A 57,671-nucleotide genomic window follows, 5' to 3' on the forward strand; every position below is an offset into this window, starting at 1 on the left:
CGCCCCAGCGGCGCCCCGGCTCGCGCCGGGGCGCGGCCGGGCCGGTCGCCGTCAAGCCGCTCCCGAAGCTGCCGCGCCTGGGCAATCCGCGGCGGCGCCTGCGCATGGCCGCGGCGTTCGTGATGATCCTCCTGGTCGTCTCGGGGACGCGGCTCATCCAGCTCCAGGTCACCGATTCGGCGGCGTACGCGGCCGAGGCGCTGAACCAGCGCCTCACCACCGAGCCGCTGCCGGCCGAGCGCGGGGCGATCCTCGACCGCAACGGGAACCGCCTCGCCTACTCGATCGAGGCGAACTACATCGCGGTCGACCCGGTCATGGTCAAGGGCGATCCGGGCGAGCTCGCCGCGAAGCTGGCGACGCTGCTGGGCCGCAGGGCCTCGGAGCTGGAGCCGCTGATCGCCACCACGGCGACCCCGCAGGGCGACCCGATCCGCTTCGCGTACCTCCAGCGCGGCGTCGACCTCGCGATCGGCGACCAGGTCCGCGAGCTCGAGGACCCGGGCCTGATCATCGGCGACGACGAGCGCCGGGTGGTGCCCGGCCACGACCTCGCCGCGAACGTCATCGGCTTCACCGGCGGCGACGACGGCGAGGGCCTCGGCGGCCTGGAGGCCGCGTACAACGAGTGGCTGACGGGCGAGGACGGCGAGGTCTCGTACGAGCGCAGCCAGTCCGGCCAGCCGATCCCCGGCGCGTTCTACCGCGAGGAGGAGGCCGTGCCGGGCAACGACATCCAGCTCACGATCGACGCCGACCTCCAGTTCAACGTGCAGAGCATCCTCGAGGAGACGGTGCAGGAGCACGACGCGGAGTTCGGGTCGGCGATGGTGATGGACGTCGACTCCGGCGAGATGCTCGCGATGGCCTCGACCCCGACCTACGACGCGGCCAACCCGTTCGACGTCGAGAGCGACGAGGTCTACCGCGACTACGGCACACAGGCCACAGTGGACCCCGGTTCGATCCACAAGGCGATCGTGTTCGCCGCGGCCCTCGAGGAGGGCTGCATCGAGCCCGACGGCACCATGCACGTCGAGCAGTCGATCAACAAGGGCGGCACCTGGTACGAGGACGGCTACCCGCACGGCGACGCGGTGCTGAGCCTGGCCGGGATCATCGCGCAGTCCTCGAACGTCGGCACCATCCAGCTCGCCGACTGCGTCGGCAAGGAGAAGCTGTACGAGTACCAGCTCGCGTTCGGGCTCGGCGAGCCGACGGGCGTCGGCGTCTCGGGTGAGGCCGCGGGCCTGCTCCAGCCGCCGGAGCTGTGGTCGGGCACCTCCGAGGGCTCCGTCCCGATCGGCCACGAGGGCACGGCCACGATCATCCAGATGGCCGCCCTGTACGCGGCGATCGCGAACGACGGCGTCTACGTGCAGCCGACGCTCATCGACCACCTCGTCAACGCCGACGGCACGGTCGAGGAGGAGGACGAGCCCGAGACCCACCGGGTCATCTCGGCAGAGACGGCCCAGGACCTCCAGTACCTGCTCCAGGCGCCCATCGCGGCCGAGACGGGCACGGGGCGCAACGCCGAGCTCGAGAACTACCACCTGGCCGGGAAGACCGGCACGGGCAGCCTGGTCGTCGACGGCGAGTACGCCCCGGGCAACGTGACCTCGTTCGTGGGCTTCGCCCCGGCCGAGGACCCGCAGTTCGTGGTGGCCGTGAGCGTCTACGTCCCCGGCGGGGGCGGCGGCGGCTCGACCACCGGGGAGGCGTTCAAGGAGATCAACGAGTTCGCCTTGGGCTACTTCGGGGTTCGCCCCGCGACCGAGCCTGCGCCCGTGTTCGACGTGTGGGGATAGCCATCGTCAGAAGTCTCCCCGAGGGGAATCGGGGCTCTGCCCCTGGCGTTAGCATCGAAGGCGTCAAGGAAGAAGGAGCCGATTGTTTTGAACGATGACCCTTGGGCACTGTGTGAAGTCCTCGCCGAGCCTCCCGAGGCCCGGGGAGCGGTCCTGCTGCACTTCCTCGACGGGTTCATGGACGCGGGTCAGGCGGGCCGAGGCGTCGTCGACCACCTGTTCAAGACCCTTGAGCACACGCCGGTCGCGTCCTTCGACGTGGACCAGCTCATCGACTACCGCTCCCGTCGGCCGAACCTGACCTTCTCGATCGACCGCTGGTCCGACTTCGAGGCGCCGCAGCTCGTCGTGTACCTCATGCGCGACGCCTCCGACCGGCCGTTCCTGCTCATGACCGGGCCCGAGCCCGATTTCGCGTGGGAGCGGTTCGTGGACTCGGTCGAGGACCTCATCGAGCACTGGAACGTGCCGCTGACTCTGGGCTTCCAGGGCATCCCCATGGGCGTCCCGCACACGCGGGCGCTCGGCATGACCGTGCACGCGACCCGCCCCGAACTCGTCTTCGACAACCGCCCCGTGTTCAACGAGGTCACGGTCCCCGGCAACGCCGCCGGCCTGCTGGAGTACCGCCTCGGCGAGTCCGGCCGGGACGCGATCGGGCTGTCGGTGCACGTGCCGCACTACGTCATGCAGATGACCTACCCGGCCGCCACGATGCGCCTCCTGGAGGGGATCCGCGAGGCCACCGGGCTCGACCTGCCCGCCGACGAGGACCTGGAACTCGAACGCGCCCAAGTGGATTCGGACATCGCCGAGCAGGTGGCCGAGTCCGAGGAGGTCGCCGACGTGGTGAAGACCCTCGAGGACCAGTACGACTCGTTCACCGAGGCCGCCGACGCCGACGAGATGCTCCAGGAGGGCCGCATCCCGACCGCCGACGAGCTCGGCGCGGCGTTCGAGCACTTCCTCGCCGAGCGCCAGCGAGGTGAGGACGACAAGTAGGGCCTCGCCGAGCGCCGGCAAGGCGAGGACGACAAGTAGGGCCTCGCCGAGCGCCGGCAAGGCGCGGACGAAACCGCCGAAACGGAAAGCGGGCCCGACCGGGAAGGTCGGGCCCGCTCCGCGTCTGCGGTCAGGCGTTGCCGTGCTTGGCGCGCGAGGCCGAGCGGCCGCGCTCCTTCTGGTCCAGGACCACCTTGCGGATGCGGACGGTCTCGGGGGTGACCTCGACGCACTCGTCGTCGCGGCAGAACTCGAGCGACTGCTCCAGCGACAGCAGGCGCGGCGGCACCACGTTCTCGGTGGAGTCGGCCGCGGCCGCGCGCATGTTGGTGAGCTTCTTCTCCTTGGTGATGTTGACGTCCATGTCGTCGGTGCGCGAGTTCTCGCCGACGATCATGCCCTCGTACACCTCGGTGCCCGGGCCCACGAACAGGACGCCGCGCTCCTGGAGGTTGATCATCGCGAACGCGGTGACGAACCCGGCCCGGTCGGCCACGAGCGAGCCGTTGTTGCGGGTGCGCAGCTCGCCGAACCAGGGCTCGTGCTTCTCGTAGATCGAGTGCGCGATGCCGGTGCCGCGGGTCTGCGTCAGGAAGTCGGTGCGGAAGCCGATGAGGCCGCGGGAGGGCACCAGCCACTCCATGCGGACCCAGCCCGACCCGTGGTTCGTCATGGTCTCCATGCGGCCCTTGCGGGTCGCCATGAGCTGGGTGATGGCGCCGAGGTGCTCCTCAGGGGAGTCGATGGTCATGCGCTCGACCGGCTCGTACGTCTTCCCGTCGATCTGCTTGGTCACGACCTCGGGCTTGCCGACGGTGAGCTCGAAGCCCTCGCGGCGCATCTGCTCGACCAGGATCGCGAGGGCCAGCTCGCCGCGGCCCTGCACCTCCCAGGCGTCGGGGCGCGCGGTCGGCAGGACCCGGAGCGACACGTTGCCGACCAGCTCGCGGTCGAGGCGGTCCTTCACCTGGCGGGCGGTGACCTTGTGGCCCTTGCCGCCCTTGCCGACCAGCGGCGAGGTGTTGGTGCCGATGGTCATCGAGATCGCCGGCTCGTCGACGGTGATGAGCGGCAGCGCGATCGGGTTCTCCGGGTCGGCCAGGGTCTCGCCGATCATGATGTCGGGGATGCCCGCGATGGCGCAGATGTCGCCGGGGCCGGCCTTCTCGGCGGGCTTGCGGGTGAGCGCCTCGGTCATGAGCAGCTCGGTGATGCGCACGTTCTGCTGCGAGCCGTCGCGCTTGATCCAGGTGACGGTCTGGCCCTTGCGCAGCTCGCCCTCCTCCACGCGGCACAGCGCGATGCGGCCGAGGAAGTTGTCGGCGTCGAGGTTGGTGACGTGGGCCTGGAGCGGCGCCTCGGGGTCGTACTCGGGCGCGGGCACGTGCTCGATGATCGTGTCGAAGAACGGCTTCAGGCTGTCGGAGTCCTCCGGCACCGTCCCGTCCTTCGGCTTGGTCAGCGAGGCGACGCCGTCGCGCGCGCACGCGTAGACGATCGGGAACTCGATCTGGTCCTCGTCGGCGTCCAGGTCCAGGAACAGGTCGTAGGTCTCGTTGACGACCTCGTCGATGCGCGCGTCGGGCCGGTCGGTCTTGTTGATGCACAGGATGACCGGCAGGCGGGCCGTGAGCGCCTTGCGCAGCACGAAGCGGGTCTGGGGGAGGGGGCCCTCGGAGGCGTCGACGAGGAGGACCACCGCGTCGACCATCGACAGGCCGCGCTCCACCTCGCCGCCGAAGTCGGCGTGGCCGGGCGTGTCGATGATGTTGATGATCATCTCGGAGCCGTCGGCCGGGTTGGTGTAGTGGACCGCGGTGTTCTTCGCGAGGATCGTGATGCCCTTCTCGCGTTCCAGGTCACCGGAGTCCATGACGCGGTCGTCGACGGCCGCGCCCTCGCGGAAGGCGCCCGCCTGCTTCAGCATGGCGTCGACGAGCGTGGTCTTGCCGTGGTCGACGTGGGCGACGATGGCGATGTTGCGCAGATCAGAGCGTGTAGACACGACGACCATTGTCGCCTAGTGAGCCGGTCCACCTGGCGTCAACCCAGGTGATCGCGGACACCCCGACTGGGCGACTCTTCGAGAGGCTTGCTCACATTGACCCTTTCGCTGACGGATCGTCCCCGCCTTCATACACTGCGCTCTATGGGCGTATTCCATATATCCATCCGATTCGTTATGGTTCTCGCGCTCGCCGGCGGGGCGATCCTCGCCGGCGGGCTCCCCGCCTACGCCAAGATCACAGGCGCGTTCGTCTCGACCGCGTCCGGCCCGGTCAACGTGCGCTCGGGGCCGGCCACCGACCAGAAGACCGTCGGGACGCTCGAGAAGGGCGCCAACCCCGAGGTCTTCTGCAAGGCCCGCGGCGAGCGCATCGACGGCCACGTGCGCACCTCCTCCACGTGGCTGCGCATCGGCAAGGCCCGCTGGGTCTCCAACGCCTACATCGCCTGGTCGCCCTCGCAGGACGTCCCGTGGTGCTCGGCCGCGACCCAGGCCCCCACGATCTCGACCGTCGCCACCGACGGCGGCGAGCTCAACGTGCGCGCCGCCGCCTCCTCGACCGCCGGGCGCCGCGGCGGCCTCGCCGACGGCAGCGGCGTCCTCGTCCAGTGCCAGGTCTGGGGCCAGCAGGTCGACGGCACCGCCGGCAGATCCGGCGTCTGGTACAAGGTCGGCGACAAGCGCTACGTCAGCGCCGCCTACATCGAATGGAGCGCCGGCCTGCCCTGGCTGGGCTGGTGCGGCCAGGACCCGCCCTCGGTCCCGCGCGGCGGCCAGCAGGGCTTCATCACCGCCCACGCGCCCGCCGCCCAGGCGAGCGACCGCGACACCGGCGTCCCCGCCTCCGTCACGCTCGCCCAGGCGATCCTCGAGACCGGCTGGGGCAAGGGCGCCCTCGCCCGCGAGGACCACAACCTGTTCGGCATGAAGTGCTTCGGCTCGCCCGGCGACCACGCCATCGGCTGCCGCGACTACGCGACCTTCGAGTGCAGCCCGACCGCCGGCTGCTTCGACATCGACGCGACCTTCCGCGCCTACGCCTCGGTCGAGGACTCCTTCCGCGACCACGGCGACCTGCTGTCGACCCGGTCCCGGTACGCCACCGCGATGACCCACGCCGACGACCCGAAGCGCTTCGCCCGCGAAGTCCACAAGGCCGGCTACGCCACCGACCCGGCATACGCGGACAAGCTCATCGGGATCATGGACGACTACGACCTCTACCGGTTCGACTGAGCGGACGCACCGAGGACGGGCCGGGCCCGCCGACACGCGGCACCCGTCGGCGCCCGGGCCTCCGGGCCCGCGCCTCCACCCGATGAAGGATGAGTGAAAGCTCACAGTCGGGGCGGAATCCGCAGCTCCGGGCGAGGTAACCTCGACACGCGGCCCGTCGTCGGCGCGAACTCCGGCGCTCTCTCGAACAGCGGGCCTCCCAGAACTGTCGGACCCGAACGTTAGATTCCCAACGTGGCCAACGAGCACCTTCTGACCGAACCGAAACCGCATTCAGAGTCTGATCGACACGCGTCAGGCACCATCGTCGTCCGCGGCGCGCGCGAGCACAACCTCAAGGACATCGACCTCGACCTGCCGCGCGACTCCCTGATCGTCTTCACCGGCCTCTCCGGCTCGGGGAAGTCCTCCCTCGCGTTCGACACGATCTTCGCGGAAGGCCAGCGCCGCTACGTCGAATCGCTCTCGGCCTACGCCCGCCAGTTCCTCGGCCAGATGGACAAGCCCGACGTCGACTTCATCGAGGGCCTCTCGCCCGCGGTCTCGATCGACCAGAAGTCGACCTCGCGCAACCCGCGCTCGACCGTCGGCACCATCACTGAGATCTACGACTACCTGCGGCTCCTGTACGCCCGGGTCGGCGTCCCGCACTGCCCGCAGTGCGGCGAGGAGATCGGCCGCCAGTCGCCGCAGCAGATCACCGACCAGATCATGGCCCTGCCCGAGGGCACCCGGTTCCAGGTCCTCGCCCCCGTGGTCCGCAAGCGCAAGGGCGAGTTCGTCGACCTGTTCGCCGACCTCCAGCAGCAGGGCTACGCGCGCGCCCGCGTCGACGGCGAGGTGTACGCCCTCACCGACGCGCCCAAGCTCAAGAAGCAGGAGAAGCACGACATCGACGTGGTCATCGACCGCCTCGTCGTGAAGCCCTCCTCGATCCAGCGCGTCACCGACTCGGTCGAGTCGGCGCTCGGCCTCGCCGACGGCGTCGTCGAACTCGACTTCGTCGACGTCCCCGAAGGCGACCCGGCCCGCACCCGCCGGTTCTCCGAGAAGCTCGCGTGCCCCAACGACCACCCGCTCCAGCTCGACGAGCTCGAGCCGCGCACGTTCTCGTTCAACGCGCCCTTCGGCGCGTGCCCGGTCTGCCACGGCCTCGGCGTCCGCAAGGAGGTCGACCCGGAACTGGTCATCCGCGACCAGGAGGCCACCATCCGGGCCGGCGCGCTCGCACCCTGGTCCTCGGTCGGCATGGGCGACTACTTCCTGTTCCAGATCATCGCGCTCGGCGAGGCCGTCGGCTTCGACGTCGACACGCCCTGGGCCGACCTGCCGAGCCGCGCCCAGAAGGCCGTCCTCTACGGCTACGACGAGACCCTCCAGGTCGCCTACCGCAACAAGCGCGGCCAGCGCCGCTCCTACGAGACCCGCTTCGAAGGCGTGGTCCCGTGGGTCGAGCGGCGCCACCACGAGACCGACTCCGAATGGACCCGCGAGAAGTACGAGCAGTTCATGCGGGAGATCCCGTGCTCGACGTGCGAGGGCACCCGCCTCAAGCCGGAGGTCCTGGCGGTCACGGTCGAGGGCCTGTCGATCCACGAGGTCTGCACCCTGTCGATCCACGAGTGCTCCGCGTTCTTCAACGCGCTCAAGCTCTCCGACCGCGACACCATGATCGCCGCGCCGATCGTCAAGGAGGTCACGGCCCGCCTCCAGTTCCTGCTCGACGTCGGCCTCGACTACCTGACGCTCGCGCGCGCCGCCGGCAGCCTCTCGGGCGGCGAGGCCCAGCGCATCCGGCTCGCCACGCAGATCGGCGCGGGCCTGGTGGGCGTCCTGTACGTCCTCGACGAGCCCTCGATCGGGCTGCACCAGCGGGACAACAACCGGCTCATCGCCACCCTGGAGCGCCTGCGCGACCTGGGGAACACGCTCATCGTCGTCGAGCACGACGAGGACACCATCCGGGTCGCCGACCACATCGTCGACATCGGCCCGGGCGCCGGCGAGCACGGCGGCGCGGTCATCTACTCCGGGCCCGTCTCGGGCCTGACGGAGGCCGAAGGCTCCATCACCGGCGACTACGTCTCGGGCCGGCGCCACATCCCGGTCCCCGAGCAGCGCCGCAAGCTCGAACCGGGCCGCGAACTGGTCGTCAAGGGCGCCCGGGAGAACAACCTCAAGGGCATCGACGTCACGTTCCCGATGGGCTGCATGGTCTCCGTGACCGGCGTGTCCGGCTCCGGCAAGTCCACGCTCGTCAACGAGATCCTGTACAACACGCTCGCCTCGGAGATCAACGGCGCCAAGCTGGTCGCCGGCAAGCACCGCACGATCACCGGCCTCGACGGGGTCGACAAGGTCGTCGGCGTCGACCAGTCCCCGATCGGGCGCACGCCGCGCTCGAACCCGGCGACGTACACGGGCGTGTTCGACAAGGTCCGCAAACTCTTCGCGGGCACGCCGGAGGCGAAGGTCCGCGGCTGGGGCCCGGGCCGGTTCTCCTTCAACGTCAAGGGCGGCCGCTGCGAGGCGTGCGGCGGCGACGGCACCCTGAAGATCGAGATGAACTTCCTGCCGGACGTGTACGTCCCGTGCGAGGAGTGCGGCGGAGCCCGCTACAACCGCGACACGCTCAAGGTCCACTACCGCGGCAAGACGATCTCCGACGTGCTCGACATGCCGATCGAGGAGGCCGCGGGGTTCTTCGAGCCGATCCAGTCGATCCACCGGCACCTGAAGACCCTGGTCGACGTCGGCCTCGGCTACGTGCGGCTCGGCCAGCCCGCCCCGACCCTGTCGGGCGGCGAGGCGCAGCGCGTGAAGCTCGCTTCGGAGCTGCAGAAGCGCTCGACCGGCAAGACCGTGTACATCCTCGACGAGCCGACCACCGGCCTGCACTTCGAGGACGTGCGCAAGCTCCTCGGGGTCCTGGACGGCCTGGTGGACAAGGGCAACACGGTGATCACCATCGAGCACAACCTCGAAGTGATCAAGTGCTCCGACTGGGTCATCGACCTCGGGCCGGAAGGCGGTGACAAGGGCGGCACCCTCGTCGCCGCCGGCACGCCCGAGGAGATCGCCGCCATCGCCGCGAGCCACACCGGCCACTACCTCCGCCCGCTCCTGGGCCTGGACGGCAAGGGCAACGGCGACGGCCCGGCCGCGAAGCGAGCCCGCTCGGGCAACGGCCGCACCAGGAAGTAGCGAATCCGCGAACAGCGGCGGCGAGCCGAATCGGCCGCGCCGCCGCTGTTCGCGCGCCGGCGAGCCGACCTGGATCACGAGGCCGGGCGTGTCGGTTCGCGATCGCCTCCGGCTGCAACGATGCCATGAGGGTCTGATACCCGTTGGGTCGCAGCCGGATCGCGAGGTCGGGTGTGTCGGGTTCGAGTCGCCCCCGCTTTCAACGATGCCATAGGGGTCCGACACCGTTGCGCGGCAAGCGGATCGCGAGGTCGGGTGTGTCGGTTTCCGGCCGCCCCGGCTTCGATGGTGCCCTGAGGGTGTGACAGTCGTTCTGTCGGCGTGTCGGCGTGTCGGCGTGTCGGACTTGCCGGCGACACGGGTCTCGGAATGCGGGTCGGGGCGGTTCGGGGTGCGAGCATCTGGAGATGCTGTTCGCTGGGGCGGCCGTGGTCGCGTTCGTCGCCGTTCCGGGGTTGCGTCGGGCCGTGGCGGTCGCGACCGCCCGGCGGCCCGGGTGGTGGCCCGTCGCCGTGGCCGCAGTCGTTGTGTCGCTCGTGATCGCCTGGCGCGCAACCGAAGTGCTTCATGCCGCCGCGCTCTCCGTCGTCGCCGCATCGGGTATCGCCGCCGCCTGGATCGACGCGTATGAGCGCCGCCTGCCCGATGTGCTGATCCTGCCGCTGTACCCCGTCGTCGGGGGTCTCCTCGTCGCGGCCGGCGATCCCGAGCGGCTGCTTCGCGCCGCCGTCCTCGCGGGTGTCGCGATGGGACTCTTCGGGCTCGGGTGTGTCGCGGGGCAGATGGGTTTCGGCGACGTGAAGCTCGCCGGACTGCTCGCGCTCGCCCTCGCGTGGACCGACTGGGGGACCGCCGGAGTGGCGCTCGCGGCGACCGCCGCCATCGGCGCCGGACAGGCGCTCGTTTCGATCACCTTGGGCCGCAATGACTTTCCGTACGGGCCGGCGATGCTCGCCGGAGCCGCCGCGGCTGTTGCACTCGCGCCGTTCGCGGCCGGCTGACCCGAGCGCAGGGCCTCGCAGAAACGTGCGAATACCTTGCGAACTATTATGAAAGTGTTTTTTGGGAAATCTCCGCCGAAATAACATGTATCTGGGGCGCTGGCCCCTAAAGTTCTAGGCGGTTCTGACAATCAGGACTGATAGAACACTTCAACCAAAGGGAGCCTTCATGCTTCGCAAAGCACTCATGGGCGCTGCGGCCCTCGGGGCCGCGACCCTTCTCGCCGTCGGAACCGCTTCGCCGGCGATGGCGCACTCGAGCTACAACTTCGACCAGAACGACTTCGGCGGGATCAACGTCCTGTCGCAGTTCTGCGTGAACGTCAGCGACGTCAACGTGATCCAGCTGATCGACCTCCTCGCCTCCGGTGACGCTTCCTGCCAGTGGAACGACACCGACATCAACATCAAGGGCGACAAGGGCCACAAGCACGGGTACGACCACAAGCACGGTTACGACGACTAAGAGCGTCGGACGATCGGACGGGGCCGGCTTCCAGCGCGGCCGCCTTGTCCGACACTCCGCTTCGGAGACTTGACCGAAGGGGCGGCCATCTTTCGATGGCCGCCCCTTCGCCGTCCCCGGGCTCACCCTTCCCGGTCGCGGACGCGGTAACGCTATCCGGCCGTGCAGCCCACGTACGCGGGTGCCACCGCGGGCCTGCCGTCCTTGGAACCGATGAACCCGAACGTGAACGTCCGGCCGGCCTTCAGAGCGGTGCCGCCCCCGAGGTCGGTGGCCGTGACCACCTGCCCCTCCTGGTCCAGCTTGACGCTCCACGAGCTGACGATCGACTGCCCGGTCGGCATCGTCCACCGCAGCGTGACGTCCTCCAGCGGCTCGTCACCGGTGTTCGTCACCAGGATCTGCGCGTTGAACCCGCTCGGCCACTGGCCGTTGATCCGGTACTCGACCTCGCACGAGGGCGAGACCTGGAGGTCGCCGGACTGCTCGGCCGCGAAGTTCGCGATCTGCGCGAGCGGCGCGTTCCAGTTCACCGTGAGCTCGTTCGTCGCCCACGACCCGATGTCGTCGATGTAGCACCGCTGCGGCGCGCAGCCGGCGAGCCACCGCTGCGCCACCGGGTCCCACGTGGACGCGATCGAGTTCGGGCCGCCGGACAGCGTCCCGGCGGGCGGGTTCGGCAGGTTCGGGTCGAGCTGGTTCGCGTACCAGCGGCTGTGCTGGTTCTCCGAGAAGTGCGAGCCGTACCCGGTCACGTACGAGTTCCCCATCGCGTTGCGGCCCAGGATGTAGTCGAGCCCGGCCAGCACGCCGTCGCGGTACCGCGCCTCGCCGGTCAGGTCGAACGCCGTCGCCACGACCACGAGCCGGTTGAGCACCGCGCTGTTGGAGCCCCAGTCGAAGTTCCCGTTCGACCCGTACCCGAGGTCCCACGGGCTCTCGTCCTGCTGCGCCAGGTAGAGGTCCGCTCCGGCCACGACCTGCGCGACGACCTCGTCGCGACCCGGCAGCGCGTTCGGCACCAGGGCCAGGTCGAGCTTCCCGAGCTGGGCGACCTCGCCCCACCAGAAGCCGGACTCGCTGAACACGTCGGCGTCGTGGAGCTTCGAGTCGAGCACGAACTCCTCGTACTCCTTCGCACCCGTCGTCAGGAACAGCTCCGCGGCCGCCCAGTAGAACTCGTCCTCGACCTTGGAGTCCCCGTAGGGACCGCCGCCGTCGGGGCTCGTGTTGGGGGCGTAGACGTCCGGGTGCGCCAGCGCCGCGGCCCACGCGGTCTCGGCCGCCTCCAGGGCCTGCGCCGCGAACTCGGCGTCGTACGGCTCGAACAGTCGCGCCGCCTGCGCCGCCGCGGCGGCCAGGTTCAGCGTCGCCGCGGTCGACGGCGGGTACAGGTAGCGCGGCTGCGGGTCGTCGGCGGGCATGAGCGGCAGGCCCGTCCAGCGCTCGTCGTGGACCTTGTGGTGCGCCATGCCCGCGAGCTCCTCGCCCGCCGGCACCTGCATCGACATGAGGAACTCGATCTCCCAGCGGGCCTCGTCGAGGACGTCCGGGACGCCGTCGCCGTGCTCGGGGATGCGCAGCGACCCGTCGGCGAGCCGCCCGGCGTCGCCGGTCGGCGCGTGGAGCGTCCGCTCGTACACCGACATGAGCTGCGCGACCGAGATGCCGCCGTTGACGACGTACTTGCCGTGGTCGCCCGCGTCGTACCAGCCGCCGGTCACGTCCAGCGTGTAGTCGCACGCGCCGCCGAAGCAGGTCACCGACCCGTCGCCCTGGTTGGGCGCGACGTCGACGTGCCCGGCCTCGCGGCCGTACCCGGGGGCGATGGCGTCGTCGATCGCGATGCCCGACCGCTGCGGGTAGTAGAACGACATCGCGTCGACCGCGAGGTCGCGGTAGGCGTCGCCGCCGATCGCGAACGGGTACGAGGTCTCGCCGTCGGCGGTGAGCGTGAAGCCCTCCCCGGCGGCGGTCACGGCGGAGAAGTCGATGACGTGCACCGACTCGCCCGACGTGGACTCCTCGCCGTACGGCGCGGTCGCGCCCTCGGCCACGAGGGCGCCCTCGGCGTCGTGGAGCCGCCACGGCACCGACTCGGCGGACTCGGTCACGAGCGTCGCCCGCTTCGGACCGTCCTGGACGTAGGCGACCTGGTTGACCCGTACGCGCGGACCCGTGTCCGGGTCGTACACGGGCGGTTCGGCACCGGTGAGCAACTTGACCTCCGATAGGCAGAACTGCCACGGCTCGGCGTGGCGGCCGATCTGGAACGCGAGCTGCGCGTCGGTCCAGTCGGCGTTGGCGGTGAAGGTGAAGCTGAAGTCCTGCGGCTCGGCGGTGAGGAGCGGGAACTCCTCGAGCGCGGTCGGCCAGGGGTCGACGGGGCGCTGGACGAGGGCCCGGACGCTCACATCGGACGAGGCCCGGGCGGTGAACTGCAGCTCGTACGACTCGCCGGTGACGAGGGGCAGACCGTCCTGGCCGACGATGGCGTCCCACGCGTTGGCGGTCCCGCCGGGGACGTCGATGCACCACTCGCCGGCGTCGACGGCGCCGGTCAGGTTCGCGGTGGTCCACCAGCCGGCGGTGCCGTCGGCGAAGTCGCCGTTGGTGATGAGGTCGGTGGGCTCGTCCTGAGCGTGCGCCGCGGGTGCGGCGGCCGCCGCGCCGAGGGCGACGGCGGTCAAGGCGGCGAGTGCCAGGTGTCGGCGCCGGGAACGGAGGGGTCGTGCTGGTCGTGGCATGCGGGTGCTCTCCTCGCGAGTATTGGGAGCGATTCCACGCACATCCTGTCATTGATATTCATGGATGTCAAGGAGTCGATTCGCGCACTGGAGTGCGATCGAGGGCGCCGCGCGAGACGGCAAGCGCTGCCCGCGGGACGGACCTGCGCGCCGCCCGCAGGGCGGGTGGGCGGGGCAGTGGTACCTCTATCCCGAACCCCCACCCGCCCGGGGAGACATGGGTGCGATCCTCCGCCGCGGGTGCGACGAAGACGGCCGGGCGCGGCCGCAGGATCACCGGACCGGGTGAACGAACCGCCGGCGTGAAACGCGGGCCAGGAGTCGTCGGATCTCGGATCCCGGATCTCGGATCGCTTCAGCGCTGCGTCGGCGGGCCGCTGGTGCCGCGTACGACCAGTTTGGACTCGAGCTTGAGGGTCGCGCCCGGTTCGCGGGCGCCGCGGAGCTGCTCGTCGGCCGCCTCGACCGCGAGCCGGGCGAGGCGGGGCACGTCCTGCCGGACCGTGGTGAGGTCGATGTGGCTGAGGCCGGCGATGTGCGAGTCGTCGTAGCCGACGATCGAGACCTGCTCGGGGATCTTCACGCCGGCCCGCGTGAACACGTCGAGCAGGCCGATCGCGCACTGGTCGTTCGAGGCGAACACCGCCGTCGGCAGCGTCGCGTCGTCGGCGAGCATCGTCCTCGCGGCGTCCTGGCCGCCTTCCTCCGTGTGGTTCCCGGGGATGATCCGGATGCGGTCGGCCAGGCCGTGCGCGCGCATCGCGTCGCGGTACGCCCGCCGTCGCTCGGGGGCGCCGGGGCGCGAGCCGCCGTCGACGTGCGCGATGTCGCGGTGCCCGAGACCGACCAGGTGGTCGACGACCTCGCGGGCGCCGGGCCGGTCGTAGGAGGTCACGATGTCGACCGCGGCGCTGCCCTTGAGGTGGCGGCCGAGGACGACCACCGGGAGGCGCGCTCCCAAATCGGCGATGTCCTCCTCGCTGATCGTCGGGCCGCACAGCAGGAGCGCCTCGCTGCGGTGGCCGACGAGCGCCTCGATGGCCTTGTGCTCGTCGCGGCTGGGGACCGCGGCACTGAGCACCAGGTCGTAGCCGAGCTCCTCGGCGGTGGGGTAGATGGCCTCGACGAGGTCCACGTGGTGGGGGTTGCGGGCGGTGAAGAGCACGCCGAGCACTTTGCTGCGGCCGCGCGCGAGGAGCCGCGCGGCCATGTCGGGCTTGTAGCCGAGGCGGGCGGCGGCCTCGAAGACGCGCTCGCGCGTCTCCGGGCTCGCACCGGGCTGGTCCCTGAACACCAGGGACACGAGCGCCCGCGAGACGCCCAGCTCGGCGGCGACGTCCGCCATGGTGGGCTTGCGCGACCGCGGTGCCGGGATGCGGTCAGATCCTTGTCGCGGGTTTCGGGGGGTCATCGGGTCGTGGTCCTTCCGATCGATGCGTATTGAAGTTTTTCATACGCGACCACTTGACTGCGTGACGTGGTGCATGCCATTCTAGCTCTACTAGAGCGCGCTAGTAGCGCGCTCTAAACAGACATATCATGAGCAAACGGCGACCGCCGACAGTCGGCGGCCGCCGCACCACGTCCTGAACCACGCGGCCGAACCGCATATCCGAACCACGCGTGGAACACACGTCCCGAACGTCGAACACTGCCCTATGAGGAGGCGATGTTGGCTCCGCAGCGGCGAACCGGCCCCGGCGACCCCTTCGAAGTGCTCACGATGGGCCGCATCGGCGTCGACCTGTACCCGGCCCAGACCGGCGTCCCGATCCCCGAGGTCGCGTCGTTCAACAAGTACCTGGGCGGCTCGCCGACCAACGTCGCCGTCGCAGCCGCGAGGTACGGGCGGCGGGCCGCGGTGATCACCAAGGTCGGCGACGACCCGTTCGGAACGTACGCGCGGCAGGCGCTCGGCGAGTTCGGCGTCGACGACCGCTTCGTCGGCACCGACCCGCACAACCCCACCCCGATCACGTTCTGCGAGGTCTTCCCACCCGACGACTTCCCGCTGTACTTCTACCGCCACCCGAAGGCCCCCGACCTGAACGTGGCCGCCGCCGAGCTCGACACCGCCGCCGTCGCCGCCGCGCAGGTCTTCTGGGCCACCGTCACCGGCCTGTGCGCCGAACCCAGCCGCACCGCCACCCTCGCCGCCCTCGAAGCGAGCCGCCCCTGCCCCTTCACCGTCCTCGACCTCGACTGGCGCCCCATGTTCTGGAGCGGCACCGCCGGGAACGGCCCCGGCGACGCCCGCCGCTGGATCGAACGCGCCCTCGCCTTCGCCGACGTCGCGGTCGGCAACCTCGACGAAGTGGAGGTCGCCGTCGGCACCCGCGACCCGCGCGAGGCCGCAAAGCGCCTGCGCGACAAGGGCGTCCGACTCGCCGTCGTCAAGCAGGGCCCGAAAGGCGTCCTCGCCGTCGACGACTCCGGCGACGTCGAGCTCCCGCCCGCCCCGGTCGAGGTCGTCAACGGCCTCGGCGCCGGCGACGCCTTCGGCGGCGCCCTCGCCCACGGCCTCCTCGCCGGACTCCCGCTCGACCAGGTCATCGCCCGCGCCAACGCCGCCGGCGCCATCGTCGCGGGCCGCCTCGCCTGCTCCTCGGCCATGCCCACCGAGACCGAAGTCGACGCCAAGCTCAAGGAGGCGGCGGATGCGCGCTGACCGGCTCGCGCTGCTCACCGAGACCCGCCTGCACCGCCCCGGGGCCGTCGCCGAAGCGGCCGCCGCACGCAAGCGCCCCGACAGCCCAGTCGGGCCCTCCGGCCGCTGCCTCGTCATCGCCGCCGACCACCCCGCCCGCGGCGCGCTCGGCACCGGCGGCGACCCGCTCGCCATGGCCGACCGCGCCGACCTCCTCGACCGGCTCTGCACCGCCCTGGACAACCCCGGCTGCACCGGCGTCCTCGGCACCGCCGACATCCTCGAAGACCTGCTCCTCCTCGGCGCCCTCGACGGGAAGACCGTGTTCGGGTCCATGAACCGCGGCGGCCTCGCCGGCGCCGCATGGGAGATCGACGACCGGTTCACCGGCATGACCGCCGACGGCATCGCCCGCCTCGGCTTCGACGGCGGCAAGACCCTCACCCGCATCGACTACGGCGACCCGGCCACCCCCGCGGTCCTCGAGCAGACCGCGCACGCGGTCGACGCCCTCGCGAGCCGCGGCCTCATCGCCATGGTCGAGCCCTTCGTCTCCACCCGCGAGGACGGCAGGCTCGTCAACGACCTCTCCACCGAAGCGGTCATCCGGTCCGTCGCCGTCGCCGCCGGCCTCGGCACCACCTCCGCCCGCACCTGGCTCAAACTCCCCACCGTCCCCGACCCCGCCCGGGTCGCCGCCGCCACCACACTCCCCGTCGTCCTCCTCGGCGGCGAGGTCGCCGACCTCGACGCCCAGCGCGACAAGTGGAGCGAGGCGCTCGAAGCGCCCAACGCCGTCGGCCTGACCGTGGGACGATCCCTCCTCTACCCGGCCGACGGCGACGTCGCCGGCGCCGTCCAGAAAGTGGTGGACCTGCTGTGAACCGATACCACCTGCCCGCCCGCTCCACCGCGGACGGCCGCTACGACACCGTCGTGACCCCGCAGTCCGCCGGCTGGGTCCACTCCGGCCTCAAGGTCCTCGCACTCGAGCCCGGCGGCTCGCACACCTTCGGCACCGGCACCGCCGAGCACCTGGTCCTCCCGCTCTCGGGCTCCTGCGACGTCGACTGCGACGGCGAGCGGTTCCACCTCGAAGGCCGGGCCGGCGTCTTCGACGGCGCCGCCGACTTCGCCTACGCCCCCAGGGAAGCCCAGGTCACCGTCAGCAGCGCAGCGGGCGGCCGGTTCGCGCTCGCCTCCGCCGAATGCGACCGCCGCCTCCCCGCCCGCCGCGGCCGCGCCGACCGGGTCCCCGTCGAGGACCGCGGCGCCGGCACCTGCGCCCGCCAGGTCCGCGGCTACTGCATGCCCGGCACCTTCGACGCCGACAAGCTCCTCGTCTGCGAGGTCGTCACCCCCGGCGGGAACTGGTCCTCCTACCCGCCCCACAAGCACGACGAGGAACGCGACGGCGAGTCGGTGCTCGAGGAGATCTACTACTTCGAGACCGACCGGCCCGAAGGGTTCGCCTTCCACCGCGTCTACGGCACCCCCGGCCGGCCGATCGACGTCACCGCCGAGGTCCGGACCGGCGACGTCGTCCTCGTCCCGCACGGCTGGCACGGACCCAGCGCCGCCGCCCCCGGCTACGACCTGTTCTACCTCAACGTCATGGCCGGCCCCGGCCGGCGCGACTGGCTGATCACCGACGACCCCGCCCACGCCTGGATCCGCTCCACCTGGGACGCGAAGGAGACCGCCCGATGACCACCGTCCGACTCACCGTGGCCCAGGCCCTCGTCCGCTTCCTCGCCGCCCAGTACACCGAGCGCGACGGCGAGCGCCGCCGCCTCGTCAACGGCACCTTCGGCATCTTCGGCCACGGCAACGTCGCCGGCCTCGGGCAGGCGCTCCTCCAGGCCGCCAAGACCGGCGAGGCCGACATGCCCTACCTCCTCGCCCGCAACGAGCAGGCCATGGTCCACGCCGCCACCGCCTACGCCAAGCTCACCGACCGGCTCTCCACGTACGCGTGCACCGCCTCGATCGGCCCCGGCTCCACCAACATGGTCACCGGCGCCGCCCTCGCCACCGTCAACCGGCTCCCCGTGCTGCTCCTGCCCTCCGACGTCTTCGCGACCCGCGCCCCCGACCCGGTGCTCCAGCAGCTCGAGGACGCCCGCGCCGGCGACGTCTCCGTCAACGACGCGTTCCGGCCCGTCTCGAAGTACTTCGACCGCGTCTGGCGCCCCGAGCAGCTCATCCCCGCCGCGCTCGCCGCGATGCGGGTGCTCGCCGACCCGGTCGAGACCGGCGCCGTCACCCTCTGCCTCCCGCAGGACGTCCAGGCCGAGGCCTACGACTGGCCCGCCGAGTTCTTCCGCGAGCGCGTATGGACCGTCCGCCGCCCCGAACCCGACCCCGCCGAACTCGACGCGGCCCTGGCGGTCCTGCGGTCCGCCTCGCGGCCGCTCATCGTCGCCGGCGGCGGCGTCGTCTACTCCCGCGCCACCGAGGAGCTGCGCGCCTTCGCGGCCGCCCGCGGCATCCCCGTCGCCGAGACCCACGCCGGGCGCGGCTCGGTCCCCTGGGACCACCCGCAGGCCGTCGGCGCGCTCGGCTCCACCGGCTCCCGCGCCGCGAACCTCCTCGCCGCCGAGGCGGACGCGGTCCTCGGCATCGGCACCCGGTACACCGACTTCACCACCGCCAGCCACACCGTCTTCGGCGACGCCGCCTTCGTGAACCTGAACGTCGCCGCGTTCGACGCCGCCAAGCACTCGGCCGTCGCCCTCGTCGCCGACGCCCGCGCCGGCATCACCGCCCTCGACCGGGCCCTCGGCAGCAGCGGCCCGGGGGAGTGGCGCGCCGACCCGGCCTGGACCGCCCGCGCCGCCGCGCTCGCCGGCGAATGGCAGACGGTCGTCGACCGCGCCAAGCGCCCCCGCGGCGACACCCCCGGAGCCGATCCGCAGGGCCGCCGGCCCCTGCCGTCCCAGACCGAGATCCTCGGCGCCCTCAACGACGCCGTGGACGAGCGCGACATCGTGGTCAACGCCGCCGGCTCCATGCCCGGCGACCTCCAGATGATGTGGCGCTCAAGGGACCCGAAGCAGTACCACGTCGAATACGGCTACTCGTGCATGGGCTACGAGATCGCCGCCGGACTCGGCTGCAAGCTCGCCGACCCCGACCGCGGCGTGTTCGTCCTCGTCGGCGACGGCTCCTACCTGATGCTCGCCTCCGAGATCCCCACCCTCGTCTCCGAAGGCGTCAAGGTCGTCATCGTCATCGTCCAGAACCACGGCTTCGCCTCGATCGGGGCGCTCTCCGAATCGCTCGGCTCGCAGCGCTTCGGCACCGCCTACCGCTACCGCGACGCCGAGACCGGCCTCCTCGACGGCGACACCCTCCCGGTCGACCTCGCCGCCAACGCCGCCAGCCTCGGCGCGAACGTGCTCACCGCCGCCTCGACGGCCGAGTTCAAGGAGGCGATCGCGACCGCCAAGTCCGCCCTGACGACCACCGTCGTCCACGTCGAGACCGACCCCCGCTCGCCCGGGCTGCCCCAGAGCGCCTGGTGGGACGTGCCCGTCAGTGAAGTGTCCGAACTCGACTCCACCCGCGCGGCCTTCGACGCCTACACCGACCGCAAACGCGCCCAGCGCCACTACCTCTGAGGAGCCGGAATGACCATCGAGCACTGGATCGGCGGCGCCTTCACCCGCGGCGCCTCCACCCGCACCGCCGCGGTCTACAACCCCGCCACCGGCGAGCCCGCCCGCGACGTCCTCCTCGCCGGCCCCGCCGACGTCGACGCGGCCGTCGCCGCCGCCGCGAAGGCGTTCGAAGCCTGGGGCGACTCGTCCCTGTCGCAGCGCACCAGGATCATGTTCCGGTTCCGCGAACTGCTGTGCAAGCACGAGGACGCGCTGGCGAGGCTCGTCTCCGCCGAGCACGGCAAGGTCGTCGACGACGCCCGCGGCGAGATCGTCCGCGGCCGCGAGATCGTGGAGTACGCGTGCGGGATCGCCGAGGCGCTCAAGGGCTCCTACTCCGACCAGGTCTCGGGCGGCGTGGACGTCTTCAACTTCCGCCGGCCGCTCGGCGTGTGCGCCGGGATCACGCCGTTCAACTTCCCGATCATGGTCCCGATGTGGATGCACCCCATGGCGATCGCCACCGGGAACACGTTCGTCCTCAAGCCCTCCGAGCGCGACCCGTCGGTGTCGAACCTCGTCGCCGAGCTGTACGCCGAGGCGGGCCTGCCCGACGGCGTGTTCAACGTCGTCCACGGCGACAAGGCCGCGGTCGACGCGATCCTCGACCACCCGGGCATCGCCGCGGTCTCCTTCGTCGGCTCGACCCCGATCGCCAAGTACGTGCACGAGCGGGCGACCGCGACCGGCAAGCGCGTCCAGGCCCTCGGGGGCGCCAAGAACCACGCCGTCGTCCTCCCTGACGCCGACCTCGAATTCGCCGCCGACCACCTGACGGCGGCCGCGTTCGGCTCAGCCGGCCAGCGGTGCATGGCCATCTCGGTGGGCGTGGCGGTCGGCGACGCCGGCGACGCGCTCGTGGAGGTCCTCAAGCGCAAGGCCGAAGCGGTGAAGGTCGGCCCCGGCGACGACCCGGCCTCGGAGATGGGCCCGGTCGTCACCGCCGCGTCCCGCGAGCGCATCACCGCGCTCGTGGCCTCGGGGATCGACCAGGGCGCCGTCCCGGTGGTCGACGGCCGCGGGCTCACCGTGCCCGGCCACGAGGGCGGCTTCTTCGTGGGCCCCACGGTGCTCGACCGGGTCACGCCCGACATGGACGCCTACCGCGAGGAGATCTTCGGGCCGGTCCTGGCCGTCGCCCGAGCGGCTACTGTGGACGAGGCGATCGCGCTCGTCAACGCGAACCCGTACGGCAACGGCACGGCGATCTTCACCTCGTCGGGCGCCGCGGCCCGCCGCTTCCAGCGGGAGGTCGAGGTCGGGATGATCGGCGTCAACGTGCCGATCCCGGTGCCCATGTCCTACTACTCGTTCGGCGGCTGGAAGGACTCCCTCATCGGCGACTCCCCGATCCACGGCCCCGACGGGGTCCGCTTCTACACCCGCGCCAAGACCGTCACCAGCCGCTGGCCCGAGGTCCGCCAGACCGCCGGCGCCGCGTTCCACTTCCCTACCAGCAGCTGACCGGACAGGAGAGACGTCGATGCCGACACCTACCGCCCCGAACCTGCGCCTCGGATCGGCCCCCGACTCGTGGGGCGTGTGGTTCCCCGAGGACGACCGCCAGCTCCCGTACACGCGGTTCCTCGACGAGCTCGCCGAGTCCGGGTACGAATGGCTCGAACTGGGCCCCTACGGCTACCTGCCGACCGACCCCGAAGTGCTGCGCGACGAGCTCGGCAGCCGCGGCCTGAAGGTCTCCGGCGGCACCGTCTTCGGGAACCTCCACCGCCCCGAGCGGTTCGAGGAGACGCTCCGCGCCGTCGGCAGGGTCGCCGCGCTCGCCGCCTCCCAGGGCGCGCGGCACGTCGTGCTCATCCCGCCGCTGTACCGCGACGAGAAGACCGGCGCGGTCGACGACGTCGTCGAGTGGGACGCCGGGCAGTGGAAGACGGTGCACGCGGCGGCGAACCGCATCGGGAAGCGCATGTTCGAGGAGCACGGCGTCCGCATCGACGTCCACCCGCACGCCGACACGCAGATCTGCACCCAGGCGCAGATCGAGGCGTTCCTCGACGGCACCGACCCCGACCACGTGTCGCTGTGCCTGGACACCGGGCACGTCGCCTACGGCGGCGGCGACAGCCTCGACCTGATCGGCCGGTACGCGGAGCGGATCGGCTACGTCCACATCAAGCAGATGGACCCCGGGATCCTGCGGCAGGTCCGCGAGGAGCGCCTCGGTTTCGGGGAGGCCGTCAAGCGCGGCGTCTGCGTCGAGCCGCCCGCGGGGGTCCCGAACCCCGCCGACATCGTGACCGCCCTGTCCGGGCTCGACGCCGACCTGTTCGTGATCGTCGAGCAGGACCTGTACCCGTGCGAGCCGGACGTGCCCCTCCCGATCGCGGTCCGCACGCGCGAGTACCTGAACGGCTGCGGGCTCGGGGCCCGCCGCCCGCAGCCCTGACACCGCACACAGAGAGGGACAGGCCCATGAAGATCGGCTTGATCGGCACCGGCTGGATCGGCGAGGAGCACGTCAAGCGCCTCTCCGGGACCGTCAGCGGCGCGGAGGTGGCCGCCGTGTCCGACATCGACCCCGAGCGCGCCGAGGCCGTGGCGGGCGCCGCCGGGGCCCGCGTCGTGGACTCCGCCGAGAAGCTCATCGAGGACGCCGAGGTCGAGGCCGTCGTGGTGACCTCGTGGGGGCCGGCGCACGCCGAGCAGGTCCTCGCGTGCATCGCCGCGGGCAAGCCGGTGTTCTGCGAGAAGCCGCTGACCACGGAGGCGGCGGACGGGCTGCGGATCCTCGAAGCGGAGCAGGCGCACGGGAAGCGCCTCGTCCAGGTCGGGTTCATGCGCCGCTACGACGCCGGGTACCGCCAGATGAAGGCCGTGCTCGACGCCGGCGGCATCGGCGCGCCGCTCATGGCCCACTGCGTCCACCGCAACCCCGACTCGCCCGAGTCGTACCACTCGGACAAGCCGATGGTCGACACGGCCGTCCACGAGGTCGACGCCCTCCGCTGGCTCCTGGGCGAGGAGTTCGCGACCGCCCAGGTGGTCGTGCCGCGCTCGACCTCGAACCGGTACCCGCACCTGGTGGACCCGCAGATCCTGCTGCTGGAGACCGCGTCGGGCGCCCGCGTCGACGTCGAGGTGTTCGTCAACTGCCGGTACGGCTACGACATCCAGTGCGAGATCGTCGGCGAGACCGGCACGGTGCGGCTCCCCGACCCCGCCGCGCCCGTGGTCCGCAGCGGGGGCCGGGCCTCGTTCGCGGTGGTCCAGGACTTCCCGAGCCGTTTCGCCGACGCGTTCGACGTCGAGCTCCAGGAGTGGGTCGACTCGCTGCACACCGGCGAGCCGGCCGGTCCGAGCGCCTGGGACGGCTACGCCGCCACCGTGGTCACGAACGCGGCCGTGAAGGCCCGCCGCACCGGCGCGGTCGTCCCGGTCGACCTGCCCGAGCGGCCGGCGTTCTACCGCTAGCCGCGATCAAGCTTTGCTCTGGGGTTAAGAGGGACGGGCCCGGCCGCGAGGCCGGGCCCGTCCCGCGTCAGCCCGCCGGGATGCCGCCGTTGAGCAGCGGCACCGGGTCGGCCTCGACCTCGCTCACCTGCCCGACCTCGACCTCGTACGTGGTCCCGTTGTAGTCCTGGACGCCGTCCTCCACGGTCATGATCCCGACCGTGCTGTACCCGCCGTGGTTGGTCTCGCTGAAGGACAGCGGCACGATCCCGTTGCCGCGCAGCGTGCCCGACTCGACGGCCGCGATCAGCGATTCCCGGGTCGGCTCCTCCCCGGCGGCCGCGAGCGCCTCCGCGAACAGGTAGCCGACGCTCATCCCGAGCACCGTGTTCGCGGTGAACGGCGCGCCGCCGTTGTACTCGTCGTTGATCTGCCGGAACAGCGCCGTCCACTCGTTGTCGGGCCCGTACGGCAGGTAGTTGACGCACACCATGCCCTCCAGGAGCTGCGCGGCCGCCTCCTCGCCCAGGTGCCCGACGAGGGTCGGGTAGTCCGCGCCCGAGGAGGACACGTACCACTGCGGGAACCAGTCGAGCTGCGCGGCCGTGGCGACCGCGAGCGCCGTGAACCCGTTGATCGTCCCGAGGATGTTCACCTCGCATCCGGCGGCCTTGAGCGCGCCGATCTGCACCGAGATGTCGGTCATCGACGTCGTGTACGTCTGGATCTCGGTGATCTCGTTGCCGCCCATGACCGCCTCGACGCCTTCGAGGATGCCCTCGCCGTAGTCGTCGGCCTGGCCCAGGACGCACACCTTCGCGCCCGGCTCCTGCTCCGACGCGTACTGCGCGAGCGCCGCGCCCTCGGTCGTGTACTCGGCGTTGTACCCGAACGCGTTGGGGTACAGGGACGGCTGGTTCCACACCCGGGAGCCCGATGCGATGAACAGGTCCGGCACGCCCTCCTGCGCGAGGTAGTCGAGCACCACCGAGTGCGTGGGGGTGCCGAGGCCGTTGACGACCGCGAGGACCTCCTCGTCCTCGACCAGCTCGGTCACGACCTCGTTCGTCTGCTGCGGCTGGTAGGCGTCGTCCTTGACCAGGTACTCGATGCTCCGCCCGTGGACGCCGCCGTTGTCGTTGACGTACGCGAAGTACGCCGAGGTCGCCGCCGACACCGCCGAGTACCCGGCCGCGGCCGGCCCGGTCAGGGGCTGGTGGGTCCCGATGGTGACCGTGTCGGCCGTGACGCCCGGCGTCGGCGCCGGGCCCTCCTCCTCGGCCGTGCAGCCGGTCAAGCCGAGCGCGAGCGCGGCCGCCAGGGCCGCGGCCCGCCTCGTCGTCGTCGCGGGGGTCCGCATGGGTCGATCACCTCTTCGTGGTCGTCGCGGGCGCCGCGGAATTCGACGGACATTGATGGGGAGCGGCACCCGTGCGCAACGAATACTATGCGGTAACTTACGTTTCCGCAGCCCCCAAGGAGCGCCGTCCGGGCAGATCTCCATCGGCCGTTCGGAGCAGCGCAACACCCGAACGCGAATGTGATTCGTGAAATCGCCATAGACTCGGGAGTGGGAGGTGAACACCATGACTCGACTAGCGGTAAAGAGCTTCAAGCAGCCCGACGACACGCTCGACCTCAGCGGCCACGGACACCGCGACACCGTGATGATCGACGGCCAGCCCGTCGAGCTGTCGACCTTCGAGCGGGGCTGGCGCTGGTCCAACGACGTCAAGCCGATCGTCGGCACCGACGCCTGCCAGGCCCACCATCTCGGCTACTGCGTCGAAGGGCATCTGCGGGTCCACATGAACGACGGCACCGACAAGGACATCAACGCGGGCGACGCGTTCGAGATCCCGCCGGGCCACGACGCGGAGGTCGTCGGCGAGCAGCCGGTCGTCCTCGTCGACTTCGGCAAGGCGTTCGACAACAAGTGATCCGATTCCGAACCGCACGACCGCGTCCGGCCGCCCTCCGAATGCCGAGGGCGGCCAGAAACATGTCCAGGCGCTGAGACGCGCCTCCCACCAGGTGCCGGATCACACCGACCCGGATGGCAGACTTGACCCCGTGTTGCGATGGATGACAGCTGGAGAGTCCCACGGCCCCGAACTCGTGGTCACGATCGACGGCCTGCCCGCCGGGATCGAACTGACCACTGAGGCGGTCGCCGCCGAACTGGCGCGCCGCCGCCTCGGCTACGGCCGCGGCGCCCGCATGAAGTTCGAGGCCGACGTCGTGAACTTCATCGGCGGCCTGCGCCACGGGCGCACCCTCGGCTCGCCCGTCGCCATCCGCGTCGGCAACTCCGAATGGCCCAAGTGGGAGACCGTCATGGCGGCCGACCCGGTCGACCCCGCCGAACTCGAAGGCGTCGCCCGCAACGCCCCCCTCACCCGGCCCCGCCCCGGCCACGCCGACCTCGCCGGCATGCAGAAGTACGACCACGAGGACGCCCGCCCGATCCTCGAGCGCGCCTCCGCCCGCGAGACCGCCGCCCGCGTCGCCGGCGGCACCGCCGCCAAGGCGTTCCTCCGGCAGGCGTTCGGCATCGCCATCGTCTCCCACGTCAAGGCCCTCGGCCCGGTCCGCGCCAAGGACGGCCTCGTCCCCACCCCGGACGACTTCGACGCCGTCGACGCCGACCCGCTGCGCTGCATGGACCCCGAAGCCTCCGCCCGCATGGTCGCCGAGGTCGACGCCGCCAAGAAGGACGCCGACACCCTCGGCGGCGTCGTCGAGGTCCTCGCCTACAACGTCCCGCCCGGGCTCGGCTCCCACGTCCAGTGGGACCGCAAGCTCGACGCCCGCCTCGCCGCCGCGCTCATGTCGATCCAGTCGGTCAAGGCCGTCGAGATCGGCGACGGCCTCATGCAGTCCGCCGTCCGCGGCTCCTCCGCCCACGACGAGATCGTCCCCGGCCCCGACGGCGTCCAGCGCCTCACCGACCGCGCCGGCGGCCTCGAAGGCGGCATCACCACCGGCCAGCCGCTCCGCGTCTCCGCCATGCTCAAACCCATCTCGTCGCTCACGCGCCCGCTGCGCACCATCGACACCACCACCGGCGAGCCCGCCGAGGCCATCAACCAGCGCTCCGACGTCTGCGCGGTCCCCGCCGGGGCCGTCGTCGCCGAGCACATGGTCGCCTACGTCCTCGCCGAGGCCGCCCTCGAGAAGTTCGGCGGCGACTCTGTGGCCGAGTCCCGCCGCAACTTCGAGCAGTACCTCGAGCACCTGCGGGTCAAGTAGCCCGCGCCCGCCGGCGCCGCGACGCGGCGCCGCACTCCGAACCGGAGTGCGCACCGACCGGAGAGCACCGAATGTCTGGAGGGCATCGCATGTCCGGAGCACACCGATGAGCCTGGTCGTCATCGTCGGCCCGCCCGGCTCCGGCAAGACCACGATCGGCCGCGCCCTGGCCGAATCGCTCGGCGTCCCCTTCCGCGACGCCGACGCCGACATCGTCGCCGCCGCCGGCAAGCCGATCGCGGACATCTTCGTCGACGACGGCGAGGAGCACTTCCGCGCCCTCGAACGCGAAGCGGTCCGCCGCGCCGTGGCCGAGCACGACGGCGTCCTCGCCCTCGGCGGCGGCGCGGTCCTCGCCGAGTCCACCCGCAAGCTCCTCGCCGACGTCACCGTCGTCCACCTCCGCGTGGACCTCGCCGAAGCCGTGCGCCGCAACGAGATCGACAAGGGCCGCCCGCTCCTGGCCGTGAACCCGCGCGCCACGCTCCGCCGGCTCATGGACGAGCGCCTGCCGCTCTACCGCGAGGTCGCCGACATCGAGATCGACACCACCGGACGGGACGCGGCCGACCTGGCCGCCGAGATCCGGGCGAAGCTCGCCGTCCGCACCGTCGTCGTCAACGACGCCGAGGCGCCGTACCCGGTCCTCATCGGACACGGCACGGTCGACCGCCTCCCCGAGTTCCTCGGGAAGGCCGCCCGCGTCGCCGTCCTCCACACCGCCAGCACCGCCGCGCTCGCCGAACGGGTCGGCTCGCTCCTGCCCGACGGCGTCGAGGCCACCCTCATGGAGCTGCCCGACGCCGAGGACGGCAAGACCGTCGCCGTCGCCGAGCAGTGCTGGGAGGCGCTCGGCGCCGAAGGCTTCACCCGCACCGACCTCGTCGTCGGCGTCGGCGGCGGCGCCGTCACCGACCTCGCCGGGTTCGTCGCCGCCTGCTGGCTCCGCGGGGTCGCCGTCGTCCACGTCCCGACCTCGCTGCTCGGCGCGGTCGACGCGGCCGTCGGCGGCAAGACCGGCGTCAACACCGCCGCCGGCAAGAACCTCGTCGGCGCCTTCCACCCCCCGCGCGCCGTCCTCGTCGACCTCGACACCTTCGCGACCCTCCCCAGGCGCGACCTCGCCGCCGGCCTCGCCGAGGTCGTCAAGGCCGGCTTCATCGCCGACCCGGTCATCCTCGACCTGGTCGAAGCCGACCCCGAAGCCGCACTCGACGCCTCCGGCCCGGTCGTCGCCGAACTCGTCGAGCGCGCCATCGCCGTCAAGGCCGAAGTCGTCGCCTCCGACCTCAAGGAAGGCGGCCTGCGCGCGATCCTCAACTACGGGCACACCTTCGCGCACGCCATCGAGAAGCTCGAGCACTACCGCTGGCGCCACGGCGACGCCGTCGCCGTCGGCATGGTCTACGCCGCGCACCTGAACGCGATCACCGGCCGCGTCGACCTCGTCGCGCGCACCCGGTCGGTCCTGGAGTCCCTCGGCCTGCCCACGACCTACGAGCCCGGCCGCTGGGACGACCTCCTCAAGGTCATGAAGATCGACAAGAAGAACGTCGGCGCGACCCAGCGCTTCGTCCTCCTCGACGCGCTCGCGAAGCCGGTCGTCGCGGACGACGTGACCGCCGAGCAGCAGCGCGAGGCCTATGAGAGGCTCACGGCATGAAGACCCTGGTCCTGAACGGCCCGAACCTCAACCGGCTCGGCAAGCGCGAACCGGCGATCTACGGCTCCCAGACCCTGGCCGACCTCGAGGCGCTCTGCGTCAAGACCGGCGCGGAACTGGGCCTCGACGTGGACTTCCGCCAGACGAACCACGAGGGCGAGATGCTCGAGTGGCTCCACGAGGCCGCCGACCACGGCTACCCGGTGGTCCTCAACGCCGCCGCCTGGACCCACTACTCGGTCGCCGTCGGCGACGCGTGCGCCCAGCTCACGGCCCCGCTCATCGAGGTCCACCTCTCCAACGTCCACAAGCGCGAGGAGTTCCGGCACCGCTCGTTCGTGTCGGCCCACGCCGAGGGCGTCATCGCCGGCCTCGGCTTCGACGGCTACGTCGCGGCACTGCGCCACCTCGCAGCACGGTTACCGTCGCCGCGCCAGCGGAGTCGACCCGGTCTCCAGGCGCGGTCGTTCCGCCGCCGTTCTCCTGCCCCGCCGCCGCAGGGGTTCGCCGGGCGGCCGCGCCTCCTGCCGAGGCGTACAGCCGCCCGGGTCCGGCTCAGCGGATCTCCACCTCGACCGCGTTGCCGGTCTTCCACACGGCCACGCTCGGCTTCATCGCCGCAGCCTGGTCTTCGACTCGGCAATTCGGTCCTGTGGCTATCGCCACGGTCTTATGGCCGTTTCGGGTGGGTCGCTTCGTCGTTGAACAGGTGTGCTACTTCGATACCGGTACCGGCTGTATCCAACGGCCCCGCAGCGGGCCGCGCTCGCGCGGGCGTTTGGGTGCGCCCGGGTCGTCTACAACGACGCGGTTGCCGCCCGAAAGCACGCCCACCGCAACGGACTGGCGTATCCGAGAGCCACGGAATTGTCCAAGGCTCTGATCACCGAAGCGAAGCGGCATCCCGATCGAGCTTGGCTCGCCGAGGTCTCCTCCACTGTGTTGCAACAGGCATTGCGCGACGCGGTCCGGGCCTACAGCAACTTCTTTGCTTCACTCGCCGGGAAACGGCGGGGTGCGCGTCTGGGCCCGCCCCGGTTCAAGCGACGCTCGGGAACGCAGTCGATCCGCTTCACTCGCGGCGCCGCATTCCGGATCTTGGACAACGGACGACTGCGCCTGCCGAAGGTCGGCGCACTGAAGGTCGCCTGGTCAAGGGATCTGCCCGCCGAGCCGTCCTCGGTAACGGTGCTCAGAACCCCGACTGGCAAGTACTACGCCAGTTTCGTGGTGGCGGTCGACGACGGTGCCCAAAAGCTGGAGCCGCTCGAAGATCCCGCCGCCGAGACCGGAATCGACCTTGGCCTGGCGCACTTCGCCGTGCTTCGCGGCGGGAGGGTGGTTGAGTCTCCGAAGTTCTTCCGGAAGCTCGAGCGGAAACTGAGGAAGGCGCAGCAGGCCCACTCTCGGAAGACGAAGGGCTCGGCGAACCGGGCCAAGGCACGGCTGAAGGTCGCGAAGATCCATGAGGATGTCAAGCACGCACGTTTGGACTGGATCGACAAGCAGGTGATCGGCATCCTCCGCGAGAACCAAGCGGTGTACGTCGAGGACCTGCATGTCAATGGTCTTGCCCGTGGCCGGTCCGCGAAGAGCGTTCACGATGCGTCGTTCGGGATGTTCCTGACCCGGCTCGAATCGAAGGCGCAGCGCGTCGGCCGCACGTTCACTCGCGTCGGCAGGTACTTCCCGTCCACGCGGCTGTGCTCCGAGTGCGGCGCACTTACCGGACCCCGAGGCATAGGGGGGCTGAAGGTCCGACAGTGGGAGTGCGGGTGCGGCGCCCGGCATGACCGTGATCGCAATGCCGAGATCAACATCAGGCGTGAAGGTCAGCGCTTGGTGGCCGCCGGGCAGGCGGACACCTGAAATGCCTGCGGATGGCCGATAAGACCCGGGGAGACCCGGGCGCAGCCAGTTGAAACAGGAACCCGCCCGTAGACGGGCCGCATTAGCGGACCGCAAGCCGGGAACCTCCGTCCCTCCGGGCGGAGAGGATGCCAACGAAAGCGACAACGCCCCGGTGGCCTCAACGTCACGATCCGCGAAAGGGGCAGGTTTCGCGCAAGCCAGAAGGACAGGACACCGAGCTCTCATGGGGTTCCAAGCACAGTTGAGCGGCCTTGAAGTGCAGTGGCTCGTGTACGGGCGCTAGCATAGGCGGTCGGTCCGCTCAACACCCAAATCGAAAGTGACGAACGCCAGTGGCAACCACGAATGACCTCAAGAACGGCCTGGTGCTCAACCTGGAGGGCCAGCTCTGGCAGGTGCAGGAATTCCAGCACGTCAAGCCCGGAAAGGGCCCGGCGTTCGTGCGCACGACCCTCAAGCAGATCCCCTCGGGCAAGATCGTCGACAAGACCTTCAACGCCGGCACCAAGGTCGAGACCGCGAACGTCGACCGCCGCACGATGACCTACCTCTACAAGGAGGGCGAGGACTTCGTGTTCATGGACTCGGACACCTACGACCAGATCCCGGTCGGGCCCGGCATCGTCGGCGACGCCTCCAAGTACCTGCTCGAGAACTCCGAGGCCACCGTCGCCATGCACGACGGCAAGGTCCTCTACATCGAGCTGCCGGCCGCGGTCGAGCTCGTCATCACCTACACCGAGCCGGGCCTCCAGGGCGACCGCTCCTCCGGCGGCACCAAGCCCGCCACCGTCGAGACGGGCGCCCAGGTCCTCGTGCCGCTGTTCATCGACAACGGCGAGAAGATCAAGGTCGACACCCGCGACGGCAAGTACCTCAGCCGGGCATAGGCGTGACCAAGAACCAGCAGAGCGGACCTGAGCGGCTCACCGCCCGCACCAAATGGCGGATGCGGGCCGTCGAGATCCTGTACGAGGCCGAGTCCCGCAAGGAGAGCGTGAAGCGCGTCCTCGCCGAGCGGGCCGACCGCGCGTTCACCGACCCCGAGGCCCCGCGGCTCCCGAAGTACTCCGAGGAGCTGGCGCGCGGCGTCGACGAGTACCGGTACGAGCTGGACGAGGCCATCGGCCGCGCCGCCAGCGGCTGGTCGGTCGAGCGGATGCCCGCGGTCGACCGGAACGTCCTGCGCGTGGCCCTGTACGAGATCATCTACGTCGAGGACGTCGACACGCCCGTGGCCATCAAGGAGGCCATGCGCGTGGCGGAGCAGATCGGCTCCTCCGACGACACCTCGTTCGTGAACGCGGTCCTCGACGCGGCGGCGAAGGCCGAGGAGTAGGTCCTCAGCAGACGGAGACGGCCGGGCCCCGCGGGGCCCGGCCGTCTCCGTCTGCCCGAGGCGGGACGCGGCAGGCCGAGCCGCCGCATCCGGAGTCGGGCGGTACGAAGAACGGCCGAGCCCTCCGATCCCGGGCCCGGCCGTCGTCCGCTTCGCCTATTCGGCGTCCGAGGCGAAGAACGCCTGGAGGTCGTGCACGAGCACGCCGAAGTCCTCCAGCTTCTCGATCAGGCCGGAGGGCGTGGTCGAGTAGACCACCGCGAGGGTGTAGAGGTCGTCGGCGCGGATCGAGAGGATCCGGCCGTTGTAGTCGCCGCGACGCTGCTGGATCGAGCGCGCCAGCTTGGCGACGTGCTCGAGCTCGGGGTCGGGGTGGTCGTAGAGCGCCTCGAGGTTGAGGACGATCTTCTCGGCCTGCTCGACCGGGAGCGGCACGCCCTCGGGAAGCAGCTCCGAGACGGGGATCCGGTAGAAGTCGGCCAACTCCGCGAGGCGGCTGACCGTGATGGACCGGTCGCCCCGCTCGTAGGAACCGATGACGACGGCCTTCCACTTGCCGCCGGACTTGTCCTCGACGCCTTGCAGGGACAGGCCCTGCTGCATCCGAATGTCGCGCAGCCGGTTGCCGAGCGCCTTGGCGTAGTCAGATGTCGCCATGCTGGGATCAACTCCAATTTTCGGTACGAGAGGAATCCTATTGTTGACTACGGTCGGTGACCATCGGCCGTTGGGGTGCCCCCAAACAGTGTTCTTCGTCGCGTGAGGCTCGAAAGACTGACCGGCAAACCCGAGCATACCCGTCAAACGCATAGCTACCGACACCATGGTTTTGGGACCGCCCTTTACGCTCCGTCACCGGCGGCGTAGCATGGCCCGCGACGAAACCGTTCTTTAACAGACCGTCCCGTGAGGCGGAGAAGGAGGTTCGCGTGGTTTCCCCTGCCCTCAGGCAGACTGAGGAAGACCCGTCGGGCAAGCAGATCCTCACGGCCGAGGACATCGGCCGGATCCTCGACCGCATCGCCCACCAGATCCTCGAGAAGACCAAGGGCGCCCCCGACACCATGCTCCTGGGCATCCCCACGCGCGGCGTCGCGCTCGCCGGCCGCCTCGCCGACCGGATCCGCCGCTTCGCCGGCACCGACGTCCCCGCCGGGACCCTCGACATCACCCTCTACCGGGACGACCTGCGCCGCAACGCGCTCCGGCCCCTCGGCCCCACCGAGCTGCCGCCCGGCGGCGTGGACGACCAGCGGGTCATCCTCGTCGACGACGTCCTCTACTCCGGCCGGACCGTCCGGGCCGCGCTCAACGCGGTCCACGACCTCGGCCGCCCCGCCAGCGTCCAGCTCGCCATCCTCGTCGACCGCGGCCACCGCGAGCTGCCCATCCGCGCCGACTACGTCGGCAAGAACATCCCCACCGCCCGCGACGAGAGCGTGTCCGTGCGCCTGACCGAGTACGACGGGTTCGACGCGGTGGTCCTGACCGGAGGCCGCGAGCGATGAAGCACCTGCTCACCACCAAAGAGCTCACGCGCGACGAGGCCGAGCTGATCCTCGACGTCACCGAGCAGATGGCCGAGGCCGTCACCGGCCGCGAGGTCCCCAAACTCCCGGCCCTCCGCGGCCGCACCGTCGTCAACCTCTTCTTCGAGGACTCGACCCGCACCCGCACCTCGTTCGAGACCGCCGCCAAGCGCCTCTCGGCCGACGTCGTCAACTTCGCCGCCAAGACCTCCAGCGTCAACAAGGGCGAGAGCCTGCGCGACACCGCGCTCACCCTCCAGGCCATGGGCGCCGACGCGGTCGTCATCCGCCACCCCGCCGCGGGCGCGCCCCAGCGGCTCACCGAGTGGATCGACGGCGCCGTCCTCAACGCCGGCGACGGCACCCACGCCCACCCGACCCAGGCCCTCCTCGACGCCTACACGATGAAGCAGCGGCTCGGCGCCGTCGAGGGCCGCACCGTCGCGATCGTGGGGGACATCCTCCACTCCCGCGTCGCCCGCTCGAACGTCTGGCTCCTGTCGAAGCTCGGCGCGAACGTCCGCCTCGTCGGCCCGCCTACCCTGCTGCCCAAGGACATCGGCGACTGGCCGGTCGAGGTCGAGTACGACCTCGACGCGAGCCTCAAAGACGTCGACGCGATCATGATGCTCCGCGTCCAGCGCGAGCGCATGCACGCCGCGTTCTTCCCGACCGCCAACGAGTACGCCCGCCTCTACGGCCTCGACGAGCGCCGCCTCGCCCTCCTGCCCGACCACGCGATCGTCATGCACCCCGGCCCGATGAACCGCGGCATGGAGATCGCCGCGACCGTCGCCGACTCGCCCCGCGCCACCATCACCGAGCAGGTGACCAACGGCGTGTGGGTCCGCATGGCCGTCCTCTACCTGCTGCTCACGAACGGAGAAGCCCGGTGACCGACCTCCTCATCAAGAGCGCCGACCTCGTCGGCCGGGGCCGCCAGGACGTCCTCGTCCGCGACGGCCGCGTCGCCGAGATCGGCTCCATCGCCAAGGCCGGGTCGGCCACCGTCGTCGACGCCGACGGCCTGGTCCTCCTGCCCGGCCTCGTCGACCTCCACACCCACCTGCGCGAGCCGGGCCGCGAAGACGCCGAGACCGTCCACTCCGGCACCCGCGCCGCCGCCAAGGGCGGGTACACCGCCGTGTGCGCCATGGCGAACTCGTACCCGGTCGCCGACACCGCCGGCGTCGTCGAGCAGGTCGCCGCGCTCGGCAAGGCCGCCGGCTACGCCGACGTGCAGCCCGTCGGCGCCGTCTCCGTCGGCCTCGAAGGCAGGCAGCTCGCCGAGATCGGCGCCATGGCCCGCTCGGCGGCCGCGGTCCGCATGTTCTCCGACGACGGCCACTGCGTCTCGGACCCGATCCTCATGCGCCGCGCCCTCGAGTACGTGAAGACCTTCGGCGGGCTCATCGCCCAGCACGCCGAGGAGCCGCGCCTGACCGAAGGCGCCCAGATGAACGAGGGCGCCGTCTCCGCCGAGCTCGGCCTGCCCGGCTGGCCCGCCGTCGCCGAGGAGGCGATCATCGCCCGCGACGTGCTCCTCGCCGAGTACACCGGCGCGCGCGTCCACTTCTGCCACGTCTCCACGGCCCGCTCGGTCGACATCATCCGCGAGGCCAAGGCCCGCGGCGCGAACGTCACCGCCGAGGTCTGCCCGCACCACCTGCTCCTCACCGACGAGGCCGCCCGCACCTACGACCCGGTGTACAAGGTGAACCCGCCGCTGCGGCGCGAAGCCGACGTCGCGGTCCTGCGCGGCGCGCTCGCCGAAGGCGTCATCGACGCCGTCGCCACCGACCACGCCCCGCACGCCCCGCAGGACAAGGACTGCGAATGGGCCGCCGCCCGGCCCGGGATGCTCGGGCTCGAGACCGCCCTGTCGATCACCGTCCTCGCGCTCGGCGGCCCCGCCGAAGCCGACTGGGACACGATCGCCGAGCGCACCTCCCGCACCCCGGCGCGCATCGCCGGCCTCGAAGCCCACGGCCGCGACCCGAAACCGGGCACCGAGGCCAACTTCACCCTCGTCGACCCCGCCGCGACCTGGACCGTCGTCCCCGGCGAACTCGCGTCGCTGTCGCGGAACACCCCGTACGCCGGGATGGAACTCCCGGTCACCGTCCAGGCGACGTTCCTCCGGGGGCGCGCCACCGTGCTGAACGGCAAGATCGCAGAGGAGACGACCGAATGAGCAGCAGAGCACCAGCGATCCTCGTCCTCGAGGACGGCCGCGTCTTCCGCGGCGCCGCCTACGGCTCCGTCGGCGAGACCTTCGGTGAGGCCGTCTTCAACACCGGCATGACCGGCTACCAGGAGACCCTGACCGACCCGTCCTACTACGGCCAGGTCGTCGCCCAGACCGCCCCGCAGATCGGCAACACCGGCTGGAACGACGAGGACGACGAGTCCCGCCGCATCTGGGTCGCCGGGTACGTCGTCCGCGACGCCTCCCGCACCGCCTCCAACTGGCGCGCCGAGCGCGGCCTCGAAGACGAGCTCGCCGCCCAGGGCGTCGTCGGCATCTGCGAGGTCGACACCCGCGCCCTCACCCGCCACCTGCGCGACAAGGGCGCCATGCGCGTCGGCATCTCCTCGCGCTCGACCGACGCCGAGGAGCTCCTCGCGAAGGTCCGCGACACGCCGCAGATGGCCGGCGCCAACCACGTCGGCGCCGTCACCGCCTCCGAGCCCTACACCTACCAGGCCAAGGGCACCCCGAAGTACACCGTCGCCGCCCTCGACCTCGGCATCAAGCGGAACACCCCGCGCCGCCTCGCCGAACGCGGCATCACCACCACCGTCTACCCGGCCTACGCCACGGTCGACCTGCTCCTCGACGGGAACCCCGACGCGGTGTTCCTCTCCAACGGACCCGGCGACCCCGCCACCGCCGAGCACCAGGTCGAGCTCACCCGCGAGCTGCTGCGCCGCCGCGTGCCCGTCTTCGGCATCTGCTTCGGCAACCAGATCCTCGGCCGCGCCCTGGGCCTGGAGACCTACAAGCTGAAGTTCGGCCACCGCGGCGTCAACCAGCCGGTCCTCGACCGGCACACCGACAAGATCGAGATCACCGCCCACAACCACGGGTTCGCCCTCAAGGCGCCCGAATCCGGCGAGTACTTCGACACCGAGTTCGGGCGCGTCCAGGTCAGCCACGTCTGCCTCAACGACGGCGTCGTCGAAGGGCTCACCTGCCTCGACGCCCCCGCCTACTCCGTCCAGTACCACCCCGAGGCCGCCGCCGGCCCGCACGACGCCGACTACCTGTTCGACCGGCTCGTCGAACTGATCGAGAACACGCGCTCGAACGACAGCAAGGGGGCCAAGGCCAATGCCTAAGCGCGACGACCTCAACCACATCCTCGTCATCGGATCCGGCCCCATCCAGATCGGCCAGGCCTGCGAGTTCGACTACTCCGGCACCCAGGCGTGCCGCGTCCTCCGCGAGGAGGGCCTGCGCGTCACCCTCGTCAACTCCAACCCGGCCACGATCATGACCGACCCCGAGTTCGCCGACGCCACCTACGTCGAGCCGATCACCACCGAGGTCATCGAGCAGATCATCGCCAAGGAGAAGCCCGACGCGATCCTGGCGACCCTCGGCGGCCAGACCGCCCTCAACGCCGCCGTCGCCCTCCACGAGGCCGGGATCCTCGAGAAGCACGGCGTCGAGCTCATCGGCGCCGACATGGACGCCATCCAGCGCGGCGAGGACCGCCAGCAGTTCAAGGAGGTCGTCCTCAAGGTCGGCGGCGAGGTACCCAGGTCCGCGGTCTGCCACTCCATGGACGAGGTCCGCGACACCGTCAAGGAGCTCGGCCTGCCCGTGGTCATCCGCCCCTCCTTCACCATGGGCGGCCTCGGCTCCGGCATGGCCTACACCTGGGAGGACGTCGACCGCATCGCCGGCAACGGCCTCGCCGAGTCCCCCACCACCGAGGTCCTCATCGAGGAGTCCGTCCTCGGCTGGAAGGAGTACGAGCTCGAGCTCATGCGCGACCGCGACGACAACGTCGTCGTGGTCTGCTCCATCGAGAACGTCGACCCCATGGGCGTCCACACCGGCGACTCCGTCACCGTCGCCCCCTCGATGACCCTCACCGACCGCGAATACCAGCACATGCGCGACGTCGGCATCGCGATCCTCCGCGAGGTCGGCGTCGACACCGGCGGCTGCAACATCCAGTTCGCGATCGACCCGGCCACCGGCCGCATGATCGTGATCGAGATGAACCCGCGCGTCTCCCGCTCCTCCGCGCTCGCATCCAAGGCCACCGGCTTCCCGATCGCGAAGATCGCCGCGAAGCTCGCCATCGGCTACACGCTCGACGAGATCCCGAACGACATCACCAAGGCCACCCCGGCCGCGTTCGAGCCGACCCTCGACTACGTCGTCGTCAAGGTCCCGCGGTTCACGTTCGAGAAGTTCCCCGGCGCCGACCCGACCCTCACCACCACGATGAAGTCCGTCGGCGAGGCCATGAGCCTGGGCCGGACCTTCCAGCAGGCCCTCCAGAAGGCCCTGCGCTCCACCGAGACCAAGGCCGCCGGGTTCTGGACCCGCCCCGACCCCGAGGGCGCCACCCTCGAGAACACGCTCGAGGCGCTGAAGACCGCCCACGACGGCACCCTCTACACCGCCGAGCGCGCCCTCCGCCTCGGCGCGTCCGTCGCCGAGGTCCACGACGCGTGCAAGATCGACCCGTGGTTCCTCGACCAGATCGCCCAGCTCATCGAGGTGCGCGACGAGATCGAGACCGCCGCGGTCGCCGACGGGGCGCTCCTGCGCCGCGCCAAGCGCGCCGGCTTCTCCGACGCCCAGATCGCGGCCCTGCGGCCCGAGTTCGCCGGCGAGGACGGCGTGCGCCGCCTGCGCCACCGGCTCGGCCTGCGCCCGGTCTACAAGACCGTCGACACCTGCGCCGCCGAGTTCGAGGCCCACACGCCCTACCACTACTCGACCTACGAGGACGAGACCGAGGTCGCGCCCTCGGACCGGCCCAAGGTCATGATCCTCGGCTCCGGCCCCAACCGGATCGGCCAGGGCATCGAGTTCGACTACAGCTGCGTCCACGCCGTCCAGGCCCTGCGCGAGGTCGGCTACGAGACCATCATGGTCAACTGCAACCCCGAGACCGTCTCCACCGACTACGACACCGCCGACCGGCTCTACTTCGAGCCGCTCACCTTCGAGGACGTCACCGAGGTCTTCCACGCCGAGGACGAGTCCGGGAAGGCCGCCGGCGGCCCCGGCGTCGTCGGCGTCGTCGTCCAGCTCGGCGGCCAGACCCCGCTCGGGCTCGCCGAGCGCCTCGAGCAGGCCGGCCTCCCGATCGTCGGCACCAGCCCCAGGGCCATCGACAACGCCGAGGACCGCGGCGTCTTCGGGCGCCTCCTCGGCGACCTCGGCCTCGTCGCCCCCGCCGGCGGCACCGCCACCTCCTACGAGGAGGCCCGCGAGGTCGCCGCCCAGATCGGCTACCCCGTCCTGGTCCGGCCCTCGTACGTCCTCGGCGGCCGCGGCATGGAGATCGTCTACGACGAGGACTCCCTCGCCGGGTTCATCACCCGCGCCACCGCCGCCAGCCCCGAGCACCCGGTCCTCATCGACCGGTTCCTCGACGACGCGATCGAGATCGACGTCGACTGCCTCTGCGACGGCGAGGACTTCTACCTCGGCGGCATCATGGAGCACATCGAGGAGGCCGGCGTCCACTCCGGCGACTCCTCCTGCGCGCTCCCGCCGATCACCCTCGGCGCCGCCGTCATCGAGCAGATCCGCGACTACACCGCCAAGCTCGCCTTCGGCATCGGCGTCCGCGGCCTCATGAACGTCCAGTACGCCCTCAAGGACGAGCAGCTCTACGTCCTCGAAGCGAACCCGCGCGCCTCCCGCACGGTCCCGTTCGTCTCCAAGGCCACCGCCGTCCCGCTCGCCAAGGCCGCCGCCCGCATCGCCCTCGGCGCCAAGATCAGCGACCTGCGCGCCGAAGGCATGCTCCTGCCCGAAGGCGACGGCTCCGACGCCGGACCCGAGGTGCCCATCAGCGTCAAGGAGGTGCTCCTGCCCTTCAAGCGCTTCCGCACCGTCGAAGGCTCCGGCATCGACGCCGTCCTCGGCCCGGAGATGAAGTCCACCGGCGAGGTCATGGGCATCGACTCGTCCTTCGGCCTCGCCTTCGCCAAGGCCACCCTCGCCGTCTACGGCAAGCTCCCCACCTCCGGGAAGCTCTTCGTGTCCGTCGCCGACCGCGACAAGCGCTCCATCGTCTTCCCGGTGCGCCGCCTCGTCGACCTCGGCTTCACCGTCTACGCCACCGAAGGCACCGGCCTGGTCCTCAAGCGCCACGGCATCGATTTCACGCCCGTGGGCCGCCACAGCGCGGGCGCCGACGTCGACGCGGTCGCGCTCATCGCCTCCGGCGAGATCGACCTGGTCATCACCACGCCCTCGGCCTCCACCGGCCCGCGCACCGACGGCTGGGAGATCCGCTCCGCCGCCGTCGTCGCCGACGTCGCCTGCGTCACCACCATCCAGGGCGCCGCGGCCGCCACGCAGGCCATCGAATCGGCCTCGCGCGGCGAGATCCGCGTCGCCTCGCTCCAGGAGCTCCACCGCCGACTCCGCGGCGGCGAGCGGGCCGCGGCGTAGGACGGCATGGCGACGCCCGCGCGCCGCGCGTGACACGCAGCACCGGGTGAGCGGCCCACTGACAGTGCCGGTTCCGCTCACCCGGTGAATTGACGTATACAGGAATGAGCATGCTGTACCAGAATCTCGCCCGCCCGGTCCTGTTCCGGATCGGCCGCGGCGACGCCGAGAAAGCGCACGACCTCACCCTGCGCTGGCTGACGCGCCTGTCCGAGCAGCGGCAGGTGCGCAACGCGCTCATCAAGCTCAACCGGCTGAGCGCGCCCGTCACCGTCTGCGGCATCCCCTTCCCCAACCCCATCGGGCTCGCCGCCGGCCTCGACAAGAACGGCGTCGCCGTCGGCGCCTGGCCCGCCCTCGGCTTCGGCTTCGCCGAGATCGGCACCGTCACCGCCCAGCCCCAGCCCGGCAACCCCCAGCCGCGGATGTTCCGCGCCCGCCGCTCCCAGGCCATCGTCAACCGCATGGGCTTCAACAACGACGGGGCCCAGGCCCTCGCCGCCCGCCTCGCGGCCGTCCCCGCCGTCGACTGCCCGCTCGGCATCAGCATCGGCAAGTCCAAGGCCGTGCCGCTCGAAGGCGCCATCGAGGACTACCTCCAGTCGATGCGGTTCCTCTACCCCTTCGCCGACTACTTCGCGATCAACGTCTCCTCCCCGAACACGCCCGGCCTGCGCCGGCTCCAGGACGCCGGCGCGCTCCGCGACCTCCTCGCCGCCCTCCACGCCGAAGGGCTCCGCCTCGCCGCCGGCCGGCCCACCCGCCCCATCCTGGTCAAGATCGCCCCCGACCTCACCGAGCCGGCCCTCGCGCAGCTCCTCGAGGTCTGCCTCGACGCCGGCGTCGCCGGCGTGATCGCCACCAACACCACGCTCGGCCGCGACGGGATCCTCCCGGAAGAGGACGCCGTCGCCGCCGAGCCCGGCGGCATGTCCGGCCGGCCCCTGACCCTGGTCGCCCGCGAGATCGTCCGCTTCGTCCACCGCGAGACCGGCGGCCGCCTGCCGATCATCGGCTCGGGCGGGATCATGACCGCCGACGACGCCCAGGCCATGTTCGACGCCGGCGCCAGCCTCGTGCAGGTCTACTCCGGCCTCATCTACAACGGGCCGGGCATGGTCCACGCCAGTGCCCGCCGCTACCGCAGGACCGCCCGCCGCCACCACCGACACTCCGCCACGCCTGATACGAGGAACCATGCCTAACAAGGAATTCGGGGCCCGCGCCCTCCGCCTCTCCCAAGAGCGCGGCCCGCTGTGCGCCGGCATCGACCCCCACGGGTCGCAGCTCCTGCAGTGGGGCCTCGACGACGACCTCGCCGGCGCCGAGCGCTTCGCGCTGACCCTCGCGGAGGCGCTGGCGGAGACGTGCGCGTTCATCAAGCCGCAGTCGGCGTTCTACGAGCGGTTCGGCTCCAAGGGCGTCGCGCTCCTGGAGCGGGTGATCACCGAGTCCCGCCGGGCCGGGGCCCTCGTGATCCTCGACGTCAAGCGCGGCGACATCGGCTCCACCATGGCCGCGTACGCGCAGGCGTACCTCGATCCGGCCTCGCCGCTGGCGGTCGACGCGATCACCGTGAGCCCGTACCTGGGCACCGGTTCGCTCCAGCCGGCGTTCGACCTCGCGGCCGCGCACGGCAAGGGCCTGTTCGTGCTCGCCCGGACCTCGAACCCCGAGGGCAAGTACGTGCAGATGGCCAAGCGCCGCGACGGGCGCTCGGTGGCCCAGAGCGTCATCGACGAGGTGAACCAGCGCAACGGGGACGCCGAGCCGATGGGCTCGTTCGGGATCGTCATGGGCGCGACGATCGGCGCCTGCGCGAGCGAGGGGGACGCCCGCCTGCGTGAGTCGACTTACGGAATCACACACACCACGGTGAGCCAACGTGACTCCGCTCACGACCTCTCCCAGTTCAACGGCCCGATCCTGGTCCCGGGCATGGGAGCGCAGGGCGGGCGGCCGAGTGATCTTCCGCGCGTCCTCGGACCGGCGACGAAGTTCGCAATACCATCTTATTCACGACAAATCGCGCAGCCTGGCCCTGCCGTGGCGAGCATTCGCACCGCCGTCGAGGCGTTGCAGGAGGAATGCCGCGCCGCGATGGGGGAATAAAACCGCGGTTTTCGGGACCCGGAATCAACCCCACCCCCGGTCGCAGGCGTGTCGGTAGGTGGGGTTACCGTCTCCGAGCTGGGTATGCTTTGGCGATACCCGCACGTCAAGGTCCACAGGGACGAAACCATCGACTGCAAGGAGACCCCGTGCCGCTCCCTAAACTGACTCCGGAACAGCGCGCCGCCGCCCTTGAGAAGGCGGCCGCGGCCCGCAAGGCCCGCGCCGAGCTCAAGGAGAAGCTGAAGTCGGGCGAGACCACCCTGGAAGCGGTCCTCAAGTCCGCTGCCACCGACGACATCTCCGGGAAGATGAAGGTCTCGGCCGTGCTCAAGGCCCTCCCCGGCATCGGCGACAAGCGCGCCACCCAGATCATGGAGAAGCTCAAGATCGCCGACTCCCGTCGGCTGCGCGGCCTGGGCGAGCACCAGCGCGCCGCGCTTCTGGATGAATTCAAGGGCGACCAGGCCTAAGTTCGGGTAGTTGTAGTCGCGTGAGCATCGATCACCACCACGCCGCCCTGGCCCAGCGACTGACGGTCCTCTCGGGCCCGTCAGGCGTCGGCAAGGGCAGCGTCAAGGCACTGATCCAGGAGTACTACCCGTGGGTCTGGCTCTCCGTGAGCTGCACGACCCGCAAGCCGCGTCCTGGTGAGGTCGACGGCGCCGACTACCACTTCGTGTCGACCGAGCAGTTCGAGTCGATGATCGCCGCGGGGGAGTTCCTTGAATGGGCCTCCTACGCGGGGAACCTCTACGGAACCCCCCGCGGCCCGGTCGAGGAGCGCCTGCGCGCCGGACTCCCGGCGCTGCTGGAGATCGAACTGCAAGGGGCCCGCCAGGTCCGCCGGGCCATGCCCGACGCGCAGCTGGTGTTCCTGGCCCCGCCGTCGTGGGAGGAACTCGTCCGCCGCCTCACCGGGCGGGGGACCGAGGACGCCGCCACCATCGCGCGCCGCCTGGAGGCCGCCCGCGAAGAGCTCGACGCCGAAGCCGAGTTCGATCACACAGTCACGAACGTGTCGATCGAGCAGGCGGCCTCCGAGCTGGTAGAGTTGCTCAGTTCCCCGGCCCTCGCGGCGAAGCTCGCGAGCCGCGCATGAGCGCGGCCCGGACCGGAGCGCGCTAGCAACACCCAAGTCACACGAAGGACAACACGTGTCAGGGACTGTCGCCGACCCCGTCGGTATCACCAATCCGCCGATCGACGACCTGCTGAAGAAGAGCCAGTCGAAGTACCAGCTGGTCATCTACTCCGCCAAGCGGGCCCGTCAGATCAACGCCTACTACTCGCAGCTCGGCGAAGGCCTGCTCGAGTACGTCGGCCCGCTCGTCGAGACGACTCCCGAGGAGAAGCCGCTGTCGATCGCCATGCGCGAGCTCGACAAGGGCCTGCTCGAGACGAAGGCGTTCGACGACAACGAGTCGTAGCGACTGAAGAGGCGCTGTTGAACGTCGTCCTGGGCGTCTCGGGCGGTATCGCCGCCTACAAGGCGTGCATCCTGCTCCGCCTCCTCAAGGAGTCCGGTCACGACGTGACCGTCGTCCCGACCGAGGCGGCGCTCAAGTTCGTCGGTGAAGCCACCTGGGAGGCCCTGTCGGGCCGCCCGGTGGCTTCCGGCGTGTTCTCGGACGTCTCCGAGGTCAAGCACGTCCGGCTCGGCCGCCGGGCCGACCTCGTCGTCGTCGCCCCGGCCACCGCCGACCTGCTCGCGCGGGCCGCGCACGGGCGCGCCGACGACCTGCTCACCTCCACGCTGCTGACCGCCGCCTGCCCGGTGGTCTTCGCCCCGGCGATGCACACCGAGATGTGGGAGCACCCGGCCACCAGGGCCAACGTCGCGCTCCTGCGCGAGCGCGGCAACCACGTCGTCGAGCCCGACTCGGGCCGCCTCACCGGCGCCGACACCGGCCCCGGCCGCCTGCCCGAGCCGGAGTCGCTCTTCGCCCTCCTCAAGGGCTTCCTCACGTCGCCGGCGAGGGACCTCGCGGGGCGCCGGGTCCTGGTGACCGCGGGCGGGACCCGCGAGCCGATCGACCCGGTCCGCTTCATCGGCAACCACTCGTCGGGCCGGCAGGGCATCGCGATCGCCGCCGCGGCCGCCGCGCGCGGCGCCGAGGTGACCCTCATCGCCGCGCACATCGACGCGCCGCTCCCGGCGGGGGTCCGCGTCGAGCGCGTCGGCACCACCGGCGAGCTGTACGACGCCACCGTCAAGGCCGCGGTCGACGCCGACGCGATGGTCCTCGCAGCGGCCCCCGCCGACTTCACGCCGAAGGCGGCCTCGGACCGCAAGCTCAAGCGCAAGGGCGACCTCGACCTGGCGCTCACGTCGACGCCGGACATCGCCGCGGCCGTGGGCCGCGCCAAGCGCCCCGGGCAGGTCCTCGTCGTCTTCGCGGCCGAGACCCACGACGGCGCCGAGCACGCGAAGGCCAAGCGCGAGGCGAAGGGCGCCGACCTGGTGGTCCTCAACGACGTCTCGGGCGGGGCCGTGTTCGGGCGCCTGGAGAACTCCGTCACGGTCTTCGACGCGGCCGGCCCGGTCGCCGAGCTCGCCGAGACGTCGAAAGAACTGGTCGCGGACGCCGTGTGGGACGCGGTGGCCGCCCGGCTCCCGCTGGGTGGACGGGGCTGACACCGCCGCTGCCGAGCGCGGCGACTTGGTGGGAAGATCGTGAGCGCATAGACTTGTGAGCTGCGAAGTCAGTCGAAGTGCGCCGCTGGGCGGCGTGGCAAGTGTTTTGAGCAAATGGTTATGAGGAGTGCCGTGGCACGTCGCCTGTTCACCTCCGAGTCGGTCACCGAAGGCCACCCGGACAAGATCGCGGACCAGATCTCGGACGGGATCCTGGACGCACTGCTGTCCGAGGACCCCGGGAGCCGCGTCGCGGTCGAGACCCTCATCACCACCGGCCAGGTGCACGTCGCGGGCGAGGTGACCACCCACGCGTACGCCGACATCCCGCGGATCGTGCGCGAGACGATCCTGCGCATCGGCTACGACTCGTCCAAGAAGGGCTTCGACGGCGCCTCGTGCGGCGTGAACGTCTCGATCGGCGGCCAGAGCCCCGACATCGCACAGGGCGTGGACAAGGCGTGGGAGTCCCGTGTGGACGCCGACGGGCACGACGAGCTCGACCTCCAGGGCGCGGGTGACCAGGGCCTCATGTTCGGCTTCGCGTGCCGCGAGACCCCCGAGCTGATGCCGCTGCCGATCGCCTTGGCCCACCGGCTGTCCCAGCGCCTCACCGAGGTCCGCAAGGACGGGACCGTCCCCTACCTCCGCCCGGACGGCAAGACCCAGGTGACCATCGAGTACGACGGCAACCGGCCGGTCCGCCTCGACACCGTGGTCGTCTCCAGCCAGCACGCGCCCGACATCTCGCTCGACTCGCTGCTCGCGCCCGACGTCGCCGAGCACGTGATCGCCCCGGTCGTCGCCGGTCTCGACCTCGACACCCGCGACTACCAGCTCCTGGTCAACCCGACCGGCCGCTTCGAGATCGGCGGCCCCATGGGCGACGCCGGCCTGACCGGCCGCAAGATCATCGTCGACACGTACGGCGGCTACGCCCGGCACGGCGGCGGCGCGTTCTCCGGCAAGGACCCGTCGAAGGTCGACCGCTCCGCCGCGTACGCGGCCCGCTGGGTCGCCAAGAACGTGGTCGCCGCGGGCCTGGCCGAGCGCTGCGAGGTCCAGGTCGCCTACGCGATCGGCAAGGCCAAGCCGGTGAGCATCGCCGTCGACCCGATGGGCACCGAGACCGTCGACCCGGCCCTCATCGAGCGGGCCGTCCTCGAGGTCTTCGACCTGCGCCCGGCCGCGATCATCCGCGACCTCAACCTGATCCGCCCGATCTACTCCCTGACCGCCGCGTACGGCCACTTCGGCCGCGAGCTCCCGGAGTTCACCTGGGAGGCGACCGACCGCGCCGCAGCGCTCAAGGAGGCGGTGAGCTAGCGGCCGCACGGCTTCGCTCCGGGCGCCTCCGACGTCGGAGGCGCCCGGTAGTTTTATCTGATGGACGAGTCCCCAGCCAGGTATGCCGCGGTCTGCGTGGACCACCCACTGCCGCAGCTCAACCAGCTGTTCGACTACCGGATCCCGCCCGAGCTGCTCGACCGGGTCGAGCCGGGCTGCCGCGTCTCGGTGCGGTTCAGCAACCGCAAGCTGAAGGGCACCGTCCTCGCCGTCCGCGACCATGCCGACTTCGCCGGGACGATCCTCCCGATCCTCGACGTCATCCCGCCCGGGCCGGTGCTCACGGCCGAGGTCGCCGAGCTCGCGCAGCGGATCGCGGACCGGTACGCCGGCAACCTCGCCGACGTGCTGCGCCTGGCGCTGCCCGAGCGCAAGATCCGCGTCGAGAAGGAGCCGCCGGGCGAGCGGCTGCCGGTGACCGCCCCGAAACTCGCTCACTGGAATAGATATAACGCCGGCGAGGCATTTCTGCGCGCGCTGCGCGACGGCAAGGCGCCGAGGATCGTCTGGAACGCCCTCCCCGGCGAGGACTGGGCCGCCCGCCTCGCCGAGGCCGCCGCGGTGGCGGCCGCGGCCGGCCGGGGCGCGCTGCTCGTCGTCCCGGACCAGTACGACGTGGAGCGCCTCGACCGGGCGCTCACCGCGGTGCTCGGCCCGGACCGGCACGTGACGCTCGCGAACGCCATGGGCCCGACGCCGCGGTACCGGTCGTTCCTCAAGGCGCTCCGCGGCGAGGTCCGCATCGTCGCCGGGACCCAGGTCGCGATGTTCGCGCCCGTCGCCGACCTCGGCCTGGTCGCGGTCTGGGACGACGGCGACAAGAACCTCGTCAGCCTCCACGCCCCGCACCCGCACGCCCGGGAAGTGCTGCTGACCCGCGCCGAACTCACCGGAGCCGCCTGCGTCATCGGCGGCTTCGCGCGGACCGCGCAGGCCCAGCTCCTGGTCGAGACCGGCTGGGCCGTCTCGGCCGCCGGCCGCCGCGACGCGCTGCGCGCGGCCGCACCGCGCGTGGTCCCGATCGGCGACGACGCCGACCTCAAGATCGACCCGTCCAGCTCGACGGCCCGCCTGCCCTCGGTCGCCTGGGACGCCGCCCGCAAGGCCCTCGCCGCCGACCGCCCGGTCCTGCTCCAGGTGCCCCGCCGCGGCTACGTTCCGGCGGTCTCGTGCCAGCGCTGCCGCACGCGCGCGCTGTGCCCCGAGTGCACCGGCCCGCTGCGGCTGACCGGACCCCGCCGGCCGCCGGTCTGCACCTGGTGCGGCAGGGTCGACGAGCCGCACCGGTGCGCCGAGTGCGGATCGGACCGCATCCGGGCGGTGGTCATCGGCGCCGCGCGCACGGCGGAGGAGATCGCGAGCGCCTTCCCCGGCGTCGAGGTCGTCGAGTCGAACGCGTCGGAGCGGCTCGACGCGATCCCCGCGGGCGCGAGGGTGGTGGTCTCGACGCCGGGCGTCGAGCCGGCCGCGCCGGGCGGCTACGGCGCGGTGCTGCTGCTCGACACCTGGGCCCAGCTCACCCGGGCCGAGCTCACCGCTTCCGAAGAGGCGCTTCGGATCTGGATGAACGCGGTGGCGCTGTGCGCGCCGGGCGGGACCGCGGTGGTCACGGCCGACGGCGGGCTGCCGGTGGTGCAGGCGCTCATCCGCTGGGACGCGGCCTGGTTCGCTGGCCAGGAGCTGGCCGACCGCGCCGAGCTCGGCTTCCCGCCGGTCATGAGGTTCGCGGCCCTCACGGGCCTCAACGGCGAGGCCGAGAAGCTGGCCGCCGACCTGCCCTTGGACGTGGAGGTGATCGGCCCGATCCCGGTCGACGAGCAGCACGAGCGGGTGCTGCTGCGCGTGCGCCGCCGCGACGGCGCGGCCCTCGCGGCGACCCTCGCCAAGGCCACGGCCGAGCGCGCGGGGGCCAAGGCCGAGCAGGTCCGGGTCCAGATCGACCCGCGCGAGATCGCCTGACCCGCTCTGCGGAGGCCGAACGGCCTATTGGAAATCGACGTTCTGGAGGATCCACTCGACTTCGTCGCGGAGCTCGTCGTCGTCGGGGGTGACGGTGCCGATGATGTAGACGTTCCCTCGGCCGCCTTCGGAGGGGACGATCAGCATGCGGCCGTAGATCGGGTCGCCGAAGCGGTCGGAGACGGTCCACTGGATCTCGTGCGCGTCCCTCCCATCCACTGTGGTCGGTTCGGAGGCGAGGAATTCGGGGTCGTCCGACGCTCCGGCGTGGATCTGCCCGACGACCTGTCCGGACGTCTGCTCGGCCGCGGATTCGAGGTCGTCCCAGCGGTGGCCGTCGTAGAACACCCAGACCCGGGCGCCTTGGGCCCCGCCGAAGGCGGCGCCGGCGGAGAAGAACGCGCCGGGCCCTCCGGGTTCGAGCGGGTACCAGTCGTCGGGCAGCGGGTAGCCGACGCCGGTGATCGGGTCGCTCACGACCGCGCGCTCGGTGCAGCAGGGCGGCCGGCGGTCGTCGGGTTTCGCGAACACCCATACGGCAGCGGCGAGGAGCACGACTGGGATCGCGACGCCGAGGGCGATCCGGACGACGCGCCGGAGGCGGGGATGCGGGTCGGGCTCGGGCAGCGGGGCGAGGCGGGGCCGCGCAGGGGTCGGGTCGGACACGAGGGGGGTGCCTTTCAGGCTGCGGGGGCGTGTTCGGGTTGGAGTCTAAGCGCGCTCGCCCGCGGTCTCCGGGGCGGTCCTGTGCCTGAGGGGGACCCGGCCGGGGCTTCGATCCGCCGCTGCTTCCCGCGCGGCCCGGCGCGGTCAGTCCCCGGCGGGGCGCCGGTCCCGCTTGGCGCGCAGGGCCGTCCAGAGTGCACGGAGGCGTTCGCGGAAGAAGTAGGCGGCGGCCATGGCGATGAGGACGAAGGGGATCGCGATCGGCAGGACCGTGGTGAAGCCGAGGACGACGATGAGGGCTTCGACGCCGATGAAGGAGATGACGCCCATGTAGCCGAGGACCGTGACCGTCTGGGCGCGGACGACGAGCGCGAGGACGGCGTTGCGGAGCCGGTTCACGGGGCCGCGCCGATCGGGGAGCGGACCGTCGGGGGCGGGCGCGTCGGTGCCCGTGCGGGCGGCCGGATCCGGTTCGGGTGTCGACATCACGGTCAAGGGTAGACGGTCTGGCGCGGCGCTCACGCGTTCCCGGCGCCCTCCTCGGCCGGGACGGCGAGCAGGTCGACCAGCTCGGCCCTGCCGTAGGTGCCGATCGAGTCGTGGAGCCGCAGGGCCCTGCTCCACTGGACGCGGGCCGCGGCCCGGTCGCCGCCCGCGGCGAGGGCGTTGCCGAGTCCGTGGCGGGCCCGTGCCTCCTCGTACGGGTCGGGGGACTCCTCGACCAGTTCGAGGGCCTCGCGGTGGAGGGTCTCGGCGGTCGTCGGGTCGCCCACCACCCCGTAGGTGAACCCGGTGTTGTTGAGTACTTCGAGGCGGAGTTCGACGCTCGGGGCGGCGGCGGTCGCGTCGAGGGCCTGCTGGGCCAGCTCGACCGCTTCGGTGTACCGCCCCTGCCGGGCGCGGGCGTAGGCGAGGCGGCTGCGGATGAACGCCTGGCCGAACTCGTCGCCGGACTCGGCCGTGGCTTCGAGGGCGCGGGCGAGGAGGTCGGCGGCGGCGTCGGGGTCGCGGTCGCGCAGGCGCAGGCGGGCGAGCCCGGCGAGGGCGGCGCCGAGGTTCTGCTTCCAGCCGCGGTCGGCGAAGGTCTTGATGGAGCGCTCGAATCCGGCCTCGGCGCTCTCGTTGTCGCCGATGAGCAGGTCGAGGTGGGCGAGGTCGTCGACGGCGTTCGCCTCGTTGTCGGCGTCGCCGAGTTCGCGGAAGCCGGCGGCGACCTCGGTCGCGCACTGCCGGGCCTCGGCGAGCCGCCAGCGCTGGCTGTGGCACCAGCCGAGCGAGGCGATCGCGAACAGTTCGGCGCGGCGGTCGCCGAGTTCGGCCGCGATGGCGCGGGCGGCGGTGAGGTGCCGTTCGGCGCGGTCGAGGTCGCCGAGGGCGCGCTGGGTGTTGCCGATCTGCTGGAGGACGGCGGCCTCGTGGGCGCGGTCGCCGAGGGTGCGGTCGGCGTCGAGGGCGGTCGTGAGGCCGTCGAGGGCTTCGGCGCGCAGGCCGCGGAGGTACTGGTAGCGCCAGAGGGCGGAGGCGAGGCGGCCGGCGTGCCAGGGGTGGCGGCCGGCGGCGTGGCGGATGAGTTCGGTGAGGGCGCCGTGGCGGGTGTCGAGCCAGGCGAGGGCGTCTTCGGGGCCGGTGAAGCCGGGGACGGGGAGGTCGGTGTCCGGGATGAGTTCGGGTTCCCTGGCGAACAGGGGCTCCCAGGTGGAGGCGGTGGCGGCCAGGTACCAGTCGTAGAGCCTGGTGAGGGCGGTGTCGGGGTCGGGGTGGGCGGCGGCGTGCTCGCGGGCGTAGGCGCGGACGAGGTCGTGGACGTTCCAGCGGCCGTCGGGGGTGGCCGTGGTGAGGTGGACGCCGGCGAGGCGGCGCAGGGCCGCCTCGGCGGGTGCGAGGGCGGTGCTGGTGAGTGCGGCGATGCCGGCGGCCTCGAATTCGGTGGCGGGGTGGAGGCCGATGGCGTCGAGGACGTCGCGGTCGGCTGGGGTGAGCTGGGCGCGGGTGAGGTCGAGGCAGGCGCGGAGGCCGGCGGCTTCGTCGCCGGGGAGGTCGAGGTGGTCGAGGGGCGCCTGGGCGATGCGGTCGCGGAGTTCGCCGAGGGGCCGGTCGGGGTCGGCGAGGGTCTGGCAGGCGGCGAGGCGCAGGGCGAGGGGGAGGTCGCCGCAGGCGGCGGCGAGGCCGCGGGCGGCTTCGGGGTCGGTGGCGACGCGGCCGCGGCCGATCATGGCGTCGAGGAGGTCCATGGACTCCTCGCGGGTGAGCGGGGCGAGGCGCAGGTGCGGGACGCCGTGGGTGGCGGTGAGCCCGAGGAGGTCGGCGCGGGCGGTGATGAGCGCGGTGGAGCCTCCGGTGCCGGGGAGGAGGTCGCGGAGCTGCTCGGGGCTGCGGGCGTTGTCGAGGATCACGAGGACGCGGCGGTGTCCGAGGAGGGAGCGGAACATGGCGGCGCGTTCGTCGCCGTCGGCGGGGATGTCGTCGGGGCCGGTGCCGAGGGCGGTGAGGAACCGGTGGAGGACGGGTGCGGGCGTGAGGGGGTCGGTGCCGGAGAAGCCGCGGAGGTCGACGTAGAGCTGGCCGTCGGGGTAGGTGTCGAGGGCCCGGTGGGCCCAGTGGAGGGCCAGGGCGGTCTTGCCGATGCCGGCGGGGCCGGCGAGGACGACGGCGCGGGGGGAGGCGGTCTGGAGGTGCTCGTCGATGAGGTGGAGTTCGCGTTCGCGGCCGGTGAAGGCGTGGGGTGCGGACGGGAGCTGGCGGGGGACCGGTCCGGTGTCGGCGGCGTCGGCGGCGCTGATGCGCGCGCACTGGGCGAGCCAGGTCTCGACGGCGGCTTCGTCGCCGCCGCAGGCGCGTACGAGTGCGGCCACGACTTCGGCGCGGGGGACGGTGTCGCGGTTGAGCACGGCGGCGAGGGTGCTGGTGGGGAGCCAGTCGCCGCGGTCGCGGGCGCGGCGGCTGACTTCGCGGATGCTCAGTCCGGAGGCCGCGCGCAGTTCTCGGAGGAGGGCGACGAGCTGCGGGGCCGAGCCGGCGGACGCAGGGTCGAGGCGGTCGAGGGGATGACGCACGTCACCGAGTCTACCGACGGCCGGCTCGGCGCGCGGACCCGTCCCGGACGATCCGGGACACGATATCCATTGCGCCCCAACATTCTCGGTGCGGTACTCGCCTCGCGGGAGCGCGTTCGCGCGGCGACCGCCGGCACGGGTCGTCAGCAGTGCCCGCCGCCGCGGACGGCCGCGGTCCAGGGGCGCGGCGAAGCGATGAGTTTCGGCGCGCGGCCTCGTCTCAACTGGTGCAATCGGCTGTAGACACCCGTTCGGAAGGACTCGACCAATGCAGAAGATCGTCACCAACATCTGGTACACCGACGGCGCCGCCCAGGAGGCCGCCGAGTTCTACGCCACGCTCTTCGAGGACGCGAAGATCACCGGGACCATCCCCTTCGTCGAGGACGCGCACGGCACGCCCGGCCAGGCGATGGTCGTCAACTTCGAGCTCGCCGGCCAGCAGTTCACCGGGATCAACGGCGACGACTCCGCCAAGCACGACCACGCCATGTCGCTGCTGGTCAACTGCGAGGACCAGGCCGAGGTCGACCGCCTGTGGGACGCGTTCCTGTCCAACGGCGGCAAGGAGATCCAGTGCGGCTGGATCGCCGACAAGTGGGGCGTCAACTGGCAGGTGTGGCCGTCGGAGGCCGACCGGTACCTCGGCGGGCCCGACAAGGAGGGCGCCGTGCGCGCCACCGAGGCCATGTACGGCATGAAGAAGATCGACCTCCAGGGCATCAAGGACGCCTACGAGGGGAGGTAGCGGGACCGTCCCGGTCCCCCGCGCGGGGGACCGGCCCCGCCCGGCCGAGGGAGGCGGCCCGCGGCGGCGCCCGGCACGCTGGACCGGTGAACGTCCGCTGGCACAATGGCCTCATGCGCCTCCTCGCCCCGCTCCGGTCCGGGGCCACCTACCGCGGCTGGGTGTGGCTCATCCTCGGCGGCGCCCTGATGATGCCGTTCATGCTCGTCGGGGCGATCGGCTACAACTGGTTCCATCCCGAATCGGGGTTCGGGGGCGCGCTCCACCCGCTGGTGTTCGTTTCGGTTATTCCGCTGGTGGCGGCCGTCTCGCTGCTGCTGCCCGACCGCGAGATCGAGCGCACGGCCGCCAGGCGGCTCCTGGGCGCCGAGTTCGCCTCGCCGGCCGACGACGGGACCTGGAACTCGCGGTGGCGCACCGGCTGCTGGTTCACCCTCCACGCCGTCCTCGGCGGCGCCCTCAGCGGCATCACGCTCGCGCTCGTGCCGTTCACGGTCTACCTGGTCGTCAACGGCGCGCTCGTGGTCCTCGGCCGCGGGCCGACCGGGATCTACACCGGTCCGATCGCCGACTGGGGCCTGCTCACCGGCCCGCTCTTCCTCGCCGCCCTCGTCTACCTCGTCGCCGCCGCGGGCGCCGGCATGAAGGTCCTCGCGCCGCACCTGCTCGGGCAGGGCGCGGCCGACCGGCTCGCCGCCTCCCGCGCCGAGACCGCCCGCCTGGCCGCGCGCAACCGGATCGCCCGCGAGCTGCACGACTCGGTCGGGCACGCCCTCTCGGTGGTCGTGGTCCAGTCCGAGGCCGCCTCCCGCCTCATCGACGCCGACCCGGCGTTCGCGGCCCGGGCCATGGCCGCCGTGGGCGAGACCGCGCGCGGCGCCCTGGCCGAACTCGACGCCGTCATCGGCGCGCTCCGCGAGGACCGCGACGGCTCCCGCGGCCCCCAGAAGGACCTCGCCGACCTCGATGCACTCGCGGCCGAATCGGGCGTCGACGTGGACCTGCGCGTCCGCGGCGACCGCGACGCCGTGGGCCGCCTGACCTCCCGCGAGACCTACCGGATCGTCCAGGAGGCGCTCACCAACGTCCTGCGCCACGCCGACGAGCCGCGCGCGGTCGTCGACCTCGACCTGGACGGCGGGGTGGCCGTGGCCGTGGCGAGTCCGGCCGCGCGCCGGCCCCGCCCGCGGCCGGGCGGGCGCGGCCTCATCGGCATGGCCGAGCGCGCCGCCGTCCTCGGCGGCACCGCTGAGACGCACTGGGCCGACGGGACCTGGACCGTCCGGATCGCACTGCCCGCCGCACCGCCCGCTCCGCCTTCGAAGGGAACCGCATGACCGCGCCGCTGCGCATCGCACTCGTCGACGACGAGGACCTCATCCGCTCCGGGTTCGCGGCGGTCATCGGCGCCGAACCCGACCTCGACGTCGTCGCCGAGGGCGCCGACGGGATCGACGCGCTCGCCATCGCCCGCTCCGGCAAGGCCGACGTCATGCTCATGGACGTGCGGATGCCGAAGGTCGACGGCATCGAGGCCACCGCGCGGATCACCGCCGAACTCGACCGGCCGCCGAAGATCCTCGTCGTCACCACCTTCGACAACGACGACTACGTGTGGCAGGCGCTGCGCGCCGGCGCGGACGGGTTCCTGCTCAAGCGCACCCGGCTCGAGGACCTCCTCGCGGCCGTGCGCCTCGTCGCCCGCACCGACGCGCTCCTGTTCCCCGAAGCCGTCCGCCGCCTCGCCGCCGCCGCACCGAAACGCAACGCCCCCAAGGGCATCGGCGATCTCAGCGACCGCGAGCGCGAAGTCCTCACCCTCGCCGCCCGGGGGCTGTCGAACGCCGAGATCGCCGCGGAGCTGTTCCTCGGCCGCGAGACCGTCAAGACCCACTTGAGCAGCGTCTACACCAAGCTCGGGGTCCGCGACCGGACCCAGGCCGTCATCGCCGCCTACGAAGGCGGCCTCGTCTAGCGCGCACGCCACGCCCGGGGCTTCCCGCCCCGGGTTTCTTCGTGCTATGGTTCATTAGTCAAGTAATGAACCTCTGAACCAATGAACCCGTACCCACCACGTTAGGAGGCGAGATGTTCGATGACGGCACGCCGATCTATCGGCAGATCGCCGACCAGATCAAGGCCGAGATCATGAACGGATCGCTCGAACCGGGAGGCAAGGTCATGTCGACCAACCAGTACGCCGCGTTCTACCAGATCAACCCGGCCACGGCGCAGAAGGCGTTCCGGGAGCTGGTCGACGAGGGCATCCTCTACAAGCAGCGCGGGGTCGGCATGTACGTCGCCGACGACGCCCGCGACCGGCTCGCCGCGGACTTCCGCGAGCGCTTCTTCGAGCGGGTCCTGGCCCCCCTGGTCCGCGAAGCCCGCCAGGCGGGCATCCCCCTGTCCGACATCATCGACTACCTCCGAGACCAGGAAGGCGCCCTCCGATGAGCTTCACCGTCAACCTCCGCAGCGTCACCCTCGAGTACGGCGCCGAGCCCGCCCTCGCGGACGTGGACCTCGACCTCGAGGCCGGCAAGATCTACGGCCTCCTCGGCCGCAACGGCGCCGGCAAGACCAGCCTCCTGAGCCTGCTCGCGGCCTTCCGCAAGCCGACCTCGGGCGAGGTCCTGGTCGGCGGCGAACCGGTGTGGGAGAACGCCCCGATCGTCTCCCGCGTCGCCCTCATCCGCGAAGGCGGCGACTTCGACGACACCGAGACCGTCAAGGGCACCATCGAGTCCGGCCAGATCCGCCCCTCGTTCGACACCGACTACGCCTTCGCGCTCGCCGACCGGTTCGAGGTGCCGCTCAAGAAGCGGGTCAACGCCCTCTCCCGCGGCAAGCGCTCGGTCCTGGCCGCCCTCTGCGGCCTCGCGGCCCGCGCCGAGCTCACCATGTTCGACGAGGTCCACCTCGGCATGGACGCCCCCACCCGGGACGCGTTCTACAAGGAGCTCCTCGCCGAGTACATGGACCGCCCGCACACGGTCATCCTCTCGACCCACCTCATCGACGAGGTCGCCAACTACCTCGAAGAGGTCGTCATCGTCGACAAGGGACGGATCCTGCGCCACGCCGACATCGAGACCTTCCAGGGCATGGGCGCCACCCTCACCGGCCCGGCCGCCGCCGTCGACGCCCTCGGCCTCGAGCCCCTCGCCGAGCAGCGCCTCGGCGGCACCAAGAGCATCACCGTCGCCGCCCTGGACGCCGCGGCCCGCGAGCGGGCGGCCGCCGCCGGCATCGAGGTCGGCCCCGTCGGCCTCCAGGACCTCTTCATCCACCTCACCGCCCCGCAGGACCGGAACGGAGCCTGACCATGCCCACCCTCGCCAACCTGCGCCTCCCGACCCGCCGGTACGCCCTCGGCGCCGGCATCACCGCGGAGGCCCTGAAGTACTTCAAGTACTGGATCGCCGCCGCGCTCGTCCTGGCGTTCGCGTTCCCCTTCGCCGTCTCCCAGTGGAACGACATCACGATCTCGGCCTGGTACTACGCGGCCAACGGCGGCAAGTGGTTCACCGCGTTCGTCGGCGGCGGGTTCCTGTTCGTCCTCGTGCCCAACATGGTCGCCACCGGCCTGACCCGGCGCGAACTCGCCGTCTCCATGGGGATCTTCGGCGTCCTGTGGTCGCTCGCGATCGGCGCGATCGCCTTCGCCGGGCTCCTCGCCGAGCGCGCCTACTACGGCGCCATGGGCTGGTCGCACGGCATCGACGCGAACGACGCGATCGCCCCGATCGGCTCCGCCGCCGAGACCGCCGCGTTCGGCGCCCACTACCCGCTGGTGTACCTCGTGTACTTCACCGCCGGCGCCCTCATCGGCGTCGCCTCCTACCGCTGGGAGGGCGCCGGCTGGCTCCTGCTCGTCCCGGTCCTCCCGGTGGTCTTCAGCCTCGACAACGCCCTCTACGACACCGAACCGGTCGGCCCCGGCTGGGCCGGGTTCCTCGGCGGCGCCATCGGCGACTGGGGCCGCGGCCTCATCGTCGCACTGCTCCTGGTCACCGTCGCCGGCCTGGCGGCGGCCGCCTACCGCATCCTCATCGACATCCCGTTGCGCGCGAAGAAGGCCTGACCATGTCCACCGCACTCGCCAAGCGCCGCTACCGGCTCGGCACCGGCCTCTTCCTCGGCTCCGCCCGCTGGCTCCGCTGGATCCTCATCGCCTGGATCGTCCTCACCCCGGTCCTCTCGGCGGTCTTCGCCGACGTCGTCGAGATCGGACTGTGGGCCATCACCGCCACCGTCTTCCAGTGGTTCGTCGCCTGCACCGCCGGCATCATGCTCTACCAGGGCCTGCCCGGCATGCTCGCCAACGGCGTCACCCGCCGCGAGGTCACCACCGCCTACCTCGTCTTCGGCGCCCTGGCCTCCGCCGGCACCGCCGCCGTCGTCACCGCCGGGTTCGCCGCCGAGCACGCCCTCCTCTCCGCGGTCGCCCAACCGGCCGGCTCCTGGAGCGCCGACCTCGCCGCCGGCGCCCGCTACCTGCTCATCACGCCGATCTACTTCTTCACCGGCGCCCTCATCGGCGCCGCGGCCCTCCGCTTCGGCGGCAGCCACTGGTTCAGCGCCCTCGTCCTCGTCGCGGCCGCCGGCCACTACGCCGGCGTCCTCGCCCTCGAATACGGCTTCTCCGGCGGGCCCGGCACGGTCGCCGCCTGGGCCGCCATCGGCCTCGCCGTCATCGCGATCCTGGTCGCCGGCACCGCCGCCGCCCTCCGCGACATCCCCGTCCGGGCGAACCGGGCCTGAGCCATGGGACTCCTCCTCGCCGACGTCCCGTTCCCGGTGCTCGTGATCGCCGCGTGCGTCGCGGCGGGCGTCGTCGCGGGCCTCCTGCTCACCACGGGGCCCGCGCCCGAGCCCGACGGCGAGCCGAGACGCACCACACCGCCCGCCGACCCCGCACACCGCACGCCGGACGAGTGGGACACTGGTGAACGGCCAGTACACGCTCCGGAAGGTCAGCACATTGTCGATCCAGCCCATCCGCATCTTCGGCGACCCGGTCCTGCGCACCGCGGCGGAGGAAGTCGACACCTTTGACAAGGAACTGCGGAACCTCGTGAAGGACCTCCTCGACACCATGCGCGACGAAGGCGGCGCCGGCCTCGCCGCCCCGCAGCTGGGCGTGAGCAAGCGCGTGTTCTCCTTCGACGTCGACGACGTCGTCGGCCACATCGTCAACCCGGTCCTCGAATTCCCCGACGAGGAGGAGCAGGACGGCCCCGAAGGCTGCCTGTCACTGCCGGGCCTGTACTTCGACACGGTCCGCCGCCAGAACGTCGTCGCCAAGGGCTTCAACGAGTACGGCGACCCGCTCCAGATCGTCGGCACCGGCCTCATGGCCCGCTGCCTCCAGCACGAGACCGACCACCTCGACGGCATCATCTTCATCGACCGCCTCGACTCGGAGCGCCGCAAGGCCGCGCTGGCCGAGATCCAGTCCCAGGACTGGTACAACGAAGAGGTCAAAGTCAAAGTCACCCCCCACGACTCCAAGGGTGTGTTCTTCAAGCGATGAGGATCGTCTTCGCCGGGACCCCGGAGGTCGCACTGCCGACCCTCGAGGCCCTCCACGCGTCCGCCCACGACGTCGCCGCCGTCCTGACCCGGCCCGACGCGCCCACC

At 71.5% G+C, this 57,671-nt stretch carries 49 protein-coding genes and 1 pseudogene (1 of these 50 running past the window's edge); 42 read left to right on the plus strand and 8 right to left on the minus strand.

The window, feature by feature from the left end:
- Positions 1-1,811, plus strand: a 1,811-nt coding sequence (locus GFD30_RS10875) for a peptidoglycan D,D-transpeptidase FtsI family protein (RefSeq protein ID WP_153025228.1), incomplete at its 5' end; no start/stop codon positions are given.
- An 87-nt stretch (positions 1,812-1,898) separates the two neighbouring features.
- The gene (locus tag GFD30_RS10880) at positions 1,899-2,813 is read left to right on the plus strand and encodes a proteasome assembly chaperone family protein (protein WP_153025230.1); all 915 of its coding nucleotides are present in this window, start codon (positions 1,899-1,901) and stop codon (positions 2,811-2,813) included.
- Positions 2,814-2,943: 130 nt separating this feature from the next.
- Here GFD30_RS10880 and typA read toward each other — a convergent pair whose 3' ends face one another.
- Positions 2,944-4,818, minus strand: a complete 1,875-nt coding sequence (gene typA / locus GFD30_RS10885; RefSeq protein ID WP_322633147.1) for a translational GTPase TypA — start codon at positions 4,816-4,818, stop codon at positions 2,944-2,946.
- Positions 4,819-4,995: 177 nt separating this feature from the next.
- Between typA and gsmA the strand changes: the two genes are divergently transcribed.
- The 4 genes from gsmA to GFD30_RS10905 all read left to right on the plus strand — a co-directional run bounded on the left by gsmA (position 4,996) and on the right by GFD30_RS10905 (position 10,728).
- Positions 4,996-6,057 carry a sporangiospore maturation cell wall hydrolase GsmA gene (gene gsmA, locus GFD30_RS10890; RefSeq protein ID WP_153025233.1) on the plus strand — a complete coding sequence of 354 codons (1,062 nt, stop codon included), beginning with the start codon at positions 4,996-4,998 and terminating at the stop codon, positions 6,055-6,057.
- 303 nt (positions 6,058-6,360) lie between these two features.
- Entirely contained in the window at positions 6,361-9,261 is a 2,901-nt protein-coding gene (uvrA, locus tag GFD30_RS10895; protein ID WP_407649017.1) for an excinuclease ABC subunit UvrA, read from the plus strand.
- A gap of 407 nt (positions 9,262-9,668) precedes the next feature.
- Positions 9,669-10,262, plus strand: coding sequence for an A24 family peptidase (locus GFD30_RS10900; RefSeq protein WP_153025235.1), 594 nt, complete (start codon positions 9,669-9,671; stop codon positions 10,260-10,262).
- A 169-nt stretch (positions 10,263-10,431) separates the two neighbouring features.
- The gene (locus GFD30_RS10905; RefSeq protein ID WP_153025237.1) at positions 10,432-10,728 is read left to right on the plus strand and encodes a hypothetical protein; all 297 of its coding nucleotides are present in this window, start codon (positions 10,432-10,434) and stop codon (positions 10,726-10,728) included.
- Positions 10,729-10,880: 152 nt separating this feature from the next.
- Here GFD30_RS10905 and GFD30_RS10910 read toward each other — a convergent pair whose 3' ends face one another.
- Complete coding sequence (locus GFD30_RS10910; protein ID WP_153025238.1) at positions 10,881-13,475, minus strand: glycoside hydrolase family 9 protein; 2,595 nt, start codon at positions 13,473-13,475, stop codon at positions 10,881-10,883.
- Between the two features lie 355 nt (positions 13,476-13,830).
- On the minus strand, positions 13,831-14,820 hold the full coding sequence (locus tag GFD30_RS10915) for a LacI family DNA-binding transcriptional regulator (RefSeq protein WP_153025239.1): 990 nt from the start codon (positions 14,818-14,820) through the stop codon (positions 13,831-13,833).
- A 324-nt stretch (positions 14,821-15,144) separates the two neighbouring features.
- Between GFD30_RS10915 and iolC the strand changes: the two genes are divergently transcribed.
- From iolC to GFD30_RS10945, 7 genes are read left to right on the plus strand one after another with little or no spacing between them, the layout of a single operon-like run.
- Positions 15,145-16,143 (plus strand): 5-dehydro-2-deoxygluconokinase, encoded by a 999-nt coding sequence (iolC, locus tag GFD30_RS10920; protein WP_153025240.1) that lies wholly within the window; start codon positions 15,145-15,147, stop codon positions 16,141-16,143.
- Complete coding sequence (locus GFD30_RS26910; RefSeq protein ID WP_227996077.1) at positions 16,133-17,005, plus strand: Cgl0159 family (beta/alpha)8-fold protein; 873 nt, start codon at positions 16,133-16,135, stop codon at positions 17,003-17,005. The genes iolC and GFD30_RS26910 overlap by 11 nt, the downstream gene beginning before the upstream one ends.
- Positions 17,002-17,832 (plus strand): 5-deoxy-glucuronate isomerase, encoded by an 831-nt coding sequence (iolB, locus tag GFD30_RS26915; protein WP_322633150.1) that lies wholly within the window; start codon positions 17,002-17,004, stop codon positions 17,830-17,832. The genes GFD30_RS26910 and iolB overlap by 4 nt, the downstream gene beginning before the upstream one ends.
- Positions 17,829-19,745, plus strand: a complete 1,917-nt coding sequence (gene iolD, locus GFD30_RS10930; protein ID WP_153025242.1) for a 3D-(3,5/4)-trihydroxycyclohexane-1,2-dione acylhydrolase (decyclizing) — start codon at positions 17,829-17,831, stop codon at positions 19,743-19,745. The genes iolB and iolD overlap by 4 nt, the downstream gene beginning before the upstream one ends.
- Positions 19,746-19,754: 9 nt before the next feature.
- Positions 19,755-21,248 carry a CoA-acylating methylmalonate-semialdehyde dehydrogenase gene (locus GFD30_RS10935; protein WP_153025244.1) on the plus strand — a complete coding sequence of 498 codons (1,494 nt, stop codon included), beginning with the start codon at positions 19,755-19,757 and terminating at the stop codon, positions 21,246-21,248.
- 19 nt (positions 21,249-21,267) lie between these two features.
- The gene (locus GFD30_RS10940; protein WP_153025246.1) at positions 21,268-22,191 is read left to right on the plus strand and encodes a TIM barrel protein; all 924 of its coding nucleotides are present in this window, start codon (positions 21,268-21,270) and stop codon (positions 22,189-22,191) included.
- 26 nt (positions 22,192-22,217) lie between these two features.
- Positions 22,218-23,216: a Gfo/Idh/MocA family protein gene (locus tag GFD30_RS10945; protein WP_153025248.1), complete on the plus strand. Its 999-nt coding sequence runs from the start codon at positions 22,218-22,220 to the stop codon at positions 23,214-23,216.
- A 67-nt stretch (positions 23,217-23,283) separates the two neighbouring features.
- Here the strand turns inward: GFD30_RS10945 and GFD30_RS10950 are convergent, their stop codons facing one another.
- Positions 23,284-24,555, minus strand: coding sequence for an ABC transporter substrate-binding protein (locus GFD30_RS10950; RefSeq protein ID WP_153025250.1), 1,272 nt, complete (start codon positions 24,553-24,555; stop codon positions 23,284-23,286).
- A gap of 226 nt (positions 24,556-24,781) precedes the next feature.
- Between GFD30_RS10950 and GFD30_RS10955 the strand changes: the two genes are divergently transcribed.
- The 7 genes and pseudogenes from GFD30_RS10955 (at position 24,782) to nusB (ending at position 31,321) form a co-directional block, all read left to right on the plus strand.
- Positions 24,782-25,135, plus strand: a complete 354-nt coding sequence (locus GFD30_RS10955; RefSeq protein ID WP_153025251.1) for a cupin domain-containing protein — start codon at positions 24,782-24,784, stop codon at positions 25,133-25,135.
- A gap of 133 nt (positions 25,136-25,268) precedes the next feature.
- Entirely contained in the window at positions 25,269-26,447 is a 1,179-nt protein-coding gene (aroC, locus tag GFD30_RS10960; RefSeq protein ID WP_407649012.1) for a chorismate synthase, read from the plus strand.
- Between the two features lie 106 nt (positions 26,448-26,553).
- Complete coding sequence (aroB, locus tag GFD30_RS10965) at positions 26,554-28,110, plus strand: 3-dehydroquinate synthase (protein ID WP_153025253.1); 1,557 nt, start codon at positions 26,554-26,556, stop codon at positions 28,108-28,110.
- Positions 28,107-28,523, plus strand: a pseudogene (gene aroQ, locus GFD30_RS10970) (type II 3-dehydroquinate dehydratase); the annotation flags it as partial. The gene aroB and the pseudogene aroQ, both read left to right, overlap by 4 nt.
- 298 nt (positions 28,524-28,821) lie before the next feature.
- Positions 28,822-29,979: an RNA-guided endonuclease InsQ/TnpB family protein gene (locus tag GFD30_RS10975; RefSeq protein WP_322633151.1), complete on the plus strand. Its 1,158-nt coding sequence runs from the start codon at positions 28,822-28,824 to the stop codon at positions 29,977-29,979.
- A 335-nt stretch (positions 29,980-30,314) separates the two neighbouring features.
- Positions 30,315-30,872 (plus strand): elongation factor P, encoded by a 558-nt coding sequence (efp, locus tag GFD30_RS10980; protein ID WP_322633152.1) that lies wholly within the window; start codon positions 30,315-30,317, stop codon positions 30,870-30,872.
- 2 nt (positions 30,873-30,874) lie between these two features.
- Positions 30,875-31,321, plus strand: a complete 447-nt coding sequence (gene nusB / locus GFD30_RS10985; protein WP_153025255.1) for a transcription antitermination factor NusB — start codon at positions 30,875-30,877, stop codon at positions 31,319-31,321.
- 156 nt (positions 31,322-31,477) lie between these two features.
- Here nusB and GFD30_RS10990 read toward each other — a convergent pair whose 3' ends face one another.
- Entirely contained in the window at positions 31,478-31,978 is a 501-nt protein-coding gene (locus GFD30_RS10990; protein WP_153025257.1) for a transcriptional regulator, read from the minus strand.
- Positions 31,979-32,250: 272 nt separating this feature from the next.
- Between GFD30_RS10990 and pyrR the strand changes: the two genes are divergently transcribed.
- The 13 genes from pyrR to GFD30_RS11055 all read left to right on the plus strand — a co-directional run bounded on the left by pyrR (position 32,251) and on the right by GFD30_RS11055 (position 47,561).
- Positions 32,251-32,829: a bifunctional pyr operon transcriptional regulator/uracil phosphoribosyltransferase PyrR gene (pyrR, locus tag GFD30_RS10995; protein WP_322633153.1), complete on the plus strand. Its 579-nt coding sequence runs from the start codon at positions 32,251-32,253 to the stop codon at positions 32,827-32,829.
- A complete protein-coding gene (locus tag GFD30_RS26920; RefSeq protein WP_153025259.1) occupies positions 32,826-33,746 on the plus strand; it encodes an aspartate carbamoyltransferase catalytic subunit in 921 nt (306 codons plus the stop codon). The genes pyrR and GFD30_RS26920 overlap by 4 nt, the downstream gene beginning before the upstream one ends.
- Complete coding sequence (locus tag GFD30_RS11005) at positions 33,743-35,044, plus strand: dihydroorotase (protein WP_322633154.1); 1,302 nt, start codon at positions 33,743-33,745, stop codon at positions 35,042-35,044. Before GFD30_RS26920 ends, GFD30_RS11005 begins: the two co-directional genes overlap by 4 nt.
- Positions 35,041-36,192, plus strand: a complete 1,152-nt coding sequence (gene carA, locus GFD30_RS11010) for a glutamine-hydrolyzing carbamoyl-phosphate synthase small subunit (protein WP_153025260.1) — start codon at positions 35,041-35,043, stop codon at positions 36,190-36,192. The genes GFD30_RS11005 and carA overlap by 4 nt, the downstream gene beginning before the upstream one ends.
- The gene (gene carB, locus GFD30_RS11015) at positions 36,185-39,505 is read left to right on the plus strand and encodes a carbamoyl-phosphate synthase large subunit (protein WP_153025262.1); all 3,321 of its coding nucleotides are present in this window, start codon (positions 36,185-36,187) and stop codon (positions 39,503-39,505) included. Before carA ends, carB begins: the two co-directional genes overlap by 8 nt.
- A 110-nt stretch (positions 39,506-39,615) precedes the next feature.
- Positions 39,616-40,710: a quinone-dependent dihydroorotate dehydrogenase gene (locus tag GFD30_RS11020; RefSeq protein ID WP_153025264.1), complete on the plus strand. Its 1,095-nt coding sequence runs from the start codon at positions 39,616-39,618 to the stop codon at positions 40,708-40,710.
- The gene (gene pyrF / locus GFD30_RS11025) at positions 40,703-41,617 is read left to right on the plus strand and encodes an orotidine-5'-phosphate decarboxylase (protein WP_153025265.1); all 915 of its coding nucleotides are present in this window, start codon (positions 40,703-40,705) and stop codon (positions 41,615-41,617) included. Before GFD30_RS11020 ends, pyrF begins: the two co-directional genes overlap by 8 nt.
- A gap of 149 nt (positions 41,618-41,766) precedes the next feature.
- Positions 41,767-42,090, plus strand: coding sequence for an integration host factor, actinobacterial type (gene mihF, locus GFD30_RS11030; protein WP_030156658.1), 324 nt, complete (start codon positions 41,767-41,769; stop codon positions 42,088-42,090).
- A gap of 20 nt (positions 42,091-42,110) precedes the next feature.
- On the plus strand, positions 42,111-42,719 hold the full coding sequence (gene gmk, locus GFD30_RS11035; RefSeq protein ID WP_322633155.1) for a guanylate kinase: 609 nt from the start codon (positions 42,111-42,113) through the stop codon (positions 42,717-42,719).
- Positions 42,720-42,774: 55 nt separating this feature from the next.
- Positions 42,775-43,047 (plus strand): DNA-directed RNA polymerase subunit omega, encoded by a 273-nt coding sequence (gene rpoZ / locus GFD30_RS11040; RefSeq protein ID WP_322633156.1) that lies wholly within the window; start codon positions 42,775-42,777, stop codon positions 43,045-43,047.
- Positions 43,048-43,061: 14 nt separating this feature from the next.
- Positions 43,062-44,255: a bifunctional phosphopantothenoylcysteine decarboxylase/phosphopantothenate--cysteine ligase CoaBC gene (gene coaBC / locus GFD30_RS11045; protein WP_153025266.1), complete on the plus strand. Its 1,194-nt coding sequence runs from the start codon at positions 43,062-43,064 to the stop codon at positions 44,253-44,255.
- 132 nt (positions 44,256-44,387) lie between these two features.
- Positions 44,388-45,581 carry a methionine adenosyltransferase gene (gene metK, locus GFD30_RS11050; protein ID WP_322633157.1) on the plus strand — a complete coding sequence of 398 codons (1,194 nt, stop codon included), beginning with the start codon at positions 44,388-44,390 and terminating at the stop codon, positions 45,579-45,581.
- A gap of 96 nt (positions 45,582-45,677) precedes the next feature.
- A complete protein-coding gene (locus GFD30_RS11055; RefSeq protein ID WP_407649018.1) occupies positions 45,678-47,561 on the plus strand; it encodes a primosomal protein N' family DNA-binding protein in 1,884 nt (627 codons plus the stop codon).
- 24 nt (positions 47,562-47,585) lie between these two features.
- Here GFD30_RS11055 and GFD30_RS11060 read toward each other — a convergent pair whose 3' ends face one another.
- From GFD30_RS11060 to GFD30_RS11070, 3 genes are all read right to left on the minus strand, one after another.
- The gene (locus GFD30_RS11060) at positions 47,586-48,227 is read right to left on the minus strand and encodes a hypothetical protein (protein ID WP_153025268.1); all 642 of its coding nucleotides are present in this window, start codon (positions 48,225-48,227) and stop codon (positions 47,586-47,588) included.
- A 144-nt stretch (positions 48,228-48,371) separates the two neighbouring features.
- Positions 48,372-48,713 (minus strand): hypothetical protein, encoded by a 342-nt coding sequence (locus GFD30_RS11065; RefSeq protein ID WP_153025269.1) that lies wholly within the window; start codon positions 48,711-48,713, stop codon positions 48,372-48,374.
- 32 nt (positions 48,714-48,745) lie between these two features.
- Positions 48,746-51,280: an ATP-binding protein gene (locus GFD30_RS11070; RefSeq protein ID WP_194201926.1), complete on the minus strand. Its 2,535-nt coding sequence runs from the start codon at positions 51,278-51,280 to the stop codon at positions 48,746-48,748.
- A 268-nt stretch (positions 51,281-51,548) separates the two neighbouring features.
- Here GFD30_RS11070 and GFD30_RS11075 point away from each other — a divergent pair, with 268 nt between their 5' ends.
- From GFD30_RS11075 to fmt, 9 genes are all read left to right on the plus strand, one after another.
- Complete coding sequence (locus GFD30_RS11075; RefSeq protein ID WP_153025271.1) at positions 51,549-52,028, plus strand: VOC family protein; 480 nt, start codon at positions 51,549-51,551, stop codon at positions 52,026-52,028.
- Between the two features lie 86 nt (positions 52,029-52,114).
- Entirely contained in the window at positions 52,115-53,365 is a 1,251-nt protein-coding gene (locus tag GFD30_RS27910; protein ID WP_153025272.1) for a sensor histidine kinase, read from the plus strand.
- Complete coding sequence (locus tag GFD30_RS11085) at positions 53,362-54,003, plus strand: response regulator (protein ID WP_153025273.1); 642 nt, start codon at positions 53,362-53,364, stop codon at positions 54,001-54,003. The genes GFD30_RS27910 and GFD30_RS11085 overlap by 4 nt, the downstream gene beginning before the upstream one ends.
- 113 nt (positions 54,004-54,116) lie before the next feature.
- The gene (locus GFD30_RS11090) at positions 54,117-54,482 is read left to right on the plus strand and encodes a GntR family transcriptional regulator (RefSeq protein ID WP_153025274.1); all 366 of its coding nucleotides are present in this window, start codon (positions 54,117-54,119) and stop codon (positions 54,480-54,482) included.
- On the plus strand, positions 54,479-55,351 hold the full coding sequence (locus GFD30_RS11095) for an ATP-binding cassette domain-containing protein (RefSeq protein WP_153025275.1): 873 nt from the start codon (positions 54,479-54,481) through the stop codon (positions 55,349-55,351). Before GFD30_RS11090 ends, GFD30_RS11095 begins: the two co-directional genes overlap by 4 nt.
- A 2-nt stretch (positions 55,352-55,353) precedes the next feature.
- Complete coding sequence (locus GFD30_RS11100; RefSeq protein WP_153025276.1) at positions 55,354-56,112, plus strand: hypothetical protein; 759 nt, start codon at positions 55,354-55,356, stop codon at positions 56,110-56,112.
- A gap of 2 nt (positions 56,113-56,114) precedes the next feature.
- Positions 56,115-56,792 carry a hypothetical protein gene (locus GFD30_RS11105; RefSeq protein WP_153025277.1) on the plus strand — a complete coding sequence of 226 codons (678 nt, stop codon included), beginning with the start codon at positions 56,115-56,117 and terminating at the stop codon, positions 56,790-56,792.
- Positions 56,793-57,012: 220 nt separating this feature from the next.
- Complete coding sequence (def, locus tag GFD30_RS11110) at positions 57,013-57,564, plus strand: peptide deformylase (RefSeq protein WP_153025278.1); 552 nt, start codon at positions 57,013-57,015, stop codon at positions 57,562-57,564.
- On the plus strand, positions 57,561-57,671 hold the start of the coding sequence (gene fmt / locus GFD30_RS11115; protein ID WP_153025279.1) for a methionyl-tRNA formyltransferase. 810 nt of this gene lie beyond the right edge of the window; the window shows 111 of its 921 coding nt (coding positions 1-111); the start codon lies at positions 57,561-57,563; its stop codon lies off the right edge, out of view. The genes def and fmt overlap by 4 nt, the downstream gene beginning before the upstream one ends.

The sequence above is a fragment of the Glycomyces albidus genome (assembly GCF_009451885.1).
Classification (GTDB): Bacteria; Actinomycetota; Actinomycetes; order Mycobacteriales; family Micromonosporaceae; genus Glycomyces; species Glycomyces albidus.

What these genes read in the sequence shown, in the direction of transcription:
- gsmA (WP_153025233.1), top strand. Translation starts at nt 4,996, where the DNA reads ATGGTTCTCGCGCTCGCCGGCGGGGCGATCCTCGCCGGCGGGCTCCCC.
- GFD30_RS10900 (WP_153025235.1), top strand. Translation starts at nt 9,669, where the DNA reads ATGCTGTTCGCTGGGGCGGCCGTGGTCGCGTTCGTCGCCGTTCCGGGG.
- GFD30_RS10905 (WP_153025237.1), top strand. Translation starts at nt 10,432, where the DNA reads ATGCTTCGCAAAGCACTCATGGGCGCTGCGGCCCTCGGGGCCGCGACC.
- GFD30_RS10910 (WP_153025238.1), bottom strand. Translation starts at nt 13,475, where the DNA reads ATGCCACGACCAGCACGACCCCTCCGTTCCCGGCGCCGACACCTGGCA.
- GFD30_RS10915 (WP_153025239.1), bottom strand. Translation starts at nt 14,820, where the DNA reads ATGGCGGACGTCGCCGCCGAGCTGGGCGTCTCGCGGGCGCTCGTGTCC.
- iolC (WP_153025240.1), top strand. Translation starts at nt 15,145, where the DNA reads ATGTTGGCTCCGCAGCGGCGAACCGGCCCCGGCGACCCCTTCGAAGTG.
- GFD30_RS26910 (WP_227996077.1), top strand. Translation starts at nt 16,133, where the DNA reads ATGCGCGCTGACCGGCTCGCGCTGCTCACCGAGACCCGCCTGCACCGC.
- iolD (WP_153025242.1), top strand. Translation starts at nt 17,829, where the DNA reads ATGACCACCGTCCGACTCACCGTGGCCCAGGCCCTCGTCCGCTTCCTC.
- GFD30_RS10935 (WP_153025244.1), top strand. Translation starts at nt 19,755, where the DNA reads ATGACCATCGAGCACTGGATCGGCGGCGCCTTCACCCGCGGCGCCTCC.
- GFD30_RS10940 (WP_153025246.1), top strand. Translation starts at nt 21,268, where the DNA reads ATGCCGACACCTACCGCCCCGAACCTGCGCCTCGGATCGGCCCCCGAC.
- GFD30_RS10945 (WP_153025248.1), top strand. Translation starts at nt 22,218, where the DNA reads ATGAAGATCGGCTTGATCGGCACCGGCTGGATCGGCGAGGAGCACGTC.
- GFD30_RS10950 (WP_153025250.1), bottom strand. Translation starts at nt 24,555, where the DNA reads ATGCGGACCCCCGCGACGACGACGAGGCGGGCCGCGGCCCTGGCGGCC.
- GFD30_RS10955 (WP_153025251.1), top strand. Translation starts at nt 24,782, where the DNA reads ATGACTCGACTAGCGGTAAAGAGCTTCAAGCAGCCCGACGACACGCTC.
- aroB (WP_153025253.1), top strand. Translation starts at nt 26,554, where the DNA reads ATGAGCCTGGTCGTCATCGTCGGCCCGCCCGGCTCCGGCAAGACCACG.
- GFD30_RS10990 (WP_153025257.1), bottom strand. Translation starts at nt 31,978, where the DNA reads ATGGCGACATCTGACTACGCCAAGGCGCTCGGCAACCGGCTGCGCGAC.
- GFD30_RS26920 (WP_153025259.1), top strand. Translation starts at nt 32,826, where the DNA reads ATGAAGCACCTGCTCACCACCAAAGAGCTCACGCGCGACGAGGCCGAG.
- carA (WP_153025260.1), top strand. Translation starts at nt 35,041, where the DNA reads ATGAGCAGCAGAGCACCAGCGATCCTCGTCCTCGAGGACGGCCGCGTC.
- carB (WP_153025262.1), top strand. Translation starts at nt 36,185, where the DNA reads ATGCCTAAGCGCGACGACCTCAACCACATCCTCGTCATCGGATCCGGC.
- GFD30_RS11020 (WP_153025264.1), top strand. Translation starts at nt 39,616, where the DNA reads ATGCTGTACCAGAATCTCGCCCGCCCGGTCCTGTTCCGGATCGGCCGC.
- pyrF (WP_153025265.1), top strand. Translation starts at nt 40,703, where the DNA reads ATGCCTAACAAGGAATTCGGGGCCCGCGCCCTCCGCCTCTCCCAAGAG.
- GFD30_RS11065 (WP_153025269.1), bottom strand. Translation starts at nt 48,713, where the DNA reads ATGTCGACACCCGAACCGGATCCGGCCGCCCGCACGGGCACCGACGCG.
- GFD30_RS11075 (WP_153025271.1), top strand. Translation starts at nt 51,549, where the DNA reads ATGCAGAAGATCGTCACCAACATCTGGTACACCGACGGCGCCGCCCAG.
- GFD30_RS11085 (WP_153025273.1), top strand. Translation starts at nt 53,362, where the DNA reads ATGACCGCGCCGCTGCGCATCGCACTCGTCGACGACGAGGACCTCATC.
- GFD30_RS11090 (WP_153025274.1), top strand. Translation starts at nt 54,117, where the DNA reads ATGTTCGATGACGGCACGCCGATCTATCGGCAGATCGCCGACCAGATC.
- GFD30_RS11095 (WP_153025275.1), top strand. Translation starts at nt 54,479, where the DNA reads ATGAGCTTCACCGTCAACCTCCGCAGCGTCACCCTCGAGTACGGCGCC.
- GFD30_RS11100 (WP_153025276.1), top strand. Translation starts at nt 55,354, where the DNA reads ATGCCCACCCTCGCCAACCTGCGCCTCCCGACCCGCCGGTACGCCCTC.
- GFD30_RS11105 (WP_153025277.1), top strand. Translation starts at nt 56,115, where the DNA reads ATGTCCACCGCACTCGCCAAGCGCCGCTACCGGCTCGGCACCGGCCTC.